56 protein-coding genes and 2 pseudogenes (1 of these 58 running past the window's edge) are annotated in these 54,851 nt (G+C 63.4%); 29 read left to right on the forward strand and 29 right to left on the reverse strand.

Going from position 1 to position 54,851, the window contains the following annotated elements; all coding sequences use genetic code 11:
* The coding region (locus tag AK81_RS06965) for a LysR substrate-binding domain-containing protein (protein WP_043197807.1) at positions 1-722 on the reverse strand (722 nt) is incomplete at its 3' end.
* A 77-nt stretch (positions 723-799) separates the two neighbouring features.
* Between AK81_RS06965 and AK81_RS06970 the strand changes: the two genes are divergently transcribed.
* Positions 800-1,564 (forward strand): sulfite exporter TauE/SafE family protein, encoded by a 765-nt coding sequence (locus AK81_RS06970; protein WP_043197809.1) that lies wholly within the window; start codon positions 800-802, stop codon positions 1,562-1,564.
* Here the strand turns inward: AK81_RS06970 and AK81_RS06975 are convergent.
* Complete coding sequence (locus tag AK81_RS06975; RefSeq protein ID WP_043197811.1) at positions 1,554-1,868, reverse strand: putative quinol monooxygenase; 315 nt, start codon at positions 1,866-1,868, stop codon at positions 1,554-1,556. The two genes, AK81_RS06970 and AK81_RS06975, sit on opposite strands and share 11 nt — an antisense overlap.
* 163 nt (positions 1,869-2,031) lie before the next feature.
* Here AK81_RS06975 and AK81_RS06980 point away from each other — a divergent pair, with 163 nt between their 5' ends.
* From AK81_RS06980 to ggt, 3 genes are all read left to right on the forward strand, one after another.
* Positions 2,032-2,622, forward strand: coding sequence for an NAD(P)H-dependent oxidoreductase (locus AK81_RS06980; RefSeq protein WP_043197812.1), 591 nt, complete (start codon positions 2,032-2,034; stop codon positions 2,620-2,622).
* A gap of 157 nt (positions 2,623-2,779) precedes the next feature.
* Complete coding sequence (locus tag AK81_RS06985; RefSeq protein ID WP_043197813.1) at positions 2,780-3,676, forward strand: LysR family transcriptional regulator; 897 nt, start codon at positions 2,780-2,782, stop codon at positions 3,674-3,676.
* 117 nt (positions 3,677-3,793) lie between these two features.
* Positions 3,794-5,461 (forward strand): gamma-glutamyltransferase, encoded by a 1,668-nt coding sequence (ggt, locus tag AK81_RS06990; RefSeq protein WP_043197814.1) that lies wholly within the window; start codon positions 3,794-3,796, stop codon positions 5,459-5,461.
* A 145-nt stretch (positions 5,462-5,606) separates the two neighbouring features.
* Here ggt and AK81_RS30750 read toward each other — a convergent pair whose 3' ends face one another.
* From AK81_RS30750 to ypfJ, 3 genes and pseudogenes are all read right to left on the reverse strand, one after another.
* Positions 5,607-6,470, reverse strand: a complete 864-nt coding sequence (locus AK81_RS30750; RefSeq protein WP_430297887.1) for a methyl-accepting chemotaxis protein — start codon at positions 6,468-6,470, stop codon at positions 5,607-5,609.
* A pseudogene (locus AK81_RS30755) lies at positions 6,462-7,526 on the reverse strand (methyl-accepting chemotaxis protein); the annotation flags it as partial. The pseudogene AK81_RS30755 and the gene AK81_RS30750, both read right to left, overlap by 9 nt.
* Positions 7,527-7,822: 296 nt before the next feature.
* Positions 7,823-8,722 carry a KPN_02809 family neutral zinc metallopeptidase gene (ypfJ, locus tag AK81_RS07000; protein WP_043197816.1) on the reverse strand — a complete coding sequence of 300 codons (900 nt, stop codon included), beginning with the start codon at positions 8,720-8,722 and terminating at the stop codon, positions 7,823-7,825.
* A 200-nt stretch (positions 8,723-8,922) separates the two neighbouring features.
* On the opposite strand from ypfJ, the gene pcaH reads away from it, so the two are divergent.
* Positions 8,923-9,642, forward strand: a complete 720-nt coding sequence (pcaH, locus tag AK81_RS07005; RefSeq protein WP_043197817.1) for a protocatechuate 3,4-dioxygenase subunit beta — start codon at positions 8,923-8,925, stop codon at positions 9,640-9,642.
* A gap of 10 nt (positions 9,643-9,652) precedes the next feature.
* Positions 9,653-10,258: a protocatechuate 3,4-dioxygenase subunit alpha gene (gene pcaG / locus AK81_RS07010; protein WP_043197818.1), complete on the forward strand. Its 606-nt coding sequence runs from the start codon at positions 9,653-9,655 to the stop codon at positions 10,256-10,258.
* Between the two features lie 34 nt (positions 10,259-10,292).
* Here the strand turns inward: pcaG and AK81_RS07015 are convergent, their stop codons facing one another.
* The 4 genes from AK81_RS07015 to AK81_RS07030 all read right to left on the reverse strand — a co-directional run bounded on the left by AK81_RS07015 (position 10,293) and on the right by AK81_RS07030 (position 14,171).
* A complete protein-coding gene (locus AK81_RS07015; RefSeq protein ID WP_043197819.1) occupies positions 10,293-10,727 on the reverse strand; it encodes a cupin domain-containing protein in 435 nt (144 codons plus the stop codon).
* 103 nt (positions 10,728-10,830) lie between these two features.
* Positions 10,831-11,736, reverse strand: coding sequence for a LysR family transcriptional regulator (locus AK81_RS07020; RefSeq protein WP_043197820.1), 906 nt, complete (start codon positions 11,734-11,736; stop codon positions 10,831-10,833).
* Positions 11,737-11,793: 57 nt separating this feature from the next.
* Complete coding sequence (gene trmA / locus AK81_RS07025) at positions 11,794-12,879, reverse strand: tRNA (uridine(54)-C5)-methyltransferase TrmA (RefSeq protein ID WP_043197821.1); 1,086 nt, start codon at positions 12,877-12,879, stop codon at positions 11,794-11,796.
* Positions 12,876-14,171: an NCS2 family permease gene (locus tag AK81_RS07030; protein ID WP_043197822.1), complete on the reverse strand. Its 1,296-nt coding sequence runs from the start codon at positions 14,169-14,171 to the stop codon at positions 12,876-12,878. Before AK81_RS07030 ends, trmA begins: the two co-directional genes overlap by 4 nt.
* Positions 14,172-14,370: 199 nt before the next feature.
* Here AK81_RS07030 and AK81_RS07035 point away from each other — a divergent pair, with 199 nt between their 5' ends.
* Positions 14,371-14,850 (forward strand): GNAT family N-acetyltransferase, encoded by a 480-nt coding sequence (locus AK81_RS07035; protein ID WP_050491848.1) that lies wholly within the window; start codon positions 14,371-14,373, stop codon positions 14,848-14,850.
* Positions 14,851-14,863: 13 nt separating this feature from the next.
* Here AK81_RS07035 and AK81_RS07040 read toward each other — a convergent pair whose 3' ends face one another.
* Complete coding sequence (locus tag AK81_RS07040; protein WP_043197825.1) at positions 14,864-16,093, reverse strand: MFS transporter; 1,230 nt, start codon at positions 16,091-16,093, stop codon at positions 14,864-14,866.
* 357 nt (positions 16,094-16,450) lie between these two features.
* Here AK81_RS07040 and AK81_RS07045 point away from each other — a divergent pair, with 357 nt between their 5' ends.
* From AK81_RS07045 to AK81_RS07055, 3 genes are read left to right on the forward strand one after another with little or no spacing between them, the layout of a single operon-like run.
* Complete coding sequence (locus tag AK81_RS07045) at positions 16,451-17,887, forward strand: cytochrome ubiquinol oxidase subunit I (protein ID WP_043197826.1); 1,437 nt, start codon at positions 16,451-16,453, stop codon at positions 17,885-17,887.
* Between the two features lie 3 nt (positions 17,888-17,890).
* A complete protein-coding gene (gene cydB, locus AK81_RS07050; protein ID WP_043197827.1) occupies positions 17,891-18,898 on the forward strand; it encodes a cytochrome d ubiquinol oxidase subunit II in 1,008 nt (335 codons plus the stop codon).
* Positions 18,899-18,907: 9 nt separating this feature from the next.
* Positions 18,908-19,063, forward strand: a complete 156-nt coding sequence (locus AK81_RS07055; RefSeq protein ID WP_043197828.1) for a DUF2474 domain-containing protein — start codon at positions 18,908-18,910, stop codon at positions 19,061-19,063.
* 118 nt (positions 19,064-19,181) lie between these two features.
* Here AK81_RS07055 and AK81_RS07060 read toward each other — a convergent pair whose 3' ends face one another.
* Positions 19,182-20,306 (reverse strand): methyltransferase, encoded by a 1,125-nt coding sequence (locus AK81_RS07060; protein ID WP_043197829.1) that lies wholly within the window; start codon positions 20,304-20,306, stop codon positions 19,182-19,184.
* 95 nt (positions 20,307-20,401) lie between these two features.
* A complete protein-coding gene (locus AK81_RS07065; RefSeq protein WP_043197830.1) occupies positions 20,402-21,109 on the reverse strand; it encodes an autoinducer binding domain-containing protein in 708 nt (235 codons plus the stop codon).
* A gap of 213 nt (positions 21,110-21,322) precedes the next feature.
* Here AK81_RS07065 and AK81_RS07070 point away from each other — a divergent pair, with 213 nt between their 5' ends.
* The gene (locus AK81_RS07070; RefSeq protein WP_014592355.1) at positions 21,323-22,099 is read left to right on the forward strand and encodes a ferredoxin--NADP reductase; all 777 of its coding nucleotides are present in this window, start codon (positions 21,323-21,325) and stop codon (positions 22,097-22,099) included.
* Between the two features lie 115 nt (positions 22,100-22,214).
* Here AK81_RS07070 and mscL read toward each other — a convergent pair whose 3' ends face one another.
* Entirely contained in the window at positions 22,215-22,634 is a 420-nt protein-coding gene (mscL, locus tag AK81_RS07075) for a large-conductance mechanosensitive channel protein MscL (protein ID WP_043197833.1), read from the reverse strand.
* 177 nt (positions 22,635-22,811) lie between these two features.
* Here mscL and radA point away from each other — a divergent pair, with 177 nt between their 5' ends.
* Entirely contained in the window at positions 22,812-24,182 is a 1,371-nt protein-coding gene (gene radA, locus AK81_RS07080) for a DNA repair protein RadA (RefSeq protein WP_043197834.1), read from the forward strand.
* Positions 24,183-24,361: 179 nt separating this feature from the next.
* Here the strand turns inward: radA and AK81_RS07085 are convergent, their stop codons facing one another.
* The gene (locus AK81_RS07085) at positions 24,362-25,879 is read right to left on the reverse strand and encodes a nucleobase:cation symporter-2 family protein (RefSeq protein WP_043197836.1); all 1,518 of its coding nucleotides are present in this window, start codon (positions 25,877-25,879) and stop codon (positions 24,362-24,364) included.
* Between the two features lie 263 nt (positions 25,880-26,142).
* Positions 26,143-26,508 (reverse strand): PilZ domain-containing protein, encoded by a 366-nt coding sequence (locus AK81_RS07090; protein ID WP_043197837.1) that lies wholly within the window; start codon positions 26,506-26,508, stop codon positions 26,143-26,145.
* A gap of 177 nt (positions 26,509-26,685) precedes the next feature.
* Between AK81_RS07090 and AK81_RS07095 the strand changes: the two genes are divergently transcribed.
* The 3 genes from AK81_RS07095 to yjiA all read left to right on the forward strand — a co-directional run bounded on the left by AK81_RS07095 (position 26,686) and on the right by yjiA (position 30,129).
* Positions 26,686-28,752 carry a carbon starvation CstA family protein gene (locus AK81_RS07095; RefSeq protein WP_043197839.1) on the forward strand — a complete coding sequence of 689 codons (2,067 nt, stop codon included), beginning with the start codon at positions 26,686-26,688 and terminating at the stop codon, positions 28,750-28,752.
* Between the two features lie 17 nt (positions 28,753-28,769).
* Positions 28,770-28,967, forward strand: a complete 198-nt coding sequence (locus AK81_RS07100) for a YbdD/YjiX family protein (RefSeq protein ID WP_003251633.1) — start codon at positions 28,770-28,772, stop codon at positions 28,965-28,967.
* Positions 28,968-29,151: 184 nt separating this feature from the next.
* On the forward strand, positions 29,152-30,129 hold the full coding sequence (gene yjiA, locus AK81_RS07105; RefSeq protein WP_043198067.1) for a GTPase: 978 nt from the start codon (positions 29,152-29,154) through the stop codon (positions 30,127-30,129).
* Here yjiA and AK81_RS07110 read toward each other — a convergent pair.
* Positions 30,089-31,576, reverse strand: a complete 1,488-nt coding sequence (locus tag AK81_RS07110) for a methylenetetrahydrofolate reductase C-terminal domain-containing protein (RefSeq protein WP_043197840.1) — start codon at positions 31,574-31,576, stop codon at positions 30,089-30,091. The two genes, yjiA and AK81_RS07110, sit on opposite strands and share 41 nt — an antisense overlap.
* Before the next feature lie 207 nt (positions 31,577-31,783).
* Here AK81_RS07110 and AK81_RS07115 point away from each other — a divergent pair, with 207 nt between their 5' ends.
* Positions 31,784-32,584, forward strand: a complete 801-nt coding sequence (locus AK81_RS07115) for a 5-methyltetrahydropteroyltriglutamate--homocysteine methyltransferase (RefSeq protein WP_043197842.1) — start codon at positions 31,784-31,786, stop codon at positions 32,582-32,584.
* Positions 32,585-32,773: 189 nt separating this feature from the next.
* Positions 32,774-33,493 carry an SDR family NAD(P)-dependent oxidoreductase gene (locus tag AK81_RS07120; RefSeq protein WP_043197843.1) on the forward strand — a complete coding sequence of 240 codons (720 nt, stop codon included), beginning with the start codon at positions 32,774-32,776 and terminating at the stop codon, positions 33,491-33,493.
* A 102-nt stretch (positions 33,494-33,595) separates the two neighbouring features.
* On the opposite strand, the pseudogene AK81_RS07125 reads toward AK81_RS07120, so the two are convergent.
* Positions 33,596-34,723: pseudogene (locus tag AK81_RS07125) on the reverse strand (acetyl-CoA C-acetyltransferase); the annotation flags it as partial.
* A 174-nt stretch (positions 34,724-34,897) separates the two neighbouring features.
* Between AK81_RS07125 and AK81_RS07130 the strand changes: the two are divergent.
* Both AK81_RS07130 and AK81_RS07135 read left to right on the forward strand, forming a co-directional pair.
* Positions 34,898-35,164: a PepSY domain-containing protein gene (locus tag AK81_RS07130; protein ID WP_043197845.1), complete on the forward strand. Its 267-nt coding sequence runs from the start codon at positions 34,898-34,900 to the stop codon at positions 35,162-35,164.
* Positions 35,161-35,694, forward strand: a complete 534-nt coding sequence (locus tag AK81_RS07135; RefSeq protein ID WP_043197846.1) for a cytochrome b/b6 domain-containing protein — start codon at positions 35,161-35,163, stop codon at positions 35,692-35,694. Before AK81_RS07130 ends, AK81_RS07135 begins: the two co-directional genes overlap by 4 nt.
* Positions 35,695-36,042: 348 nt before the next feature.
* Here AK81_RS07135 and AK81_RS07140 read toward each other — a convergent pair whose 3' ends face one another.
* Genes AK81_RS07140 through AK81_RS07155 form a run of 4 tightly spaced genes read right to left on the reverse strand, consistent with a single transcriptional unit; the run spans position 36,043 to position 40,177 of the window.
* Entirely contained in the window at positions 36,043-37,152 is a 1,110-nt protein-coding gene (locus AK81_RS07140; protein WP_043197848.1) for an agmatine deiminase family protein, read from the reverse strand.
* Positions 37,153-37,155: 3 nt separating this feature from the next.
* Complete coding sequence (locus AK81_RS07145; protein ID WP_043197850.1) at positions 37,156-38,241, reverse strand: extracellular solute-binding protein; 1,086 nt, start codon at positions 38,239-38,241, stop codon at positions 37,156-37,158.
* A gap of 2 nt (positions 38,242-38,243) precedes the next feature.
* On the reverse strand, positions 38,244-39,140 hold the full coding sequence (gene aguB / locus AK81_RS07150; protein ID WP_043197852.1) for an N-carbamoylputrescine amidase: 897 nt from the start codon (positions 39,138-39,140) through the stop codon (positions 38,244-38,246).
* Positions 39,137-40,177 (reverse strand): agmatine deiminase family protein, encoded by a 1,041-nt coding sequence (locus AK81_RS07155; protein ID WP_043197854.1) that lies wholly within the window; start codon positions 40,175-40,177, stop codon positions 39,137-39,139. Before AK81_RS07155 ends, aguB begins: the two co-directional genes overlap by 4 nt.
* Positions 40,178-40,312: 135 nt before the next feature.
* Between AK81_RS07155 and AK81_RS07160 the strand changes: the two genes are divergently transcribed.
* The 3 genes from AK81_RS07160 (at position 40,313) to AK81_RS07170 (ending at position 43,699) form a co-directional block, all read left to right on the forward strand.
* Entirely contained in the window at positions 40,313-41,167 is an 855-nt protein-coding gene (locus AK81_RS07160) for a LysR substrate-binding domain-containing protein (protein WP_043197856.1), read from the forward strand.
* A gap of 250 nt (positions 41,168-41,417) precedes the next feature.
* Positions 41,418-42,629 (forward strand): enoyl-ACP reductase FabV, encoded by a 1,212-nt coding sequence (gene fabV / locus AK81_RS07165; protein ID WP_043197857.1) that lies wholly within the window; start codon positions 41,418-41,420, stop codon positions 42,627-42,629.
* Positions 42,630-42,796: 167 nt separating this feature from the next.
* Positions 42,797-43,699 (forward strand): alpha/beta hydrolase family protein, encoded by a 903-nt coding sequence (locus AK81_RS07170; RefSeq protein ID WP_043197860.1) that lies wholly within the window; start codon positions 42,797-42,799, stop codon positions 43,697-43,699.
* Positions 43,700-43,842: 143 nt separating this feature from the next.
* Here AK81_RS07170 and AK81_RS07175 read toward each other — a convergent pair whose 3' ends face one another.
* From AK81_RS07175 to AK81_RS07190, 4 genes are read right to left on the reverse strand one after another with little or no spacing between them, the layout of a single operon-like run.
* Positions 43,843-44,184, reverse strand: a complete 342-nt coding sequence (locus AK81_RS07175; RefSeq protein ID WP_043197861.1) for a HopJ type III effector protein — start codon at positions 44,182-44,184, stop codon at positions 43,843-43,845.
* Positions 44,177-44,473 carry a DUF1244 domain-containing protein gene (locus AK81_RS07180; RefSeq protein ID WP_043197862.1) on the reverse strand — a complete coding sequence of 99 codons (297 nt, stop codon included), beginning with the start codon at positions 44,471-44,473 and terminating at the stop codon, positions 44,177-44,179. Before AK81_RS07180 ends, AK81_RS07175 begins: the two co-directional genes overlap by 8 nt.
* Before the next feature lie 9 nt (positions 44,474-44,482).
* Positions 44,483-45,220, reverse strand: a complete 738-nt coding sequence (gene folM, locus AK81_RS07185) for a dihydromonapterin reductase (protein WP_050491849.1) — start codon at positions 45,218-45,220, stop codon at positions 44,483-44,485.
* A gap of 33 nt (positions 45,221-45,253) precedes the next feature.
* The gene (locus tag AK81_RS07190; protein WP_043197863.1) at positions 45,254-45,814 is read right to left on the reverse strand and encodes an antibiotic biosynthesis monooxygenase; all 561 of its coding nucleotides are present in this window, start codon (positions 45,812-45,814) and stop codon (positions 45,254-45,256) included.
* A 218-nt stretch (positions 45,815-46,032) separates the two neighbouring features.
* On the opposite strand from AK81_RS07190, the gene AK81_RS07195 reads away from it, so the two are divergent.
* A complete protein-coding gene (locus AK81_RS07195) occupies positions 46,033-46,968 on the forward strand; it encodes a MerR family transcriptional regulator (protein WP_043197864.1) in 936 nt (311 codons plus the stop codon).
* Here the strand turns inward: AK81_RS07195 and AK81_RS07200 are convergent.
* Together AK81_RS07200 and AK81_RS07205 are read right to left on the reverse strand one after the other, a co-directional pair.
* Positions 46,953-47,570, reverse strand: coding sequence for a PilZ domain-containing protein (locus AK81_RS07200; protein ID WP_043197865.1), 618 nt, complete (start codon positions 47,568-47,570; stop codon positions 46,953-46,955). The genes AK81_RS07195 and AK81_RS07200 overlap by 16 nt on opposite strands.
* Positions 47,571-47,629: 59 nt before the next feature.
* Positions 47,630-48,058 (reverse strand): PAS domain S-box protein, encoded by a 429-nt coding sequence (locus AK81_RS07205; RefSeq protein ID WP_043197867.1) that lies wholly within the window; start codon positions 48,056-48,058, stop codon positions 47,630-47,632.
* Between the two features lie 116 nt (positions 48,059-48,174).
* Here AK81_RS07205 and AK81_RS07210 point away from each other — a divergent pair, with 116 nt between their 5' ends.
* Complete coding sequence (locus tag AK81_RS07210; RefSeq protein ID WP_043197869.1) at positions 48,175-48,630, forward strand: flavodoxin; 456 nt, start codon at positions 48,175-48,177, stop codon at positions 48,628-48,630.
* Between the two features lie 127 nt (positions 48,631-48,757).
* Here AK81_RS07210 and AK81_RS07215 read toward each other — a convergent pair whose 3' ends face one another.
* A complete protein-coding gene (locus tag AK81_RS07215; RefSeq protein WP_043197871.1) occupies positions 48,758-49,654 on the reverse strand; it encodes a LysR family transcriptional regulator in 897 nt (298 codons plus the stop codon).
* A gap of 98 nt (positions 49,655-49,752) precedes the next feature.
* On the opposite strand from AK81_RS07215, the gene AK81_RS07220 reads away from it, so the two are divergent.
* From AK81_RS07220 to AK81_RS07235, 4 genes are all read left to right on the forward strand, one after another.
* Complete coding sequence (locus tag AK81_RS07220) at positions 49,753-50,139, forward strand: CidA/LrgA family protein (protein WP_043197873.1); 387 nt, start codon at positions 49,753-49,755, stop codon at positions 50,137-50,139.
* Positions 50,129-50,815 (forward strand): LrgB family protein, encoded by a 687-nt coding sequence (locus AK81_RS07225; RefSeq protein WP_043197877.1) that lies wholly within the window; start codon positions 50,129-50,131, stop codon positions 50,813-50,815. The genes AK81_RS07220 and AK81_RS07225 overlap by 11 nt, the downstream gene beginning before the upstream one ends.
* Before the next feature lie 176 nt (positions 50,816-50,991).
* Positions 50,992-51,897, forward strand: coding sequence for an alpha/beta fold hydrolase (locus tag AK81_RS07230; RefSeq protein ID WP_043197880.1), 906 nt, complete (start codon positions 50,992-50,994; stop codon positions 51,895-51,897).
* Positions 51,898-52,011: 114 nt separating this feature from the next.
* Complete coding sequence (locus AK81_RS07235; RefSeq protein ID WP_043197881.1) at positions 52,012-52,926, forward strand: SDR family oxidoreductase; 915 nt, start codon at positions 52,012-52,014, stop codon at positions 52,924-52,926.
* Between the two features lie 347 nt (positions 52,927-53,273).
* Here AK81_RS07235 and AK81_RS07240 read toward each other — a convergent pair whose 3' ends face one another.
* On the reverse strand, positions 53,274-54,056 hold the full coding sequence (locus tag AK81_RS07240; RefSeq protein ID WP_043197882.1) for an IclR family transcriptional regulator: 783 nt from the start codon (positions 54,054-54,056) through the stop codon (positions 53,274-53,276).
* Positions 54,057-54,230: 174 nt separating this feature from the next.
* Here AK81_RS07240 and hmgA point away from each other — a divergent pair, with 174 nt between their 5' ends.
* Positions 54,231-54,851: the 5' end (the start) of a homogentisate 1,2-dioxygenase gene (gene hmgA, locus AK81_RS07245; RefSeq protein ID WP_043197883.1), read on the forward strand. 681 nt of this gene lie beyond the right edge of the window; 621 of the gene's 1,302 nt are visible here — the first part of the coding sequence; its start codon is at positions 54,231-54,233; its stop codon lies off the right edge, out of view.

Here is a 54,851-nt window from a genome sequence, read left to right on the forward strand (position 1 = left end):
ACCCCGACCCCGGCCCCGCCTGCAACCATGCGGATCACCCCATCGAAACCCTCCGCCCGCACCCGTACGTGCATACGGCGGCCCTCACGCAGTGCCTGTTCTTCCAGGTACAACGCCAAGGCGCTACCCGCCCCCAGGCCGACATGGCCATGCACCAGGCTGTCGATGAAACTGGGCGCGACCGCACTGGCCAGCGGGTGGCCCAAGGGGGTCACCAGCACCAGCGGGTCGTCGCGAAACGGCCGGGTCTGCAGGTGTTCGTTGGGCGCGGCGGTCGAAACGATGCCAAGGTCCGTCATGCCCTGGGTAATCGCCTGCACGATGCGCAGGCTCGGCAGCTCCTGCACATCCACGCTGACCCCGGGGTTTTCAGCCAGGTAGCTGGCCAGCAGTTCCGGCAGGTACTCCGTGAGTGCTGCGGTGTTGCACAGCAGGCGTACCTGGCCTTGCTGCCCTTGCGCGTACTCGCCCAGGTCAAACTGCAAGCGCTCGACCTGCTGCGCGATCAGGCGCGCATGCTGTAGCAGTGCCTGACCGGCCGGTGTCGGCTGCACGCCCCGGCGGTTACGTTCCAGCAACGGGATACCCAGCGATGCTTCCATGGCGCGGATGCGCGCGCTGGCTGCCGGCAGCGACAGGTGGCTGCGGCTGGCGCCGGCGGTGATGTTGCCGCACTCCAGGGTGTGCTGGAACAGCTTGAGGTCGATCAGGTCGAAATGCATGTGGCTCTGTCATAGCAAGAGGCTGGCTGAGTATATGGCAGATTTTCCCGCCGGCCGGAACCCGCCATCATCCGCCCATGACGACCTTGCTTGCTTTCTACCAGAACATCGGCCCAGCCCTTTCGCTGCTGGTAGTGCTGACCTTCCTGCTGGCCGGCGCGGTCAAAGGGGTGATCGGCCTGGGCTTGCCGACCATCGCCATGGGGCTCCTGGGCCTGGCTATGCCACCGGCGCAGGCAGCTGCGCTGCTGATCGTGCCTTCGACCCTCACCAACCTTTGGCAACTGGCCAGCGGCGGGCACCTGCGCGCGTTGCTGGTGCGGCTGGGGCCGATGCTGGCGCTGATCTTCATCGGCACCTTGCTGGGCAGTGCCTGGCTGGGGATCAACAGTGGCCCATGGGCCGCGCACGCGTTGGGTGCGGCCTTGCTGGTGTATGCGCTATACGGGCTGGTCGGCCCGGGCTTGCACCTGGCGCCGGCGCACGAGCGTTGGCTGGGGCCGGTCTGCGGGCTGGTGACGGGTGTGGTCACGGCGGCAACCGGGGTGTTCGTGATACCCGCGGTGCCCTACCTGCAGAGCCTGGGCCTGAGCCGTGAACAGATGATCCAGGCCCTGGGCCTGTCGTTCACGGTTTCAACCCTGGCGCTGGCCGTTGGCCTGGCCGGGCAGGATGCCCTCGGTGGCCAGGCGTTGGGGGCTTCGCTGCTGATGCTGGCGCCGGCCCTGCTCGGCATGCTGGCCGGGCAGTGGTTGCGTCAGCGCATCAGCGCGTTGCTGTTCAAGCGTTGCTTCTTCATCGGCCTGGCCGCACTGGGCGGCCACTTGCTGATCAACGGCTAGCGCTTGATACGCTGAGCATGTCGACCCGCTGGATATCGAAATCGCTTTCCAGGTAGTCCATGCGTTTTTCGAAGAACGCGGTCATGTGCGGCAGGGCCGAGTGCACATCCAGCGCCGCCTTGTCGGCCCACACTTCAAAGAACACGAACAGGCTCGGGTCCTGCTGGTCGCGCAGCATGTGGTACTCGATGCAGCCCGGCTCCTGGCGGCTGGGCTCGACGTAGGGGCGGAACAGGGTTTCGAAGGCATCAGCCATTTCCGGGCGGGTCTTGGCTTTGAGGATGAAGGCGAACTGCTCACTCATGGGGCGCTACTCGGTGATGGGTGGTGAATCGATTCTACGGCAATAATGTAATGCCAATTCGTGACTTCAGGTCAATTGTATTTTGCCCCGTCACCGCTGTATCCCGCCCCTGCGAGCCTCTAACCTGCCGGCATGAATTTTTGATTCGGCCGGGGAGGCCAGCATGAAAAAGATCCTTCTGCTCAATGGTGGTAAACAGTTCGCTCACTCCGAAGGCCGCCTCAACGCGACCTTGCACGAAGCAGCCATCGCTCACCTGGACCGCGCCGGTTTCGATGTACAGCAAACCTTCATCGACGACGGCTACGACGTGCAGGCCGAGGTAGAGAAGTTCCTCTGGGCTGATGTGATCATCTACCAGATGCCGGGCTGGTGGATGGGCGCACCCTGGACCGTGAAAAAGTACATCGACGAAGTCTTCACCGCCGGCCATGGCAGCCTCTACGCCAACGATGGCCGGACCCGTTCGGACCACACGCAGAAGTACGGCAGCGGTGGCCTGGTGCACGGCAAGCAGTACATGCTGTCGCTGACCTGGAATGCGCCGCAGCAGGCGTTCGATGACCCCAGCGACTTCTTCGAAGGCAAAGGTGTAGACGCCGTGTATTTCTCGTTCCACAAGGCCAACCAGTTCCTTGGCATGACCGGCCTGCCGACCTTCCTGGCGGTGGATGTGATGAAGCGCCCGGATGTGCCGGCGGCATTGGCAGCTTATGAGGCACACCTGGACAAGGTGTTTGGCAAGGCACAGTAATCTGTTGCCTGTACCGGCCTCTTCGCGGGCAAGCCCGCTCCTACAACAACCTGTGTAGGAGCGGGCTTGCCCGCGAAGAGGCCGGTACAGCCACCGCTGGACTTGGCCTCGACAACCGGCTATCTAATCCTTGCACAGACCAGCCACAGGCCCAGATGTGAAAACCCGATCCGAAGAGCTCCAGGTATTCGTCGCCGTCATCGACTGCGGCTCAATTTCTGCCGCCGCCGAGCAGATGGGCCAGACCCCGTCCGCCGTCAGCCGCACCTTGTCGCGGCTGGAGGGCAAACTGGGTACCACCCTGGTCAACCGCACCACCCGGCGCATGGACCTCACCGAAGAGGGCCGCTACTTCCTCGAGCGCTCACGGCTGATCCTGGAACAGATGGACGAGATGGAAGAGCGCCTGTCGATGAACCACCAGACGCCCACCGGGCGCTTGCGCATCAACGCCGCTGCGCCGTTCATGCTGCATGCCATCCTGCCGTGGATCGGCGAATTCCGTCGCGACTACCCGGGCATCGAGCTGGAACTGAACACCGATGATCTGATCATCGACCTGCTGGAGCAAAGCACCGATGTGGCGATCCGCATCGGTGAACTGGCCGATTCCAGCCTGCACGCGCGCAACCTGGGTTGCAGCCCGGTGCAGGTGCTGGCCAGCCCGGCCTACCTGGCGCAGCACGGCACGCCGCAGCGGGTCGAGGAGTTGGCCAGCCACTGCCTGCTCGGCTTCAGCCAGCCCGAATCGCTCAACCATTGGCCGCTGCGCCACGCCGAGGGTGACCGCTTCAGCATCCGCCCGGCGCTGATCGCCTCCAGCGGCGAGACCCTGCGCCAGCTGGCACTGGCCGGCGAGGGCATCGTCAGCCTGTCGCACTTCATGACCCACGAGGACATCCGCGCCGGGCGCCTGCAAGTGCTGCTGAGCGAGGCCAACAACGGCTACCGCCAGCCAATTCACGCGGTGTACTACCGCAACACCCAGCTGGCCCTGCGTATCCAGTGCTTTCTCGATTTCATCCAGCGCAAGCTGGCGATGTACGCCTGCTGAGTTGCCTGAACGCGACAGATCCTGTCCACAGGCGGCGAAATTTCCTACGGTTGATTGCACAGTCGAAACGCTTCGGCCTTACTGACTGCTCAACAAAAACAACACCAAGGAAGTGTCATGCGTATTGTCCCGTTCCAGTACCTGGCTCTCGCAGCCGCGATCCTGAGCTGTTCCTCGGTTTATGCCGCCACGCTGGAGGGCGGCGCGGTGGCTGCGCCCGATCAATATGGTGCACAGGTAGCCGCCGATATTCTGAAAAAGGGCGGCAACGCGGTAGACGCCGCAGTGGCAACCGCCTTCACCCTGGCCGTGACCTACCCGGAGGCCGGTAACATCGGCGGTGGTGGGTTCATGACCCTGTTCGTCGACGGCAAGCCGTACTTCCTCGACTACCGCGAAGTCGCGCCCAAGGCGGCCACGCGCAACATGTACCTGGACGACAAGGGCGAGGTCATCGAAAACCTCAGCCTGGTCGGGGTACGCGCCGCGGGTGTGCCCGGCACGGTGATGGGCCTGTGGGAGGCGCACCAGAAGTTCGGCAAGCTGCCCTGGAGCGAGCTGCTGACCCCGGCCATCGGCTATGCGAAAAACGGCTTCAAGGTGGCGGAAAAGCAGTACCAGTACCGCAACGATGCCCAGGGCATGTTCAAGACCGCGACCAACTTCAATGACTACTTCGGCAACATGAAGGTTGGCGAGCTGTTCAAGCAGCCAGAAATGGCCCAGACCCTGGAACGCATCGCCGACAAGGGCGTGAGCGAGTTCTACCAAGGCAAGACCGCCGACCTGCTGGTGGCGCAGATGCAGGCTGACAAGGGCCTGATCACCAAAGAAGACTTGAAGGATTACAAGGCCGTCTGGCGTGAGCCGATGGCCGTGAGCTGGCGTGGCAATGTGGTCTACACCGCACCACCGCCAAGCTCTGGCGGCGTCGCCCTGGCCCAGTTGCTGGGCATCAAGGAAGACCGTGCGGCGGACTTCAAGGGGGTGGCGCACAACTCGGCGCAGTACATCCACCTGTTGGCCGAAATCGAGAAGCGGGTATTCGCCGACCGTGCCGACTACCTTGGCGACCCGGCCTTTACCAAGGTGCCGGTGGACCAACTGGTGGCCAAGGACTACCTGGCCAAGCGCGCCGCGCAGGTCAACCCGAAGGCCATTTCCGACACCGACAAGGTCAAGCCGGGCCTGGAGCCGCACCAGACCACGCATTTCTCGATCGTCGACAAGCAGGGCAACGCGGTCAGCAACACCTACACCCTCAACCTCGACTACGGCAGTGGCGTGGTGGTGAAGGGCGCAGGCTTCCTGCTCAACGACGAGATGGACGACTTCAGCGCCAAGCCAGGCGCGGCGAATGCCTTTGGTGTGGTCGGCGGGGACGCCAACGCAATCGAACCGGGCAAGCGCATGCTGTCCTCGATGAGCCCCAGCCTGATGACCCGCGACGGCAAGGTCGAGCTGGTGATCGGTACCCCGGGTGGTTCTCGGATCTTCACCTCGATCTTCCAGGTGATGAACAACCTGTACGACTACGATATGCCGCTGGCCAAGGCGGTGGCGGCGCAGCGCGTGCACCATCAGTTACTGCCCAAGGACACTATCTACTTTGACAGCTATGCACCACTGACCGGGCCGGTGGCTGATGCGCTGAAGAAGATGGGTTACGTGCTGGAGGATCAGGGCTGGGAGATGGGCGATATCCAGGCGATCCGGGTGGACGGGGCGAAGCTTGAGACCGCTTCCGATCCGCGTGGGCGTGGGGTGGGGATGATCGTCAAGTAAGCCTGTTCGGGCGCTGGGAGGGCTTTGCCCTCCTATCGCGACACAAGGCCGCTCCTACAGGGGAACGCGATCTCCTGTAGGAGCGGCCTTGCCGGGGCGCCGGACCGGTCGGATAGGGCCGCAAAGCGGCCCCAGGTGCTCAAGGTCAAACGCGGAACTGGCTGACCAGTGTCTGCAACTGCCCACCCAACCGCGCCAGCTCAACGCTCGCCGATGCCGTCTCGTCACTGGCTGCCGCCGTCTGCTCGGACACATCGCGCACATTCAGGATGCTGCGGCTGATCTCTTCAGCCACTGCACTCTGTTGCTCCGCCGCCGCAGCAATCTGCTGGTTCATCGACTGGATGCTCGACACCGTGCCGGTGATGTTCTCCAGCGAGGCCCCGGCCTTGCGTGCCAGTTCGACGCTGCTGTCGGTCAAGGTACGGCTGCCTTGCATGGCGTTCGCCACTTGCTGGGTACCCTCCTGCAGGCTGGCAATCAGCGCTTCGATTTCTTCGGTGGACTTCTGCGTGCGCTGGGCCAGGCCGCGCACTTCGTCGGCGACCACGGCAAAACCACGCCCGGCCTCGCCGGCACGCGCCGCCTCGATCGCGGCGTTCAGCGCCAGCAGGTTGGTCTGTTCGGCCACCGACTTGATCACGTCCATCACGCTACCGATCTTCTGGCTTTCCTGCTGCAGCAGGTTCATGGCCTCGGTAGAGCGGTGCATGTCCTCGGCCAGGCGCTCGATCTGGCCAATCGCCTCGCCTACCACGCGGTCGCCGGCACGGGCTTCGTCGTCGGCACCGGTGGCGGCATGCGAGGCCTGCTCGGCATTGCGCGCCACCTCCTGAACGGTGGCGGCCATTTCGTGCATGGCGGTGGCCACCTGGTCGGTCTCGACCTTCTGGCTGTTGGCGCCGGCGCTGGTCTGTTCGGTCACTGCCGACAGCTCTTCGGCGGCGCTGGCGATCTGGGTGACGCCATCGCGGATGCCGGTGATCAGCTCGCGCAGGGTGGTGCCCATGCGCGCGATGCCTTGCTGCAGCACGCCCAGTTCGTCGCGGCGGGTGATGCGCACGTGCTGGGTGAGGTCGCCGCTGGCGATCTTTTCCACCGCTAGCAGGGTTTCACGCAGTGGGCCGGTGATCTGGCGAGTGATCAGCACCGCTGCCAGCACGCCAACCAGCAGTGCCAGCAGGGTGGCGATGGCCTGCAGGCTGCGAGCCTGGGTGCTTTCGATGTCGCGGCGTTCCAGCTGGATCTGGTACAGCCCATCACTGCGCTTGACGATGTCGGCCCCCTGCACGGTCATCTCGGCGCGCGAGGTGGTGATGTCGGCTACCGCGTCGCGGAACTGGCGTACAGCGTCGCGGTAGGCCACTACCGAGCGCTCGAACTGTTGCAGGCGGGCGTCTTCAGCGGGCAGCTGGCGTTTGAGGTTGTCGATATCGGCCAGGGCCGCGTCCAGCTGGCGCAGGGCGGCCTGCTCGTTGGCGGCGGTGTTGTCGGCAATGTAGCCGCGCACGTCGATGCGCACCTGCAGCAGTTGCTGGCGGGCCTTGCTGATCAGTTGGTACTGGGCCAGGCGCACGCTGTCGGCCTCTGGGCGCGCCATGACTTCCTGGCTGAGGGCGTCCATGGCCTGGTCGGCGCGGGTGGCCGAACTGTCCATGGCAACGCGCGCAGCGCGGGTGGCGTCGTAGCCCTGGCGCATCTTGTTCAGCGATACCTTGTAGGCGCTGATGGTTGCGCCCAGCTCATTCAGCAGCTTGACGTTGTCCGGGCTTTTGAAGGTGCTGGCCAGGTAGGCCTGCTGCTTGCTGAAGGCATCCAGCTTGGTCTGAGTGTTGGCGGCGGCGGCATCGTCGCCATTGGCGATCATGTACTGCAGGCGCGCGATGCGCAGGTCGGTCAGGTCTTTGTTGAGCTGACCGATGTCACCCATCCAGTTGCTGCGGTCTATCAGGCTGCCCAGGCTGGTCCAGCCGGTCAGGGCCAGCAGGCCGGTGAGGATCAGCACCAGGCCGAAGCCCAGGCCGAGTTTCAGGTTGACGCTGATGTTGGCGAACCAGCTGTTCATGCACGCACTCCAGAAGTAGTTTTCGCTCTCTTGATCTTCGATCGCAAGGCGTTGTTGTTCTGGGTGCCCGCTGACTCGTGCAGGGGTTATCGGCAATGATCAGGGAAGCTGAAACGCTTTTTCAGCAAAAGACGAAGATACCGTCAAATGTGTAGGAGCGGCCTTGTGTCGCGAAAGGGCTGCAAAGCAGCCCCAGGATTTCAGCGCTAGAGCTGATGTTGCCGGGGCCGCTTTGCGGCCCTTTCGCGACACAAGGCCGCTCCTACAATGACCCCGCCAACCTGTTGCATAGGGTGTTAAAGGTTACGCGCGCTGAAGGTATCGCAGCTGTTTACCTCACCCTGGGCAAATCCGGCCTTGAACCAGCGTACCCGCTGTGCAGAGGTGCCATGGGTGAACGAGTCCGGCACCACGCGGCCGCGGCCTTGCTGCTGCAGGCGGTCATCGCCAATGGCATTGGCTGCGTTCAGCGCTTCCTCGACATCACCCGGCTCCAGCCAGTTCAGGCGCTTTTGCGCCTGGTAGGCCCACACGCCGGCCAGGCAGTCGGCCTGAAGCTCCTGGCGCACCAGCAGCCCGTTGTCGCCCTCCATGCGCTGGCCATTGCGGCGTGCGGCATCGACCTTGGCCGAAACGCCCAGCAGGGTCTGCACGTGGTGGCCGATCTCGTGGGCGATCACATAGGCCTGGGCGAAGTCGCCGGCCGCAGCAAAGCGGGTTTCCATTTCGCGGAAGAACGACATGTCCAGGTAAACCCGCTGGTCCGCCGGGCAGTAGAACGGCCCCACCGCCGCCGAAGCAAAGCCACAGGCCGAATTGACCTGGCCACTGAACAGCACCAGCTTGGGGTCGCGGTACTGCTTGCCGGCTTCGGCAAACAGCGCTTTCCAGGTGTCCTCGGTGTCGCCCAGCACCGAGGCAACGAACTCGGCCTGCTGGTCGTTGGCCGGTGGCGCCTTGGCGCCTGTGCCACTGGGTGCGGTTTGCTGTTGCTGCTGTTCCATCTGGCCGGTGAGCTGGCCAAGAATCTGCAACGGGTCCTGCCCGGTGAGCCAGCCGATGCCAACGATCAGCAGAATCGCCCCAAGCCCCAACCCCTTGCCGCCGCCGAAGCGCATGCCACCGCCGCCGCCACTGCCACCTTCGCCTCGGGCATCGACCACGTTGTCGCTGCGTCGGCCTTTTCGCCATTCCATGAATGCTCTCCGGAGCGTGAAACAAGAAGACAAAGATTAGTCCACGACAGCGGCAGGCGTCAGGCCAAAGTGTTAACCCATAACCATTTGGTTATGGATGAAGTGGTCGATTTCAATATTCATCGCGCGCGACCTGCCGGAAACTGTAAGTCCGCCTGCCACGCCCAGGCGTTCACATAATTCCAAGAGAGGAAACCGGCATGCCCGCACAGGACAACAGCCGCTTCGTGATCCGTGATCGCAACTGGCACCCCAAAGCCCTTACGCCTGACTACAAAACGTCCATTGCCCGCTCGCCGCGCCAGGCACTGGTCAGCATTCCACAGTCGATCAGCGAAACCACTGGTCCGAACTTTTCCCACCTGGGCTTCGGTGCCCACGACCATGACCTGCTGCTGAACTTCAACAACGGTGGCCTGCCGATCGGCGAGCGCATCATCGTTGCCGGCCGCGTCGTCGACCAGTACGGCAAGCCTGTGCCGAATACTCTGGTAGAGATGTGGCAAGCCAACGCCGGTGGCCGCTACCGGCACAAGAACGACCGGTACCTGGCACCGCTGGACCCCAACTTTGGTGGTGTCGGCCGTTGCCTGACCGACAGCGACGGCTACTACAGCTTCCGCACCATCAAGCCGGGCCCGTACCCATGGCGCAACGGCCCGAACGACTGGCGCCCGGCGCACATCCACTTCGGCATCAGCGGCCCGTCGATTGCCACCAAGCTGATCACCCAGCTGTACTTCGAGGGTGACCCGCTGATCCCGATGTGCCCGATCGTCAAGTCGATCGCCAACCCGCAAGCCGTGCAGCAGTTGATCGCCAAGCTCGACATGAGCAACGCCAACCCGATGGACTGCCTGGCCTACCGCTTTGACATCGTGCTGCGCGGCCAGCGCAAGACCCACTTCGAAAACTGCTGAGGAACCCGCCATGCCAATCGAACTGCTGCCGGAAACCCCTTCGCAGACTGCCGGCCCCTACGTGCACATCGGCCTGGCCCTGGAAGCGGCCGGCAACCCGACCCGCGACCAGGAAATATGGAACCGCCTGGCCAAGCCAGACGCGTCAGGCGAGCACATTCTGCTGCTCGGCCAGGTGTATGACGGTAACGGCCATCTGGTGCGCGACTCGTTCCTGGAAGTGTGGCAAGCCGACGCCAATGGCGAGTACCAGGATGCCTACAACCTGGAAAACGCCTTCAACAGCTTTGGCCGCACCGCTACTACCTTCGATGCCGGTGAGTGGACCCTGCACACGGTCAAGCCGGGTGTGGTGAACAACGCCGCTGGCGTACCGATGGCGCCGCACATCAACATCAGCCTGTTTGCCCGTGGCATCAACATCCACCTGCACACGCGCCTGTATTTCGATGACGAAGCCCAGGCCAACGCCAAGTGCCCGGTGCTCAACCTGATCGAGCAGCCACAACGGCGTGAAACCTTGATTGCCAAGCGTTGCGAAGTGGACGGGAAGACGGCGTATCGCTTTGACATCCGCATTCAGGGTGAAGGCGAGACGGTGTTCTTCGACTTCTGATGGAAACCCGGGGCCGCAACGCGGCCCCGGACTATCAGCTGTTCACGGGCTTCAGGTCAAACGCATCGGCCTGGTACTGGAACAGCAGGCAATCGGCCGCCGCAGTGCATCCGCTTTCATGCACCAGGTCGGCCGGCAGCCTGTAGTAGGACCCGGCTGAAAACTCGGTGCGTTTGCCATCGATCACCGCGTAGAAAGTACCCTTCAGCACCACGGTCGGCAGTGCCTGGCTGTGCTGGTGCAGACCGTTGTCAGTACCTTTTTTGAATTTCACATAGGCCGAGTAAGGCCCCTTGCCGAAAATATCCCCTTCAACGTTGGCGTAGCTGACTGCGCCGTTGGTGTTGGGTACGTCCTGCCACTTCAGCGCTGCGCTATCGGGTACTGACACGGTGTCTTCTGCTGCGTTGATGCCAGCGGCCAGGGTGGCGAGCGCCACGCCCGCAATAATCGCCTGCAAAGCTTTCATGGTAGAGCTCCTTCGTTGAGTGACAGTGCAACGAAGCCTAACCAAACAGTTTCCGCACAAATACGCCTATCGACGCGCATGACTTGTTCGTGTTTTGCACAAATCACGCCTGCCATCGCGACTGCGCGTAGTAGGTTTGTGCATAGTCCAGCAGCGCCCTCACCTTGGGTGCCAGGTAGCGGCTTTGCGGATACACCGCATACAGGTTGCGTGGTGGCAGTTTCCAGTCTTTGAGCACCGGCACCAGGCGCCCGTCCAGCAGGGCGTCATGCACGATGAAGCGATCGAAGCTGGCAATGCCCAGCCCGCCGATGGCAGCCGCGCGCAGGGCCATCGGCGAGTTGGCACTGAGGCGCCGGGGCATCAGGATGTTGCGCTGTTCACCCTCCTGGCTGGTCAGATGCAGCCGCTGTGGGTGAGGCAGGTTGCTGTAGCCGAGCAGGGGATGCTCAACAAGCGTTTCCAGGGACGTCGGTGTGCCGTGGCGTTCCAGGTAGCGTGGCGCTGCTACCAGCAGCACCTCGCTGTGCGCCAGCAGGCGGGCTACCAGGCTGGAGTCGGGCAGATGATCGGTTATCCGAAGGCAAACATCGATTTCCTCTTCCAGCAGGTCGATGAAGCGATCGCTGCAATTGAGCTCGACCTGCAGGCGCGGGTGGCGCTCGACGAAGTCCGGCAGCCAGCGCCCTAGTTCAAGCTCGCCAAACGCCGTTGCCACGCCCAGGCGCAGGGTACCCGTGGGTTGCAGCTGATGCTCGGACAACTCCAGGGTCATCGCCTGCATCTGCTCGTGGATCTGCACGCAGTGGCGGTAGAAGAGCGTACCGGCTTCGGTCAGGTGCAGGCGGCGGGTGGTGCGGGTGAGCAGTTGTGTGCCCAGCTGGCGTTCCAGCTGTTTCACCTGGCGTGACAGCACGGTGTGGGACAGGCCTGCCTGGCTGGCGGCGGCACTGAAGCTGCCGAGGTCGACGACCCGGCGAAAGGCCTGCATGGCGTTTAACTGGTCCATCGGCACAGCTCTCCTGAAGCGCCCGGTGGCGCCTTGCAGGCCCCACCGGGTAGCGGATCAGCGCCGGACCAGCAACACCCCGCTTTCCATGTGATGGGTATACGGGAACTGGTCGAACAGCGCACAGCGTTCGATACGGTGGGTATCTTGCAGCTGGGCGATGTTCTGCGCCAGTGTCTCGGGGTTGCAGGAGATGTACAGAATCCGCTCGAAGCGCCGGGTCAGCTCGCAGGTGTCCGGGTCCATCCCCGCGCGCGGCGGGTCGACAAACACCGTGCCGAAGTCATAGCTTTTCAGGTCGATGCCTTCCAGGCGACGGAACGGCCGCACCTCATTCAGCGCCTGGGTCAGCTCTTCGGCCGACAAACGCACCAGCTGCACGTTATCCACAGCGTTCTCGTCGAGGTTGCTGAGCGCGGCATTGACCGAGGTCTTGCTGATTTCGGTTGCCAGCACCTGACGCACGCGGGTGGCCAGCGGCAGGGTGAAGTTGCCGTTGCCGCAGTACAGCTCCAGCAGATCGTCCTGGCGCTCGCCAATGGCCTCGAAGGCCCAGCTCAGCATCTTCTGGTTCACCGCGCCGTTGGGCTGGGTGAACGCGCCTTCTGGCTGGCGATAGCTGAACACACGGCCGGCCACGTCGAGTTTTTCCACCGCGTAGTCGCGGCCGATCACCAGGCGCTTACCTTTGGAGCGGCCGATGACGCTCACGCCCAGCGCTTCAGCCAGCTGCTGCGCCTCCGCTTCCCAGGCCTCGTCAAGCGGGCGGTGGTAGCACATGGTGATCATCGCATCGCCGGCCAGGGTGGTCAGGAACTCCACCTGGAACAGGCGGTTGCCCAGTTCCTCGCTGGCCTGCCAGGCCGCCTTCAGGCGCGGCATCAGTGCATTGATGCGCTGGCTGGCAATGGGGAAATCGTCGATCAGGATCGCCTTGTGCTTGTCGCCCGGGGCAAACATGGCGTAGTGGCGCTGGCCTTCCTCGCGCCACAGGCGGAACTCGGCGCGCAGGCGGTAGTGCTCGCGCGGCGAGTCGAAAACGGCCGGTTCCGGCGCACCGAACGGCGCCAGCAGTTCGCGCAGCCGGGCCACCTTGGCGTCCAGCTGGGTGGCGTAGGAGGAGGGGTCGAAAGCAGCACTCATGCGTTGAACCAGCCCAGCTTGATGACGAACAGGATGGAAAGGATCACCAGGGCCGGGTTCAGGTCGCGGTGGCGGCCGGAGATCAGCTTGACGGCGGTCCAGGAAATGAAGCCGAAGGCGATGCCGTTGGCGATCGAGTAGGTCAGCGGCATGGCCAGGGCGGTCACTACCACCGGCGCGGCTTCGGTGACGTCGTCCCAGTTTATTTCTGCCAGGCCCGAAGCCATCAGCACGGCGACGAACAGCAGCGCCGGAGCGGTGGCGAACGCCGGCACGCTACCGGCCAGCGGGGCGAAGAACAACGCCAGCAGGAACAGCACGGCAACCACGATGGCAGTCAGGCCGGTGCGGCCACCGGCGCTCACGCCCGCAGCGGACTCGATATAGCTGGTGGTGGTCGAGGTGCCCAGCAGCGAACCGGCCATGGCCGCGGTGCTGTCGGCGATCAGTGCGCGGCCCATCTTCGGCATGTGGCCGTCCTTGCCCATCAGCCCGGCGCGCTTGGCCACGCCGATCAGGGTACCGGAGTTGTCGAACAGGTCGACGAACAGGAAGGCGAAGATCACGCTGACCAGCCCCACGTCCAGCGCGCCGGCGATGTCCAGCTGCAGGAAGGTCGGCGCCAGCGAAGGCGGCATGGAGACAATGCCGGCGAACGGCGTAACGCCCATCACGATCGAGGCGATGGTCACTGCCAGGATGCCGATCAGCACGGCGCCGCGCACTTTCAGCGACTCAAGGCCGACGATCAGGAAGAAGCCCAGGGTGGCGAGGATCGGCGCTGGCTGCTTGAGGTCACCCAGGCCAACCAGGGTGGCCGGGTTATCGACGACGATGCCAGCGTTATGCAGGGCGATCAACGCCAGGAACAGGCCAATACCCGCAGCAATCGCCGACCGCAGCGGCAGCGGGATGCTGTTCACGATCCATTCGCGGATGCGGAAGATCGACAGCAGGAAGAACATCACTGCCGACAGGAACACCGCGCCCAGCGCCACTTGCCAGGTGTGGCCCATGTGCAGCACCACGGTGTAGGTGAAGAACGCGTTCAGGCCCATGCCCGGCGCCAGGGCGATCGGGTAGTTGGCAATCAGGCCCATGGTGGTGGAGCCGATGGCAGCCGCAAGGCAGGTGGCGACAAAAATCGCGCCCTTGTCCATGCCGGTCTCGCCGAGGATGCTCGGGTTCACGAACAGGATGTAGGCCATGGCCAGGAAGGTAGTGACGCCCGCGAGAATCTCGGTGCGCACGTTGGTGTTGTGTGCTCTTAGTTGAAACAGCCTTTCCAGCATGCCCGCTCCCCAAGGCGCCCCCGGCGCCATGAATGTATCGACCCCATCAGCAAAGCACAGACCGTACCGGTTGCCGTGGTTTTGTGTGGGGAGGAAAAAAGCCGCGCATCATACCAGCATGCTCGGTGAGCGGTAATCAATGTCGCGATATACTGCCGATTCTGCGCCGTGCGGCATGCGGCTTCGTGGGAGCACCGCTGTGCAGCTGATTGACTACCGTGACCTGAACCGCGCCCAGCGCGCTCAATTGCTCGATATCCAGCTGCACTCAGATCAGCAACGCCATGCTGGTGATGTGGCCAGTGCGTTGTATCTGCTGCTCAACTGCAAAAGCGATCACCGACGTGCGCTGGTGATCGTGCTCGACAGCGTGCCGCAGGGGTTGTTGTTGCTTCAGCGCGGGGCGTTTCTGCCAACCTGGGCCAAGCCTGATGCGGCGATGATAACGGCCATGCAGGTCGACAAACGGTTGCAGAGGCGTGGCTTGGGGCGTGGGTGCATGCAGGCCTTGCCGGCAGTGGTGCGCGCGATGTGGCCGGATGTCGAATGCCTGCAATTGTCGGTGGACCGCGACAACCATTCGGCGCTGGGTTTGTACCGCGCCACCGGCTGGATGGACAGTGGCGATGGCTACCCAGCCCGCAGCGGCCATGAACGTTGCATGACCTTGATGCTCTGAGCGGCCTCGGCGCTCAGTCGATGGGCTTGCTGTGCAGTTGATCGCGCTTGGCCAGTGTCGGGAACATTTTTATCCACACGCCAGTGACCACCAGCGTGCCCACCCCGCCCATCACCACCGCCGGCACTGTGCCAAACCAGTGCGCCGTTACCCCCGATTCGAACTCGCCGAGCTGGTTCGAGGCACCAATGAACAAACCGTTGACCGCGCTCACCCGCCCGCGCATTTCGTCCGGTGTCTCCAACTGCACGAACGAACTGCGAATGACCATGCTGATCATGTCTGCCGCGCCAAGCACCACCAGCACCGCCAGCGAGAACCAGAACGAGGTCGACAGGCCGAAGGCGATGGTGGCCACGCCGAACACGCCGACTGCGGTGAACATGGTCCGCCCGACGTTGCGCTCGAACGGGAAGCGTGCCAGCCAGAGCGACATGGCCAACGCCCCCACCGCCGGCGCCGAGCGCAGCAGGCCCAGGCCCAGCGGGCCGGTCAGCAGGATGTCCTTGGCGAACACCGGCAGCAGCGCGGTGGCCCCACCCAGCAGTACGGCGAACAGGTCCAGCGAAATGGCGCCGAGGATGTCGGGCCGGCTGCGGATGAAGCGAATGCCGGCCAGCAGCGATTCGATGCTCGCCCGCCCGCGCTGCACCACCTGGCCGCGTGCCTGCAGGCTCAGGGTAAGCACGCAGGCGATGGCATACAGGGCCACGGTGGGGCCATACACCCAGATGCTGCCGAATGCATACAGGAAGCCGCCCACCGCCGGCGCCACGATGGTTGCCGACTGGGTCGCCGACGCTGACGCCGCCACCGCCCGCGGGAACAGCCCGGGCGGCACCACGTTAGGCAACAGCGCCTGGGTTGCCGGCATTTCGAACGAGCGCGTGGCGCCCAGCAGGAAGGCGAGGGCGAAGATCAGCTCGCGGGTGACATTGTCGGTGGCGCTGCCCACTGCCAGCGCCAGGGCGATCAGCCCCTGCAGGCTCTGGCAAAGGGCGGCGACCTTGCGCCGGTCATAGCGGTCGGCCACGTGCCCGGTGTGCAGCATGAACAGCACCCGCGGGGCGAACTCGACCAGGCCGACCAGGCCCAGGTCCAGCACATTGCCGGTCAACTGGTAGAGGTGCCAGCCAATGGCCACGGTAAGCATCTGGAAGCCGCTGGCAGTGAAAACGCGGGCCAGCCAGAAGGCCAGGAAGGGGCGGTGGTGACGCAACAACTGCGGTGCGGAATCGGACATCGGAAACCAGGGGCCTCGGCGCAGTAGAGGGGGGCGCAGCGTATCACCTGTTTGTAACAAGCGGTTACTGTTTGCCCAGGTCGGCACTTTTTCACGCGTTATGAAAGAGGGTGGGGCAACCGGTCACGCGGCAAACAACCACACGGCCCGCCGGTCTATTCGGGACTATGCTTCCTAGCATTCGTTGATCTGGGTCAATCGTTGCTTTTGCAACAGCTTGTTCAACGAATGGGCCCTCTGGGCCGGAATCCCTGCGATCGAACAGAACAATTCCAACGCGCCGTACTCGACCAAGTGGGGGCAGTGGGCGACTGGGGCCACAAGCCCGGACGCCGGATTATCTGAAGAGGAAGCACCATGTTCGGAATAGAGGCCTTAGAGCTCGCCCGAATGCAGTTTGCCTTTACCGTGTCGTTCCACATCCTGTTCCCGGCCATCACCATTGGCCTGGCGAGCTACCTGGCAGTCCTCGAAGGCCTCTGGCTGCGGACCCACCAGCAGGTCTATCGTGACCTCTATCACTTCTGGTCAAAGATATTTGCCGTCAACTTCGGTATGGGCGTGGTCTCGGGCCTGGTCATGGCCTACCAGTTCGGTACCAACTGGAGCCGCTTCTCCGACTTTGCTGGCGCTGTCACCGGCCCGCTGCTCACCTACGAAGTGCTCACTGCCTTCTTCCTTGAAGCCGGTTTCCTCGGTGTCATGCTGTTCGGCTGGAACCGTGTCGGCCGCGGCCTGCACTTCTTCTCCACGGTCATGGTGGCAATCGGTACGCTGGTCTCCACGTTCTGGATCCTGGCCTCCAACAGCTGGATGCAAACCCCCCAAGGTCACGAGATCATCGATGGCCGGGTAGTGCCGGTGGACTGGTTTGCGGTGGTGTTCAACCCATCGTTCCCCTACCGGCTGATGCACATGGCCACGGCCGCGTTCGTTTCCACTGCATTCTTCGTCGGCGCCTCGGCGGCCTGGCACCTGCTGCGCGGTCGTGACAACCCGGCGGTGCGCAAGATGCTGTCGATGGCCATGTGGATGGCGTTGATCGTTGCCCCGATACAGGCGGTGATCGGCGACTTCCACGGCCTTAATACGCTCAAGCACCAGCCGGTGAAAATCGCCGCAATCGAAGGCCACTGGGAGAATGTGCCTGGCGAGCCGACGCCGCTGATCCTGTTCGGTATCCCCGACATGAAGGCCGAGACCACGCGCTTCAAGGTCGAGATCCCGGCGCTCGGCAGCCTGATCCTGACCCACAGCCTGGACAAGCAGGTGCCGGCGATGAAAGAGTTTCCGCCCGAGGACCGGCCCAACTCGACCATTGTCTTCTGGTCGTTCCGGATCATGGTCGGGCTCGGTTTCCTGATGATCTTCGTTGGCCTGTGGAGCCTCTGGCTGCGCAAGCGCGGCACCCTCTACACCTCGCGCCCGTTCCTGTATGCGGCGCTATGGATGGGGCCTTCCGGGCTGATCGCATTGCTGGCCGGCTGGTTCACCACCGAGATCGGCCGCCAACCCTGGGTGGTGTATGGCCTGATGCGCACGGCGGACGGTGTGTCCAATCACAGTTACGCCCAGCTTGGTTTCACCTTGGTGGCGTTCGTGGTGGTGTACTTCGCCCTGTTCGGCACCGGCCTTGGCTACATGATGCGCCTGGTGCGCAAAGGGCCGCAGACCGGCGAAGGCGACGAGCACACACCGGGCGGCCCTGGCCAGAAACGCACGCCGGCGCGGCCGCTGTCTGCCGCCGATGATGGCCATGAAGCCAAGACTGCCAGCCTGAGCAAGGAGGACTGAACCATGGGTATCGACCTTCCGCTGATCTGGGCCGTGATCATCATCTTCGGCGTCATGATGTACGTGGTGATGGACGGGTTCGACCTGGGGATCGGCATGCTGTTCCCCTTCGTCAAGGGCGAGCAGGACCGTGATGTGATGATGAACACCGTCGCCCCGGTGTGGGACGGCAACGAAACCTGGCTGATCCTGGGTGGTGCCGGGCTGTTCGGGGCGTTCCCGATGGCCTATGCAGTGATACTTGAAGCCCTGTACCTGCCACTTATCCTGATGCTGATGGGCTTGATCTTCCGCGGCGTGGCCTTTGAATTCCGCTTCAAGGCCACGGCCGACAAGCGGCATATCTGGGACAAGGCGTTCATCGGGGGCTCACTGGTCGCCACCTTCTTCCAGGGCGTGGCCCTGGGCGCCTTCCTCGAAGGCTTCAAAGTGGTCGATCGGCATTTTGCCGGTGGTACCCTCGACTGGCTCACCCCGTTCAGCCTGTTCTGTGGCGTGGGTTTGATCGTTGCCTACACCCTGTTGGGGTGCACCTGGCTGATCATGAAGACCGAAGGGCCGCTGCAAAAGAAGATGCACGACATGGCGCGGCCGCTGGCGCTGGTACTGCTGGTGGTGATCGGTATTGTCAGCCTGTGGACACCGATCGCTTATCCACAGATCGCCGACCGCTGGTTCAGCATGCCTAACCTGCTCTGGTTCATGCCGGTGCCGCTGCTGGTACTGGTGACCTTCTACGGGTTGCTCAAGGCGGTGGCGCGCAATGCGAACTACACGCCGTTCCTGCTCACCTTGGTGCTGATCTTCCTCGGCTACAGCGGCCTGGGTATCAGCCTGTGGCCTAACATCATCCCACCGTCGGTTTCGATCTGGGATGCCGCAGCGCCACCGCAAAGCCAGGGCTTCATGCTGGTGGGCACACTGTTCATCCTGCCGTTCATCCTCATGTACACCTTCTGGAGCTACTACGTGTTCCGCGGCAAGGTGACCCATGAAGACGGCTATCACTAGGAGGGCCGCATGATGACCGGCAAACATGGCTTTGAAGAGAAGAAACCGCTGTGGCAGCGACTGGGTTGGCTGCTGCTGATCTGGGCAATGAGCGTTGCGGCCCTGGGTGTGGCGGCGTGGGTGATGCGATTGTTCATGGGGGCTGCGGGCCTTACCACCCATTGAGAACAGCGGGGGGCGCCTGTGGGAGCGGGCGTGCCCGCGAAGCAGACGACGCGATAGATGGCACCGGCCTTGCCGGTGTTCGCGGGCAAGCCCGCTCCCACAGGGGCGGCGCGGGCTCTTATTTGCGGGCTTTCAGGATGACAAACTTGGGCGTCGCCGCCACCTGCTCCACCCCTCGGAACAACCGCGCCAGCTTGCTGTGGTAACCCAGGTGCCGGTTACCCACGATGTACAACGCCCCACCCACCACCAGCGCTTCACGCGCCTGCTGGAACATGCGCCAGGCAAGGAAATCGCCCACCACCTGCTGCTGGTGGAACGGCGGGTTGCACAGCACCACGTCAAGCGACTGCTTCTCCACCCCGGCCAACCCATCGGCTGCGATGAAGGTCGCCGGGCGCTCGCCCAGCGCGGCTTGCCAGTTTTCCTGCGCCGATTGCACCGCCATGTACGATTCGTCGACCAGCGTGTACTGGGCATCCGGGTTGGCCAGGGCGCTGGCAACTGCCAGCACGCCATTGCCGCAGCCCAGGTCCGCTACCCGTGCGTTGCCCAGGTCGCGTGGCAAATGCGGCAGGAACGCCCGGGTGCCGATATCCAGGCCTTCACGGCAGAACACGTTGGCATGGTTGACCAGTTCCAGCGCCGGCGCGTCGAGGCGGTAGCGGCTAGGGTAGGGCGAGCGGGCGACCGGCCGTTCGGCCAGCGTTGCCGTCAGCAGGCGGGCCTTTTTCTGTGCCAGCGAGGCCTGCACCGGGCCGATGTACTTTTCCATCAGGTCGCCGGCTGCGTGTGGCAAGTGCTTGACCATCGCCCCGGCAATCACCTGCGCGCCAGGCGCCAGGTGGCCCTGCAGGCGGATCAGTTGTTCTTCAAGCAAGGCCAGGGTCTTGGGCACGCGCACCAGCACCCGGTCGAACGGGCCTTGCCAGTGTTCGCTGGCCGGTACGAACGGCACGCTGTCGAACGGCAAGCCGTTGCGCGCCAGGTTCTTTTCCAGGGCCAGGTGCGCCAGGTGCGAATCGCCACTGCTGACCACCTGCAGCCGGCCTGCCAGGCTGGCCGCCAAGGCACCGAAGCTGTCATTGAGCACCAGCACCCGGCAGTTGGCGTCGGGTGCCTGTTCGTGCAACTGCGCAAGCAGGTACTCGTCGGCGGCATCGAAAGCCTGCAGCGGGTCGTTTGCCTGCTCCGGCTGGCGGATCAGGTCGAGTTCGGCGTAGGGGGTGGTCAACAGGGGCATGGCGTCTGGCTCGGGTATAAACTGCCCGTTGCGGTTCGCCCCGGGCTTTGCCGGGCGATTCTACAGGGCTTTGCCCAAGGTCGCAGGTTTGACGGTCAGATCCAGCCACGCATGGCGGCGATGGCGATGGCGCCGGCCTTGTTGGAGGCGTTGGTCTTGGTGATCACGCTACGGATGTGGAAGTTAACCGTGCTCTGCGACAGTGACAGGATGCAGGCCACGTCGGCTGCGGTCTTGCCGGCGGCCGACCATTTCAGCACTTCCAGTTCACGCTCGCTCATTTTCGGTTGCGGTGGGCACAGTGCATTGAGGTGGTGTTCGCCGAGTACTGCATGCAGGGTATGGCACAGCCACTGCACGCTGCCGGCCTTGTCATAAAGCTCGACGATGTTGATCTCTTCGGCTGGCCTGGCCACGCTGATCTGGCTTTCGTTGTGCTGCAGGTCGTGCAGTGACTGCGTCCAGCCATGACGCAAGCCGTGCTGGCAGGCTGCTTCGCGAAACTGCGGTGCTTCACGATACAGATCGTCGGTCCATAGCACCGGCATGGTAGAGCTGTGGCTGACGTTGGCGGCCGGGTCCTGCTTGTAGAACTCATCGCGCTGGTAGCGCTCGATCCACTCATCCGGGTAGTTGCTGTAGAGGTACACCCTGGGTGTCTGCGTGGCGATCTGGATGCGCATGTTCAGCCCGAGGTAATCCATACCCAGGTCTTGTGCCAGATGTACCGCGATGTCAAACAGCTTCCGTGGGCTGCGTTCGCTGACGAACGCATGAAGGTGTTCGGGATTCCAGTGAAGCATCTGAACCACTCCTGGGGGGATAGGATCCAATCCATTTGGGTACCCGCATCATTGTAGGAAAAGACCTACCATGACGTTTGGTTTTTTTTGCTATAGCGCTCACGTTTCTCTGCAACTTCGGCACGATCGCCCTCGATGAGGCCCTACAAAGCAGTGGTTTTTATCCGGGCCACTTTGCGCGACACTGTGCGCACGTCAAACCTGGAGCCCGATATGACCGCTAGCGCCGAAAAGTTCACCCGCCAGACCCTGCTCGATGTTCAGCCGCTCACGCCGAACCTCTTCAGCCTGCGGGTTACGCGCGATGCGGGGTTCCGCTTCCGGTCCGGCCAGTTCGCCCGGCTGGGCGTGACCAAGGCCGATGGCAGCGTGGTGTGGCGCGCGTATTCCATGGTCAGCGCACCCCATGACGAGCACCTCGACTTCTTCTCCATCGTGGTGCCAGGCGGGGAGTTCACCAGTGAGCTGAGCCGGCTGGGGGCGGGTGATACCCTGCTGATCGACCGCCAGGCCTTCGGCTTCCTTACCCTGGACCGCTTCGTGGGTGGCCGCGACCTGTGGCTGCTGGCGACCGGCACCGGCATTGCGCCATTCATGTCGATCCTGCAGGACTTCGAGGCCTGGGAGCGTTTCGACAGCATCAAGCTGGTGTATTCGGTGCGTGAAGCCAAAGAGCTGGCCTACGTGGATGAAATCGCCGGGCTGGAGCAGCGCGACTACCTGGCTGAGTACGCCGGCAAGTTGCAGTTCATTCCGGTGGTGACCCGTGAGCAGCACCCGGGGGCGTTGAACCAGCGCATTACCACGCTGATCGAAAACGGCGAGCTGGAGAAGGCAGCAGGACTGGAGCTGTCGCCGGAGCATTCGCGGGTGATGCTGTGCGGCAACCCGGAGATGATCGACGAGACGCGCAAGGTGCTGAAGGCGCGTGACCTGCAACTGAGCCTGAGCAAGCGGCCGGGGCAGGTGGCTGTGGAAAACTACTGGTAAGACCACTGGGGCCGTTGTGGGAGCGGGCATGCCCGCGAACACCGGCGAAGCCGGTGCCATCCACCGAGTTGGATTCTTCGCGGGCATGCCCGCTCCCACAGCGCCCCCGGCAATCTCAGGGCAGCCGATTCTGGTTCTGCGTCTTGAGCAAATCGCGAATTTCGGTCAACAGGGTTTCTTCAGCCGAAGGCACAGGCGGTACAGTCGGCGCCACGGCTTCTTCGCGCTTGAGCCTGTTGATTGCCTTCACACCCATGAAGATGGCAAAGGCAACGATCACGAAGTCGATCACGGTCTGGATGAACTTGCCATAGGCCAGCACCACCGCCGGAATGTCACCTTCGGCAGCTTTCAGGGTAATCGCCAGGTCGCTGAAGTCCACACCCCCGATCAACAGGCCCAACGGCGGCATGACCACGTCTCCGACGAAGGACGAGACGATCTTGCCGAAGGCTGCGCCGATGATGATACCGACCGCCATGTCGACGACATTGCCTTTGACCGCGAAGGCCTTGAACTCACTGATCATGCCCATGTTTGGTTCCTTGTAACAAAAGGTAAGGTTAACGCAGTGTAAGCCACTAAAACGCTTCATGCGTTGTGTTCAGGGGTAGTGACTGCGCTTAGAACGAATAGTTTTGTCGCATCCCGAAGCGTTCGAGACACGTCCGGCTCGGCTATCATGGCGGTTTTTTCCAGGAGACCCCACCCAATGGCCAAGGCCAAGCGCTTGTATGGCTGCACCGAGTGCGGCGCGACCTTCCCTAAATGGGCCGGCCAGTGCGGCGAATGCGGGGCCTGGAACACCCTGGTCGAAACCATGATCGAGAGCGGCGGTGCCGCTGCGCCCAGCAGCGGCCGCGCCGGTTGGACCGGGCAGCAAGCGCAGATCAAGACCCTGGCCGAAGTCAGCGTCGAGGAGATCCCGCGCTTCACCACCAGCAGCACCGAACTGGACCGCGTGTTGGGCGGCGGCCTGGTGGATGGCTCGGTGGTACTGATTGGTGGCGACCCTGGCATCGGCAAGTCGACCATCCTGCTGCAGACCTTGTGCAACATCGCCGTGGGCATGCCGGCCCTGTATGTCACGGGTGAGGAGTCGCAGCAGCAGGTGGCCATGCGCTCGCGGCGCCTGGGCTTGCCACAGGACCAGCTCAAGGTGATGACCGAAACCTGCATCGAAACCATCATTGCCACGGCACGCGTCGAGAAACCGCGGGTGATGGTGATCGACTCGATCCAGACCATCTTCACCGAGCAGTTGCAGTCGGCACCCGGCGGCGTGGCCCAGGTGCGCGAGAGCGCGGCGCTGCTGGTGCGTTACGCCAAGCAGAGCGGCACGGCGATCTTCCTGGTCGGCCACGTGACCAAGGAAGGTTCGCTGGCCGGCCCGCGGGTACTCGAGCACATGGTCGATACCGTGTTGTATTTCGAAGGTGAGTCGGACGGTCGCCTGCGCCTGTTGCGAGCGGTGAAGAACCGCTTTGGCGCGGTCAACGAACTGGGCGTGTTCGGCATGACCGACCGGGGCCTGAAAGAGGTGTCCAACCCGTCGGCGATCTTCCTTAACCGTGCCCAGGAAGAAGTGCCGGGCAGTGTGGTGATGGCCACCTGGGAGGGCACCCGGCCCATGCTGGTGGAGGTACAGGCACTGGTCGACGACAGCCACCTGGCCAACCCGCGCCGGGTAACCCTGGGCCTGGACCAGAACCGCCTGGCCATGTTGCTGGCGGTGCTGCACCGCCACGGCGGTATCCCCACCCATGATCAGGACGTGTTCCTCAACGTGGTGGGCGGGGTGAAGGTGCTGGAGACGGCTTCGGACCTGGCGTTGCTGGCGGCAGTGATGTCCAGCTTGCGCAACCGGCCACTGGCCCATGGGCTGCTGGTGTTTGGCGAGATCGGCCTGTCAGGCGAGGTGCGACCGGTGCCCAGTGGCCAGGAGCGGCTGAAGGAAGCGGCCAAGCATGGCTTCAAGCGGGCCATCGTGCCCAAGGGCAATGCCCCGAAAGAGTCGCCCGCGGGGCTGCAGGTTATTGCCGTCACTCGCCTGGAACAGGCTCTGGATGCACTGTTCGAGTAATTTATAGCCTGTACCGGCCCTATCGCCGGCAAGCCAGCTCCCACAGGTACAGCACAGCCTTCAAGGGCAGTGAGTATCCTGTGGGAGCTGGCTTGCCGGCGATAGGGCCTGAACAGGCAAACGAAAAAGGGGCCGACGATGCGCGTCGGCCCCTCCCCACCTCACTGCTCAATCAGCGGTCAATGCTCGGCAACCGCCGCCCGCCTCACTGTTTGATTGCCATGCTCGTCCAGCTCCAGCATCGGCACTTCGTTTCCTTCGGCATCGAACAGCTTGCCATCCTTGAAGTAGTCGCCATCACGCAGTGCGGAAATGTCGGAGTACTGGATGGTGCGTTCGTACGCTGCGGCGAACACGGACTGGTTTTCCGAGTTGCCGGTGGTGAAGTGGTTGAAGATCAGGTTCAGCAGGATGGCCATGATCGCCGCCGAACTGATGCCCGAGTGGAAGATGGTCTCGAACCAGTTCGGGAAGTGGTGGTAGAAGGTTGGCGCGGCAATCGGAATCATGCCAAAGCCCAGCGAAGCGGCGACGATGATCAGGTTGACGTTGTTCTTGTAGCTCACCTTGGAAAGGGTGCGGATACCGCTGGCCGCCACTGTGCCGAACAGCACGATGCCCGCGCCGCCCAGTACCGGGGTTGGTACTGCAGCAATCACCCGGCCCATGACCGGCAGCAGGCCGAGTACCACCAGGATCACGCCACCGGTGGCTACCACGTAACGGCTCTTGACCCCGGTCACGGCCACAAGGCCGACGTTCTGGGCGAACGCGCTCTGGGTGAACGAGCCGAAGATCGGCGCCAGGATGCTCGATGCCATGTCGGCGCGCAGGCCGTTGCCCAGGCGCTTGGAGTCGACCTTGGTTTCGATGATCTCACCCACGGCGAGGATGTCGGCCGAGGTTTCCACCAGGGTGACCATGATCACGATGCACATCGACAGGATCGCGGCGATGTGGAATTCCGGCATGCCGAAGTGGAACGGCGTGGGGAAGGCGAACATCGCACCTTCGGTGACCTTGCTGAAATCGGTCATGCCCAGCGCCCAGGCGATCAGGGTGCCGAGCACCATGGCCAGCAGGATCGACAGGCGCGAGATGGTCGCGCTGCCCAGCTTGCTCAGCAGCAGCACGATGGCGAAGGTCAGCCCCGCCAGGCCGATGTTGGCCACGCTGCCGAACTCCGGCGAGGCGCTGTTGCCGCCCATCACCCAGCGGGCGGCTACCGGCATCAGGGTCAGGCCGATGGTGGTGATGACGATACCGGTCACCAGCGGCGGGAAGAACTTGGTGATACGCGAGAACACCGGCGTGATCAGAAAACCGATCAGCGACGCCGCCATGACTGCGCCGAGCACGCCGGGCAGGCCACCGCCGCCCTCGCTGCTGAGAATCGCCCCCATGGTCGCCACACCGGCGAACGACACGCCCTGCACCAGCGGCAACTGGCAGCCGAAGAACGGCAGGCCGAGGGTTTGCAGCAGGGTGGCCAGGCCACCGGCAAACAGCGAGGCGGCAATCAGCATGCCGATTTCGGCGCCGTTGAGGCCTGCGGCCTGCCCCAGGATCAGGGGTACCGCAACGATCCCTCCGTACATGGTCAGCACATGCTGCAGACCGTAGGCCAGGTTGGCACCAAGGCCGAGGTTTTCATCCTCGGGGCGCTTGGCGGGAGACGTGCTAGGGGACGTAGTCATGGAGCAGGCTCTCTGTTTATTTTTGTGTCGCTACTGTAGACAGTTCCTGCAAATGATTGCCACAAGAATTGTATACAATATTTTGATCGGAGCGCGCACAGGGGCGGCCGCAGGATGTGCGAAAACACAATGCAGAAGGCGTACCAACTCATCAAATGCTGTATTAGAGGGGTGTGTACAAAGTGTTGCTACCCAGGCTTAAAGCTGTCTGGGTAGACAGGAAACACATCGGGGGAAGGCTATTAGCTAGCTAAGAGATTTCATTATTCGATGAGTTCGCGCAGCTCACGCATCATTTCGGTGCTGTCGGCCACGTTCAATTCCACAAGACGGTGCAAATGGCTCATCGAATCGATGTCGATGTACAGGCAGATGAAGCCCAGGCGGTCCGGTTCTTCGTGGCGCAGTTCGACCTGCATCTGCACCTCGGTTACTTCATCGTTGAGCACGATGTAGGCTTCGAAATCCTGGCTCAGGTCGGGGTCCCAGGTTTGCGGGCTTTCAACCAGCAGGCCTTTGAGGGACAGGTCGAGCAGTTTCACCTCCCAGCAACGTTCGCCCTGGCACAGCCTGGTCGGGGCATCGAACTGGATTCGCTGGAAACGGCGGCGTTCGTCGTGATCGCTCATGGCATGGATCCTCGGGTAGGTCCTAAGGTGACATCCTGACTATAGTTATAACGTCATGTGCATCAGGTACTGCAATCTGGCCGCAGAGGCTCTAGACCAAAGCAAGTGTGGCAATGCGTCTTGACTCGCCCTAGACTCGGTGGGCGGTCTTTCCAATCCACCAGCTGGAAGCTAACCATGAACAACAATAATAGCCTGCTACGCCACATTCCGTGGTTGGCGCTGGCAGTCATAGGGGCCTGCGCGCTGGGTGTGGTTGCCCTGCGTCGCGGTGAGGCAATCAACGCCTTGTGGATCGTGGTCGCGGCAGTGGCCATCTACCTGGTTGCCTACCGTTACTACAGCCTGTTCATCGCCACCAAGGTGATGCAACTGGACCCGCGCCGCGCTACGCCGGCGGTGCTCAACAACGACGGCCTGGACTACGTCCCGACCAACAAACACATTCTTTTCGGTCACCACTTCGCTGCCATCGCCGGCGCAGGGCCCCTGGTCGGCCCGGTGCTCGCCGCGCAAATGGGCTACCTGCCCGGTACGCTGTGGCTGATCGCAGGCGTAGTGCTGGCCGGTGCGGTACAGGACTTCATGGTCCTGTTCATGTCCACCCGCCGCAATGGCCGCTCGCTAGGCGACATGGTGCGCGAGGAGATGGGCCGCATTCCCGGCACCATCGCCCTGTTCGGCTGCTTCCTGATCATGATCATCATCCTTGCGGTGCTGGCGCTGATCGTGGTCAAGGCGCTGGCCGAAAGCCCGTGGGGCATGTTCACGGTCATGGCGACCATCCCGATCGCGATGTTCATGGGCATCTACATGCGCTACATCCGCCCGGGCCGCATTGGCGAGATCTCGGTGGTTGGCGTGGTATTGCTGCTGGCTTCTATCTGGCTGGGCGGCGTGATCGCTGCGGACCCGGTCTGGGGCCCGGCGTTCACCTTCACCGGCGTGCAGATCACCTGGATGCTGGTGGGCTACGGCTTCGTCGCCGCGGTGCTGCCGGTGTGGCTGGTGCTGGCGCCGCGTGACTACCTGTCTACCTTCCTCAAGATCGGCACCATCGTTGGCCTGGCCATCGGTATCCTGATCATCGCGCCCGAGCTGAAAATGCCGGCGCTGACCCAGTTCACCGACGGCACAGGCCCGGTGTGGAAGGGCACCCTGTTCCCGTTCCTGTTCATCACCATTGCCTGTGGTGCGGTGTCCGGCTTCCATGCGCTGATCTCTTCGGGCACCACGCCCAAGCTGCTGGACAACGAAACCAACGCCCGTTACATCGGTTACGGCGGCATGCTGATGGAGTCGTTCGTGGCCATCATGGCCATGGTCGCTGCTTCGGTGATCGAACCAGGCGTTTACTTCGCCATGAACAGCCCGGCCGCCGTGGTGGGCGCAGACGTTGTGTCGGTGGCGCAGACGGTCAGCAGCTGGGGCTTCCTGATCACCCCCGAGCAGCTTGAAGCCGTCGCCCGTGACATCGGCGAGCACACCGTCCTGGCCCGTGCCGGCGGTGCGCCAACCCTGGCGGTCGGTATTGCGCAGATCCTGCACCAGGTGTTGCCAGGTGAAAACACCATGGCCTTCTGGTACCACTTCGCGATCCTGTTCGAGGCGCTGTTCATCCTCACCGCGGTGGACGCCGGTACCCGTGCCGGGCGCTTCATGCTGCAAGACCTGCTGGGCAGCTTCGTGCCGGCGCTCAAACGCACCGAATCGTGGGGTGCCAACCTGCTCGCCACCGCTGGCTGCGTGGCAATGTGGGGCTATCTGCTGTACCAGGGCGTGATCGACCCGCTGGGTGGCATCAACACCCTGTGGCCGCTGTTTGGCATCTCCAACCAGATGCTGGCCGGTATCGCCTTGATGCTCGGTACTGTGGTGCTGATCAAGATGAAACGTCAGCGCTACATCTGGGTCACCCTGCTGCCGGCCGTCTGGCTGCTGATCTGCACCACTGCTGCAGGCCTGATCAAGCTGTTCGACCCGAACCCGGCCGTTGGCTTCCTGGCCCTGGCCAAGAAGTACAGCACTGCCCTGGACGCCGGCCAGGTACTGGCCCCGGCCAAGGACATCGGGCAGATGCAGCACGTGATCTACAACGCCTACACCAACGCGGGCCTGACGATCCTGTTCCTGCTGGTGGTCTTCAGTATCCTGTTCTTCGCCATCAAGGTCGGCTACGGCGCCTGGGGCCGCAAGGAGCGCAGCGACAAGGAAACCCCGTTCCAGGCCTTGCCTGACGCGTAATCGAGAGGACTGCAGTTATGTTCAACGACTTGGGTCGACTGGGAAAATACCTGGGGCAGGCAGCCCGCCTGATGGTCGGCATGCCCGACTACGACAACTATGTCGAACACATGCAGAAGACGCATCCGGACAAGCCGGTGATGAGCTACGAGGCGTTCTTCCGCGAACGCCAGGAAGCCCGTTACGGTGGCAAGTCCGGGCCCAAGTGCTGCTAAGTCCAGGCTAGCGCGGCCCTTTGTAGGAGCGGCCTTGTGTCGCGATGGGCCGCGCAGCGGCCCCAGGTTTTCAGCTTCGCAGCAGATATTGCCGGGGCTGCTTTGCGGCCCATCGCGACACAAGGCCGCTCCTACAGGGATCGCGGCTCGCTTTCCGAAATTCACTGCACAGGAGATGTTCTGCGTGCAGACGCCTATTCCCGTAACCGTACTCACTGGCTTCCTCGGTGCTGGCAAGACCACCTTGCTCAAGCACATGCTCAAGGCCGAGCACGGCCTGAAGATTGCCGTGATCGAAAACGAATTCAGCGAGGCCGGCATCGACAGCCAGCTGCTGGGCGACGAGCCGGTGCAGGTGATGACCCTGGCCAATGGCTGCGTGTGCTGCAGCATCCATGGTGATCTCACCCGCGCCTTGTACCTGCTGCTCGAACGCCTGGATGCAGGCGAGATCGCCTTTGACCGGCTGGTAATCGAATGCACCGGCCTGGCCGACCCGGCGCCGGTGGCGCAAACCTTTTTCATCGACGAGGACCTGCGCGAGCGCTACATCCTCGACGGCATCATTACTCTGGTCGACGCTGTTCATGCCGAACTGCACCTGACCCAGACCATCGCCCAGGCCCAGGTCGGCTTTGCCGATCGACTGCTGCTGAGCAAGACCGATCTGGTCGAGCCGGCTGCGGTAGAAGCCCTGCGCGAACGCCTGGCCCGCATCAATGGCAGGGCTGCGATCCGCGTGGTCGAGCACGGCCGTATCGACCTGGCGGAGCTATTGGATGTGCGTGGTTTCAACCTCAACCCCGACCTGGGCGCGAACCTGAAGCCGACACTGCGCCCGGTGCTCAAGCCCGCCACCCCCGACCGTATCTCCACCCTGGTGCTGCGCACGGAAACCGCGCTGGACATCGACCGCCTCAGCGGCTTCATGAACGAGTTGCTGGAAACCCACGGCAAGCAGCTGCTGCGCTACAAGGGCGTGCTGAACATCGCCGGTGAAGATCGCAAGCTGGTGTTCCAGGGCGTGCTCAAACTCTACGGCTTCGACTGGGACGCCGAATGGGCCGAGGGTGAACCCCGCGAGAGCGTGATGGTGTTCATCGCCGATGAACTGCCCGAGGCTACGATTCGGGCTGGCTTCGAGGCGCTGGCTGCGGGCTGAGCCGGCGCGGCGTTGCGGCCTGGAACCACTGCGGCCATGAGCTGCGGTGGCGGCTTTCGACCTCGATGCACGGGATCAGGCGTTCGGTCAGCACCGCCGTTTGCCGCACTGCCTTGGCGGTGCGGTACTTGACGCTGTGGATGCACTCGCGGTCGCCGAACTCGCAGCGGTTCAGCGCGGTACCGCCGCAGGGTCCGTTGGCCAGGCCTTTGGGGCAGGTTTCCGGGCAGACGTACAGGGTGTCTTCCAAGCGGCAGCGGCCGCAGGTATCGCAACCCACCAGCGGCCGTTTCACCGCACGTTCCACTTTGTGCAGCACCTGTGCGCCAAGCTGCGTAGCCCACAGCGGCCGGCGTACTGCCCAGCCAAATGCCTTGCTCAGGCCGTTGCGGCGGCTGAACAACAGCGAATGCATGCCGTGCATCAGGTGATAGCGCGCTTTCTCCTTGAACGAGGCATCGACCCGCGATTCGCCCTGGCGCCAGGCCGCTTGTGGCGGGTGGAAGATCACGGCCGGCAGGCCGGGCATCTGCCAACTGGCCTGCCAGGCGGGCGCCCACTGCTCCAGCGTGTGAACCTGGGTTTGCCAGTGCTCGATACGGGCTTCCAGGGCCAGCAGATGCTTGAGTTCGTGAACACCTGACAGGTGCACGCCGGCGTAGCCCATCAGCTTTACACCAATGATCTGCAAGGCCAGGCGGTCAACACTGCGCGCCAGGGCAAACACCTTGGACTGTGCGGTTTCCGCTTCGAGCATGTCACGCATGGACGGGGTGACAGTGACGCCCGCCACGTGGTCGAGCATTGTCGCGCGGCCGTGGGTGAGGCTCATCAGGCAGGCCAGCATCGGCTTGGGCGTGGGTTGGCGGCGCATCCAGTGCATGGCTTCCTGGTGCTTGGCGGCGTCGAAGCCCAGTTGCAGCGTGAGGAAGTCGGCCCCCGCGGCCAGCTTTTTCTCGGCCTTGAAATACTGTGCGCCGCCTTCTTCCTCGTGGTACTTGAACGGGTTCAGCGCTGCGCCCAGCAACCAGTGCGGGCAAGCCTGGCGGGCGATCTGCAGGGCGGCGACCGATTCCAGGTAGCGCACCGGGCGCTGACCGGGCTCGTGGCCGGGCAGGCGGTCGCCGGTCAGCAGCAACAGCTGGTCGAGGCCCTCGGCGTCCATGCGCTGCAGTTGGGCAAGCAGGTGGTGGCGTTCGCGATCCTTGCCGGAAAAATGCGGCAGCGCAGGCACCGGGTTGCTGAACGAGGCGAGGGCGTCCAGCGGCGACATGTCCAGCGGGCTGCCGACACGATCGCCGATGGCCAAGGTCATCGGCCAGCCGCACAGGTGCGCACGGGCCATGATCGCTTCCATGGCGGCGAAGCGTTCTGCGGAAGGCTTGGGGACGAACTCCATGACACAGACGAAGTTCTGTTCGCGCAGCGCGGTTTTCAGCAGGCTCATGTGGCCGGGCACCTGGTGTGGTCAGGGTGGCATTGTGCGGCAGAAGGCGGGCGGGGTCATGTCCGGATGCGCAGGGTGGTGCTCTGAATGAGACATCATCATGATCATGAAAAAATCTTGAGTTCATCTCAAATTTAATGAGTTTGTTTCAAACGGCTATCCGCCGGAAAATTCCCTCATCCATTTATGCAGGCTAAGGGACAAGACATGGCACTGGCACACAACCTGGGCTTTCCACGCATCGACCATGACAGCGAGCTGCGTGCCCGCCAGTGGCAGGTGCAGAAAGACGCCGGCATCGAACTGCTGCCAGTGGGCGACTTTGCCTGGTTTGACCAACCGTTCGAGCTGAGCTGGGCGCAACTTTTTGACGAAGTGGCACAAGCCAAGGCCTTGGGCCATGCGGTCAAGCCAGTGGTGATCGGCCCATTGACCTATCTGTGGCAGGGCGAAAACAACGGCGGCATCGACACGCTGGAGCGCCTCGACCGCCTGCTGCCGCTGTATGACCAGCATCTCAACCGCCTGGCTGTTCTGGGTGTCGAGTGGGTGCAGATCGATGAGCCGATTCTCGCCGAAGACCTTCCGCAGGATTGGAAAAATGCTTTCGAGCGCGTCTATAACATCCTTCAGCGCGCGCCATTGAAAAAGCTGATCGCCACTTACTCTGGTGGCCTTGGAGGCAACCTCGGCCTGGCCGCGAACCTGCCGGTCGATGGCCTGCACATCGACCTGGTGCAGGCACCCGACCAGTACGTGACCATTCTCGACCGCCTGCCGGCCTACAAAGTGCTGTCGCTGGGCCTGGTCGACGGCCGCAATGCCGCGCCTTGCAACCTGGGCGCGACCCTGGACCTGCTGCACGATGCCCATGAGCGTCTGGGGGAGCGGCTGTGGCTGGCGCCATCCTGCTCGTTGTCGGGCAGCCCGGTGGACGTGGCCGTGCAGAAGTGCCAGGAAGTGGCTGTGCTGGCTGCTGCGCTGGAAGAGAACCGAGCCGCCGCTTGATCATCGGCTGCTTGTGCCGGCCTCTTCGCGGCGGTTCGACGCCTCGATAAGCCCGCTCCCACAGGTACAGCACAAACCTTGCAACATGTACGGTCCCTGTAGGAGCGGGTTCACCCGCGAAGAGGCCGGCACAGGTGCTGCAAAACCCCTAGAATTCCGACTCCGATCAAATCGACAGGGAGTGATGCGATGCGAGTTCTGGTAGTCGGTGCCAGCAAGGGCCTGGGCATGGCGTTCATGCAAGGGCTGGGCAAACCGGGCGATACGTTGATCGGGGTGTCGCGCACCCAGCCAGCGGCAGTGAACGTGGGCAAGGATATCCAGGCCCAGTGGATCGAAGCCGATCTTGGCCAGCCGGCCGCCGCCGTAGAGACCATTTTCCGCGCCCTGGCCGAGGGTGGCGTGGATACGCTGATCTACAACCTCGGCCTGTGGGAGGCCGAAGCCTTCGAGGCCCACTACAGCTTCCTTGATGACCGTGATGCGCAGTTGCAGCGCATGGTCGACTGCAACATCACCGCGACCATCCTGCTGATCAAGCGCCTGCTGCCGCTGCTGCTCAAAAGCGAAAAACCACGGATCATTCTGACCGGTTCCACCTCGGGCCTGCCCCAGAGTGGTCGCCCGGAAGTGACCTTTGCCGCCTCCAAATTCGCCCTGCGCGGCATCGCCGAAGCGTTGCGCGAAGGCTATCGGGAGCAGGGCCTTGGGGTGACGTGCCTGAACCTGGGGTACCTGAATACCGAAGACAGCCTGGATGTGCCGTTGGCCGAGGCTGCGGCGCGTGGGGAAGGGGGGCTGATACCGCTGCACGATGTGGTGCTGATGGTGCGCACGCTACTGGAGCTGTCGGCGGCCAGTTATGTTCGGGAGCTGACCTTGCCGGCTATTGCTGATGAGCGGTTCTGATACCTGAGATTGCTGTGTACGCAGGCCCGGCCTCTTCGCGGGCTTGCCCGCTCCCACAGGGACCGCACAAATTTCAAGGTTTGTGCTGTCCCTGTGGGAGCGGGCCAGGCCTTTCTTGGCATCCCGCTTGATCATCTCGTGCAGCAAGGTCACCAGCACCCGGCATCCGGAAGCGCCAATCGGGTGGCCCAGGGCAATCGCTCCGCCATTCACATTGACCCGCGCAGCATCCCATTCCAGCACCTTGCCCACCGCCAGCGCCTGTGCGGCAAAGGCTTCGTTGGCTTCGATCAGGTCCAGTTCGGCCAGTTGCCAGCCAGCCTTGTCCAGGCAGCGTTGGGTCGCCGAAACCGGGCCGATGCCCATGATCGCCGGGTCTACCCCGGCACTGGCATAGGCCGCGATCTTCGCCAGCACTGGCAGGCCCAGGGCATTGGCCTTGACGGCACTCATCAGCAGCACGGCGGCGGCGCCGTCATTCAGGCTGGAGGCGTTGCCAGCCGTAACGCTGCCGTCCTTCTTGAACGCAGAGCGCAGTTTGGCTAACGAGTCAGCGGTGGTGGCCGGGCGTGGCTGTTCGTCCTGGGCGAACACTTTGGGCTCACCCTTTTTCTGTGGCAGCACGATCGGGGTAATTTCATCAACGAAGCGCCCGGCCTCGATGGCCGCTACGGCCTTGCGCTGCGATTCGGCGGCGAAGGCGTCCTGCTGCTCACGGCTGAGGCCGTACTTATCCACAAGGTTCTCGGCGGTGATGCCCATGTGATAGTCGTTGAAGGCATCCCACAGGCCATCGGTGATCATGCTGTCGATCAGCTGGCCATGGCCCATGCGCTGGCCGGTGCGGGCCGAAGGCATCACATACGGGGCCAGGCTCATGTTTTCCTGGCCACCGGCAATCACCACCTCGGCATCACCGCAGCGAATGGCCTGGGTGGCCAGGTGCAGGGCCTTGAGGCCCGAGCCGCAGACCTTGTTCAGGGTCAGCGCCGGTACGCTGTAGGGCAAGCCGGCCTTGATCGCAGCCTGGCGTGCCGGGTTCTGCCCGGCGCCGGCGGTGAGCACCTGGCCGAGGATCACTTCGTCGACCTGCGCCGGGTCCAGCCCGGTCTGCTCCAGCAGGCGCTTGATCACGGCGGCACCGAGGTCGACCGCAGGTACCGTGGCCAGGGCGCCCTGGAAGCTGCCGATGGCGGTACGGGTAGCGGCGACGATGACCACGTCGTTCATGTTGTTGTTCTCCGTGCGATGGGCGTAATACCCAAGCATCGGTGGCTTTGGCTCATTTGTTAAGTTTGTTTTTCTTTCGGATTGATGTGAAAAACAAATCAATGGGCGCTCGGCGTTCTATCCAACTAAGCTGAATTCCGTGCTGTTTCACTCAATTGAATGGAGCCCATACCCATGCGCACCCTCATCGCCCTGACGCTTCTGATCGGCAGCAGCACAGCATTCGCCGCCACTCAATGCACCACCGCAGACAAAAGCACCTGGCAAGACCAGGAAAAGTTCCAGGCCCAGCTCAAGGAGCAGGGTTACAAGATCAACAAGTTCAAGGTTACCAAGGGCAACTGCTACGAGATCTATGGTTTCGACAAGGATGGCCGCAAGGTCGAGATCTACCATGACCCGGTGACCGGCAAAGCGGTCAAGTCCGAGTATGACGATTGAACAGCGACGGCACGGTGCAGCTGTGGGACCCGCTCCTGCGGCTGTGCCATCTCTCCATCGCCGGCGTGTTCTTTGCGGACTATTTTTTCAACGAAGAAGGTGACGACTGGCACCAGTGGCTGGGTTACTACGCACTGGCCTGTGTCGTGGTGCGCGTGGTCTGGGGCTTTGTCGGGCCACCCAGCGCGCGCTGGGCCGACTTCTGGCCAACCCCGGCGCGCCTGGCCGGGCATGCCCGTGCATTGCTGCGGGGCGAGCCTTGTCATCGCCTGGGGCATTCGCCGATTGGCGCCCTGGTGATGCTGTTGATGCTGACGGGGATCGCTGGGCTGGGCCTGACCGGGTGGGCGTCCCAGGAAGTGGATGCACTGTGGGGGGCTGATTGGCCGACCGACCTGCACAGTTGGTTGGCCGATGCGGTGTTGGCGTTGGTGTGTGTGCATGTGCTGGCGGCTATCTATGAGAGTGCGCGCCTGCGCGAGAACCTGCCGTTGTCGATGATCACCGGGCGGCGCCGCCGTCGCGATTGAGGGGCCCTGTACTGGCCCCTTCGCGGGCTCGCCCGCTCCCACAGGTACTGCACAGGCCTTGAGGTTTGTGGAATACCTGTGCTTCCACAGGTACTGCACAGGCCAAGGATTGTGGAATACCTGTGCTTCCACAGGTACTGCACAGGCCTTGAGGTTTGTGGAATACCTGTGCTTCCACAGGTACTGCACAGGCCAAGGATTGTGGAATACCTGTGCTTCCACAGGTACTGCACAGGCCAAGGATTGTGGAATACCTGTGCTCCCACAGGTACAGCACAGGCCTTGAGGTTTGTGGAATACCTGTGGGAGCGGGCGAGCCCGCGAAGAGGCCGGCACAGGCAACCTCATTCAAACAGCCGGGCACTGATGGGTCACACAGTGAATCCCTCCACCCCCAGCTGCAATGGCATCAATATCCAGCTGCACGATATCCCGCCCCGGGTACAACGCCGCCAGCAACGCCCGGGCTTTTTCATCTGCCTGCGCATCGCCAAACTGCGGCGCGATGATGGCGTCATTGATCACGAAGTAGTTGATGTACCCCGCCGCAAAGTCGTCATTGCCCTTGCTGAACCTGTTACGCCGCCCGCGCTGTGGCGGTGACACGACATGAATCTGCAACGCCCGGCCTTCGGCATCGGTGGCGCGTTTTAGAATCTCAAGATGCTTGCGCGTCACGGCGTGGTCATACGATTCCGGGTCGTTGTCCAGGTTGGCAATCACCACCCCCGGCCGCACGAAGCGGGCATAGAAATCCACATGCCCGTCGGTGATGTCCTCACCAGCGATGCCCGGCAGCCAGATAACCTTGCTCAACCCCAGGCGCTCCTTGAGCTCGGCCTCGACCTCGGCCTTGCTCCAGCCCTTGTTGCGATTGGCATTGATCCAGCTGCTTTCGGTCATGATGCCGGTGCCATGGCCATCCACTTCGATGGCGCCACCTTCGCCTACCAGTTCGCTGCGCTGGTAGCCGGCGCCGGCGAGGGTGGCGACCCGCTTGGCCAGCTGTGCATCGTTGCGGTGGCGCTGCTTGTTGCCCCAACCGTTGAAGTTGAAATCCACCGCGCCCAGCGCGCCGTCGTCATCGAGGACGAAGTTGGCGCCGATGTCGCGCATCCAGATGTCGTCCAGGTCGAACTCGACAAAGCGTGTGCGCGGGCTGGCGCAGTGCTGCTCGGCCAGCTTGCGTTCGCTTGCCCGGCAGAACACGGTGACCGGCTGATAACGCGCGATGGCCTGGGCGATGCGGCCCAGGGCGGCTTGCACATCGGCGGTGAAGTCTTCCCAGATGGCATCCTGGGCGCCGAAGGCGATGAAGGCGCGCTGCTGCGGTTCGCCCTCGTCAGGCATGAACCAGCGCCCCGGTTCTTCGGCGCGGGCCAGGCCCAGGGGCAAGCCAAGGCCGGCGCCGAGGCCGGCGGCCAGTGACAGTTGCAGGAAGGTTCTACGGCTTGGCATGGCTCAGTCCTGTGCAGTCTTGAAGCGTGTCCACACGCGCATGCGTGCACGCATGTCCGCCTGTGGAATATCGCGGCCCGGTATCAGTCGGGCATAGGTTGCTTCGTCGAGGTAGATATCGGGGTTGTCGCGCATGCGTGGGTCCACCGCCAGGCGCGCCTTGGCGCTGGCAGTGGGGTAACCGGTGAAGTTGCTGATGGCAGCCATGTTCGCCGGGCGCATGACGAAGTTGATGAAACGATAGGCGTATTCCGGGTGCCTGGCATCGGCCGGGATGGCCATGGTGTCCATCCACACCGTGGTGCCTTGGCGGGGCACGCGGTACTGGAAGTCCAGGTGCTTGCCTGCAGCCTCGGCCGTGCGCTGGGCCTGGATCACGTCGCCGCTGTAGCCCAGAGACACGCACAGGTTCTCGTTGACCAGTTCGGTCACCGGCTGCGACTGGAACTTGCGCACATACGGGCGTATGGCCTTGAGCAATTCGCTGGCGGCGGCCAGGTCTTCACGCGTGGCGCTGCGCGGCTCGCGGCCCAGGTAGTTGAGGACCACGGCCAACACCTCGTCGGGCGAGTCGATGACCGAGATACCGCAGTCGGCGAACTTGGCGGCCAGCTCCGGCTTGAACAGCAGGTCGAGGTTGTCCAACGGCGCATCGGGCATGCGTTGGCGGACTTTTTCGGCATTTACCGTCAGGCCGATGGTGCCCCAGGTGTAGGGCACGGTCGCCTGGCTGGCCTTGGGGTACCGGGCATGCAGCTGGCGCAGGCCAGGCTCGATGTCGTCCAGTGCCTCAAGGCGGCTGTGGTCCAGTGGCTGCAGGCTGCCGGCACGCATCAGCCGCTCGGCAACGGTGTCACCGGGGAACACCAGGTCGTAGCCACTGCGCCCGGACATCAGCTTGGCTTCGAGCACTTCACTGCCGTCCATGACGTCGTAGATCACCTGGATGCCGGTTTCGGCCGTGAACTGCTTCAGGGTGTCCTCGGCAAAATAGTCGGCCCAGTTGTACAGGCGCAGCACGGGCTGATCGGCCTGGGCGTGGCTGGCGCAGATGGCCAGCGCCAGTGCAGCTAGAACGTGGCGTTTCATGCTCAGGCCCTCGGGGTATGTGGATGCTTGCCGTCCAGGGTCAGCAGTGCGGCGTACATTTCCGGGCGACGATCACGGTAGATGCCCCAGCTCAGGCGGTCATCGCGCATGCGTGCCAGGTCCAGGTCGTGCAGCCAGATGCCGCTGTTGTCACGGTCGGCCTCGGCGAGCATGGCGCCCTTGTGGTCGCAGATGAACGACGAACCATAGAAACGCATGCTCAACGAAGCGTCGCTGGCGGCGACTTCATCGCCAACGCGATTGGCCGCCACCACCGGCAACAGGTTGGCGGCGGCGTGGCCGCGCATGGCCACCTGCCAATGGTCGCGTGAGTCCAGTTCGGCGCAGCCAGGCTCGGAGCCGATGGCGGTGGGGAACAACAGCACTTCGGCGCCCATCAGTGCCAGGCAGCGAGCGGTTTCGGGGAACCACTGATCCCAGCAGATACCGATGCCCAGGCGGCCAAAGGCGGTATCCCAGACCTTGAAGCCGGTGTCGCCAGGGCTGAAATACTCCTTCTCCTGGTAGCCGATGGCGTTGGGGATGTGGGTCTTGCGGTACACGCCGAGCAGGCGGCCATCGGCATCGGCCACGGTCAGCGAGTTGAAGAAGGCATTGCCGGCGCGCTCGTACCAGCTCAGCGGCAGCACCACGCCCAGCTCGCCGGCCAGTGCGGCGAAGCGCTGCAGGATCGGGCTGTCAGGGTAGGGCTGGGCGAGGGCCTGGTGCTGGTGGTCCTGTTCGATGCAGAAGTACGGGGTCGCGAACAGCTCCTGCAGCAGGATCACCTGGGCGCCTTTGGCAGCGGCCTGGCGCACCAGCTGTTCGGCGCGGTCGAGGTTGTCGGGCAGGTTCCAGCTGCACGGCATCTGGGTGGTGGCAACCCGTAGCAGGCTCATGGCTGTACCTCCGGCTGCTGCTGGGTGATGCAGTGGATGCCGCCACCGCCGTGGGCGATGTGGTCGATGCGCACGGGCACGACCTGCCGGCCCGGGAAGGCGTGGGCCAGTTGCGCAGCGGCTTCCTGGTCGGCAGCGATGCCATAGGCGGGCATGATGATCGCGCCGTTGGCGATGTAGAAGTTGGTGTAGGACGCGCAGAACACCTCGGCGTCCTGATCGACGGCGGCGCTGGCCTCGTACAGGTCGAGCAGTTCGAAGTGGCGGCCGTGGGCGTCGGTGGCCAGTTCCAGTGCGCGGCGGTTTTCGCGCACCACGTCGGCGTACACCGAGTGCTGGTCGTGGGTGGCATCGACCAGCAGCACGCCGGGGCGGGCGAAGGCGCACACGCCGTCGACGTGGCCGTCGGTCATGTCGCCGGTGACGTATTGCGGGTCACCCGGCAGCCAGATGGTCTTGCGGATGCCCAGGTGGCGGGCAAAGCAGGCCTCGAACTCAGCCTTGCTCACGCCAGGGTTGCGGTTAGGGTTGAGCAGCACCGATTCGGTAGTGATCAGCGTGCCTTCACCATCGACATGAATCGCACCGCCTTCGTTGCACAGTGAAGTGCTGAAACCGTCGAGGCCCAGCTGGTCGAGGATGCGCCGGCCCAGGCTGCGGTCCAGGCTGTGTGGCGACTTGTCGCCCCAGGCATTGAAGCGCCAGCTCAGGCCGGCCAGGCCATGCTGCGGGTGGCAGACGAAGCTCGGGCCGCTGTCACGGCACCAGCTGTCGTCCACGGCCAGTTCGATCAGCTCGATGTTGGCACCGCAGAGGGCGCGGGCGCTGGCCACGGCAGACGGGTCGACCACCATCTTCACCGGCTCGAAACGGGCGATGGCCGCTGCGACCCGGGCGTAGTCCTGCTGTACGTCGGCCAGGCGCACGTTCCAGCCGCTTTCCCACAGGGCCTGATTGTGTGGCCAGACCATCCAGGTTGCCGCGTGGCGTGCCCATTCGGCGGGCATGCGCCAGCCGCTGTCGAGGGACAGGTGCATAGTGAACTCCGATCTATTAAGGATTTTTATCAACGAAGCCCGCCGTCGCGGGTGTTGGTGTTCATGCTATGGCTAGGCCTGGCCGGCGACAAACGATAGATTTAGCGCACATCTGATCAGCAGGGCTTATCAATCATGCTTAAACACTGGCCACCCCTGAATGCCCTACGCGGCTTCGAAGCTGCGGCGCGGCTGGGCAGTTTCCACAAGGCTGCCGAGGCGCTGAACCTGACGCAGTCGGCCATCAGCCAGCAGATCCGCAGCCTGGAAACCTACCTGGAGCAGCCGCTGTTCCACCGAAGCGGGCGCAGCGTGAGCCTGACCGACGCCGGGCATGACCTGCTCAGCACCACGCAATCGCTGCTGCAGCACCTGGCCGTGGGCATTCGCCGGCTTGACCAGTACCGCAAACCCAACCAGCTGGTGGTCAACACCAGCCCGGCGTTCGCCAGGCACTGGCTGCTGCCGCGGCTGGCCGACTTTCACCAGCGTTGCCCGGAAGTGGACTTGTGGTTGTTCACCAGCTTCGAGGTGCCGGACATGGCCACCGAGACCATCGACCTGGCCATCCGCGATGACCTCAGCGCCCAGGCCGAGTGCAGCTTCAGCGTATTGCATCAGGATCAGCTGTACCCGGCCTGCCACCCTGCACTGGTGTCTTCGGCTACGCGCACGACCTTGCACGGCGAACGGGAAATGGACTGGAGCCATTGGCAGCTGGAAGGTGGCGAAGATGTCGGGCAGCAGGGCAAGGGGCTGAATTTTTCCGACCCTGGGCTGTTGCTGGATGCGGCGAGCGAGGGGCTGGGGGTGGCGCTGGTCAGCCAGTTGCTGGCGCGGCGGGCGATGGAGGAGGGGCGCTTGCAGGCGTTGTCGGCGCAGCGGGTGCGGGGGCCGGCGTGGGCTTGCCTGGTGCACAGGGATAGCCAGGAAGACCCGCTGGCCAGGCGGTTTCTGGAATGGTTGAAAGGTGCTCTCCTTGCCAATTGATGCAGCCTGCACCGGCCCTTTCGCGGGCGAGCCCGCTCCCACAGACATTGTGCAAATCTTGAGGGCTGCACAGTACCTGTGGGAGCGGGCTTGCCCGCGAAGAGGCCAGAACAGGTTATCCCCGGTTTTGCATCCCCATGATCACCCCGTAATATGTGTCGGATAACCCGCGGGGGTAGTCTCACCCTCTGATCAATCGGAATCGCCCCAAGCGGCGCTTCCCCGGCATAAACCTGACGAGGTACAGACATTGGCCATCATTCATCCTAAGGTTCGCGGTTTCATCTGCACCACGACTCACCCGAAGGGCTGCGAGCTCAACGTCCGTGACCAGATCGAAGCCACCCGCAAGCTGGGCGTGCGCGAGGATGGCCCGAAGAAGGTGCTGGTCATCGGTGCTTCCAGTGGCTACGGCCTGGCAGCTCGCATCACCGCAGCGTTCGGTTTCAAGGCCGACACCCTGGGCGTGTTCTTCGAAAAGCCAGGCACCGAAACCAAGGCCGGCACGGCTGGCTGGTACAACTCCGCTGCCTTCGACAAGTTTGCCAAGGCCGAAGGCCTGTACAGCAAGTCGATCAACGGTGACGCCTTCTCCGACGAGGCCCGTGCCAAGGTCATCGAGCTGATCAAGAACGAGATGGGTGGCAAGGTCGACTTGGTCATCTACTCGCTGGCCTCGCCTGTGCGCAAACTGCCGCAGACCGGTGAAGTCATTCGCTCGGCACTGAAGCCGATCGGCCAGCCGTACAAGTCGACCGCCATCGACACCAACAAGGACACCATCATCGAGGCCAGCATCGAGCCGGCCACCGAGCAGGAAATTGCCGACACCGTCACCGTCATGGGTGGCCAGGACTGGCAGCTGTGGATCGACGCCCTGGCTGGCGCCGACGTACTGGCCGAAGGTGCCCGTACCGTGGCCTTCAGCTACATCGGCAGCGACATCACCTGGCCGATCTACTGGCACGGTGCGCTGGGCCAGGCCAAGCAGGACCTGGACGATACTGCTCTGCGCCTGAACGAGAAATTGGCCAGCGAAGTGAAAGGCGGGGCCAACGTGGCCGTGCTGAAGTCGGTGGTCACCCAGGCCAGCTCGGCCATTCCGGTGATGCCGCTGTACCTGTCGATGGTCTTCAAGATCATGGAAGAGAAAGGCGTTCACGAAGGCACCCAGAACCAACTGGACCGCATGTACCGCGACCGTCTGTATCGCGCCGACGGTGCGCCGGCCGAAGTCGACGAGAAGGGCCGCCTGCGCCTGGACGACTGGGAACTGCGCGACGACGTGCAGGACGCCTGCAAGGCCCTGTGGCCGCAAGTGACCACCGAGAACCTGTTCGAACTGACCGACTACGCCGGTTACAAGAAACAGTTCCTCAACCTGTTCGGCTTCGAGCGCGCTGACGTCAACTATGACGAAGACGTGGCTACCGATGTGAAGTTCGACTGCATCGAGCTGTAATCGCTGCTGGCCTGTGCCGGCCTCTTCGCGGGCTCGCCCGCTCCCACAAGGACCTCACCAAGCCTGAAGGCAGTGGGGGACCTGTGGGAGCGGGCAAGCCCGCGAAGAGGCCGGTACAGCCCAGGATTTTTTTGATAGCTTTGGCGCACAACAACAGGGAATGCGCCATGAGTAGCCTCACCCAACCCGCCACCCCCGTTCGCCAGGCCACAGCCGATGGCTATAGCCTCGGTGGCTTCATCTGGCGCCATGCCCTGCCAGACCCCCAGCGCCCGCTGGTGATCATCAACGCTGCCACTTCGGTACGCTGCCGCTATTACTCCCGCTTTGCCGACTACCTGTTTGCCCAAGGCTGCGATGTGCTGACCTACGACTACCGTGGCATCGGCGAATCCCGCCCGGCTTCATTGCGCGGCTTCCAGGCATCGTGGAGCGACTGGGGCCGGCTGGATTTCGAAGCGATGTTGGCGCATGCGGCCGAGCATTTCCCCGGCCAGCCAATAGACGTGGTGGGGCATAGCTTCGGTGGTTGTGCAGTAGGCCTGGCACCGTCGGCCGGCCAGATACGCAGGGTAGTGATGGTAGGCGCACAGTTCGCCTACTGGCGCGATTACGCGGCTGATCAACGCTGGCGGCTGTTCGGCAAATGGCATGTGGTGATGCCTTTGCTTACCCGCGCTTTGGGCTACTTCCCCGGCAAGCGCCTGGGCTGGATGGAAGACACCCCGGCAGGGGTGGTGGATGACTGGACCACCCGTACGCCACGCTATGAGCACCGGCCAAGTGGGCGCCGGCTGGAGAGGGTTCCGTTTGCACACGTGCAGGCCGCGACGCTGGCCATCAGCTTGACCGATGACCCGTTTGGCACTGTGGCGGCCACCGAGCGGTTGCTGAGTTATCTACAGGGTGCCCGGCACCTGCGTATCGCGCCTGTGGATATCTCGGTCGAGGAGATTGGCCATTTCGCGTTCTTCCATGACCGGTTTCGCGAAAGCCTGTGGCCGCTGGCCTTGCAGTGGTTGCAACAGGGAGGGCTGGAAGAAGGTGCGCCTGGCACCCTCATGGATTGAGGGTGGATTCGATATTTTGGGGCTGCTTTGCAGCCCATCGCGACGCAAGGCCGCTCCCACAAGAGATCGCATACCTCCTGTGGGAGCGGCCTTGCCGGGGCGCCGGACCGGTCGGAAAGGGCCGCAAAGCGGCCCCAACTATCTCAAGCCTTGCGCGACAGCGGCTGCCCGGCAAATTTCACACCGGTCAAACCATGCTCGATCAGCGCACGAATATTGCCATGGTCGCTACCTTCAGGCGTGGCCACCACATCACGGTAGTGCTCGCCAAATGCCAGCAGCGCTTCCTGATCGCTCAGCCCTTCCAGCAACGCCAGGCCCAAGGTCTTGCACGACCCTTCGTTCTGCCCGGCTGCATTCTCCACACCGCCGTTGTTGAAGGCCTGCGGCTGGTAGCTGTAGTTGTCGGCAATGAACGCCAAGGTATCGGCAAATACATGTTGGCCGCTGGCCAGGCTGGCGCGCAGGGTGTTCAGATCAGTCACGAGGCTTTCCTTTTTCGAACGCCGCCTGTTGGTCGGCGCTGGCTTCTTTCTGGTGTTGGGCTTTCCACTCGGCGTAAGGCATGCCGTACACCGCTTCGCGGGCGTCGTCCAGGCTCAGGTCGAGCTGGCGCTCGTCAGCCGCGGCCTTGTACCACTTGGACAGGCAGTTGCGGCAGAAACCGGACAGGTTCATCAGGTCGATGTTCTGTACATCGGTGCGCTTTTGCAGGTGTTCGACCAGGCGCCGGAACGCGGCGGCTTCGAGTTCGAGCTGTTGCTGTGGGGTCATGGGCTTCTCTCAGGTCATGCGGTTCTTCAAGTGGCGGCCACCGTTGATGACCACCTGGCTGCCGGTGCTGTACTGGCTGGCGAGCAGGTATTTGACTGTCTCGATCAGCGGGCCGGCGCCGGGTTCGAACTCCAGCAGGGCCTTTTTCAGGGTTTGCTGGCGGTAGGCTTCGTCGCCCCCTTCCTTGAGGATCAGCAGCCCTGGCAGGATACCGTTCACATGCACCGTGGGCGCATATTTTTCAGCGAACGACAGCACCATGTTCTGCAGCGCAGCCTTGGTGGCGGCGTAGCCAATGTGGCTTTTGCTGCCGCGCGAAGAGGTTTCGTCGCAGATGTGGATAATGTCGGCCTTTTCCACCTTGGCCAGCAGGTCGCCCAGGGCCAGGTTGAGGTGGTAGGGCGCTTCGACGTGCAGGCGGAACATGGTCTCGAGGTTGTCGAGCCCGTCATCGAGCCACAGCGAGGCGTTGTGGATGATGGCGCGCAGGCCGTCGTAATGCGTATGCAGGTGGTCGATCAGGGCCTGGCGGTCGGCCGCCAGGCACAGGTCGGCCTGGAACTGCACGATGTTCGGGTGGGCCGTCTGTGGTTGGACGCTGCGGCTGGCACTGACCACCGTATGGCCGGCCTGTGCCAGTTCAAGGGCCAGGGCCAGCCCGACACGCTGGCTGGCTCCGGTAACGAGAATGGGGCTGTTCATGTTCGGGGCGGTCAACTTGTCTGTCCTTTGGTTGCCGCCCAGCATACCCGAACTGTTTCCCTGTTGTATGGCCTGGCCTCAGCGGCTGCGCAAGGCGCCAGCGGTGGCCGGGGAGGCATGCAGCCAACTGGCCAGCAGGCGGGTGGACAGGGGGATGAACAGGTACACCATCAGCGGCGTCAGGGCCAGGGTGCTGAGCATTACCCGGGGCAGCAGGTCCAGCGTTGCCAGCCAGTGGCCAAACAGCAGGTTGAACGCCAGCGAGACCGGAAAGAACGCCAGCCAGATGGCCACGGCCTGCTTCCAGCGCGGTGGTTTTTGCACCGTGTTGGTGCCAAACCAGTCGTCGATGCCACTGACACGCGCCTCTTTGGGGCGCTCGAACAGGCCGTTGCCGCGTTGCAGCCAGGCCCGGCGCGAGGCGGAATGCTCCCAGGCATGCAGGGTGGGTTCGTCGCTGAAGCGGAAGATGATCTGGAACTCGTCGCCATCGCGGGGCGGGGCGAGAATGCCCGAACCGAGGTAGCCGGGGAAGTCGGTGGCCAGCTGCTCGCCTTCATGCAGCCAGGCCAGCAGGTCCTGGTAGCGGCCATGGGCGGCGCGGCGCGACACCATCAAGGTGACGGGTGGGGTAGACATCGTGTATCTCCTGGCAACGGGGCTGGCGGGTAGCTGGCCCCTTTGGCTGCGTGGCCCGGGGTGGTGGGCAACGCAGGTGTGCATGCAAGAATCGGGCGCGGATTATCGCGCATGTGTGATCTTCGGCAAACGTCAGCTGGCAAACGGTTGCACCCTGCGATCGGTGTTGGCGTAGTAGAATGAGCGTTCAACTTCCGCACTCAGGGTACCTCGTGCAGATGAACGAACAGGGACGTAATCCGCTGATCGAAGTGGGTCTTGAGCAGCAGGAGCTGTTTCCGATCCGTGAAGTTTCCCGCCTGACGGGCGTCAACGCCGTGACCCTGCGTGCCTGGGAGCGCCGTTATGGGCTGATTCAGCCAACCCGCACCGACAGTGGCCACCGTCTTTATTCCCAAGCGGACATCGATGACATCCGCCGTATCCTCGGCTGGCTGGAGCGCGGCGTGGCGGTGAGCAAGGTGGGCAGCATCCTCGCTCGCGGCCATGCCCTTGCCGTGCAGGCCAGCGGCGCGACGGACGCCTGGTTGCGCTGGCAGCACCAGGCGCGTCAGGCCGTGCAGCGTTTTGACATGGCTGGGCTGGATCGGCTGTTCGATGAGGTGTTTGCCGCCAACACCCTGGACCAGGTGTTCGCCGAGGTGTTCATGCCGGTTTGGCACGACTTGGCGGCCGGGCAGGGCGGCTATGGGCAGGCCAGCGAGTGGCTGTTCCTTGACCAGTTCCTGCGTGGCCGGGTGTTTGCCCGTTTGCAGCTTGCCCACATGCCGCGTAATCGCACAGTGCTGCTGGCCGCGTTGCCGGGGCAATGCCACGAACTGGAATTGCTGGTGACCGGCCTGACCCTGGGCAGCGACGAGATTGGCGTGACGCCCTTGGCCAGCGGGCAGCCGCTGCAGGAGCTGGCGCTGGTCTGCGAACGCCTGAAACCGGATGCCCTGGTGCTGTTTTCCCACCACCCACCCACAGCGGAACTCACCCGACGCTTGGTGCGCATGGCTGCGGTGCTGGAATGCCCGTTGTTACTGGCCGGCGAAGCGGCAGAAGTGGCACAGGACCACCTGGCTGGCAGCCTGGTAGCGTGCCTGGGTGCGCAGGGCAGTGTGATGCGCCAGCGCTTGCGGCAGTTTCTGGCCGGTCAGCTCGATACCTGAGTGTGCAGCTCGGGGTGGGCCCGGCGATGGGCCTGGAGGATGTAGTCGCGCAGGCGGTCGATCTCTTCGGCCGGGCTCTGGCCGAGGTCGTAGGCCGCGAGGTCCGGGCCGATGCGCCGGCCCAGCACGCCATGCAGCTCGATCGGGCTGATGTCGCCCGGGGCGAAGCGCAACTCGAAGCGGGTGGGCGCTGCTGGCAACCCGCGTACCTCCAGCAGCACACCTTTGAACGAAATGTCGCGAACCCACAGGCCGCTTTCCTGCCCATGGCTATCGAGCAGCTGGCTGGGTGTTTCCATCGACAGGCGCCAGGCGCGCAGCATGGGGCCGTCTTCGTAGATTTCCGGTGAACCCAGTTGCAGGTGCAGGGCGTGGAACTCGTCTTCCACCAGTTGCAGCGGGAAGCTGATTTGCTGGTTGTTGAACTGGGCCTGCAAGGTCACTTGTTCGTTGGCCACCAGGCGGGTCAGCAAGCTCTGGATGCGACGGTCGCCATTGACCAGCAGGCTCGACATGGTGTCGGCCAGGTTCAATTGCGGCGAATGCTGCATGCTCTGGATGAAATCCAGCTCGTCCTGGGTCAGGAGCGCGTCTGCTTGCATGATCGAACTCGGTGGTGGCGATTTCTTCAACGGAATTGACCGTGCGTGGCGTACTTGGTTCAGGCGCGTTCGTCGGGTTTCGGACAAACGCGCAGTTCGGCAAGCTCCCGCTCAAGTTCGACCTGGCGGCTGACATCCTTCTGAATACCGATGAAATAGGTCCGCTGTTCAGCGTCGAGCCTTACCGGTGTGATCGACAACTCGTTCCAGAACGCGCTGCCGTCCTTGCGGTAGTTGCGCAGCACTTCGCGACAGGGACGGCCTTCGGCCAAGGCCCTGCGGATGCGGGCACGGCCAAGCTGGTCACGGTCGTCGGCCTGCAGGAAGCGGCAATCCTGGTAGAGGATTTCGTCGCGGCTGTAGCCGGTCAGGCGTTCGAAAGCGGCGTTCACGTAGATCAGGATGGTGTCGTCGCCTTCCTGTTCGGCGACCACGATCCCGTCATTGGACGCATCGACCATCGATTGCAGCAATTGCGCGTTGATCATGTTCGGGCCATTGAGCCAAGAAAGGCTGAAGACGTGGACTTTGGTAGAGGCGGCCTTTTGCCAGCGTTGGGTGCTAGTATCCTACGTTTTCACTCAGTTTCGGAATCCTCTACCCGATGAAAGTCGCCATTATTTCCGGATCGGTCTATGGCACCGCCGAAGAAGTCGCCCGTCATGCCGAATCGCTGCTCAAGGCTGCAGGCCTGGAGGCCTGGCATGCGGCGCGTGCCACCCTGCAGGACCTTGAAGGTTTTGCCCCAGACGCCTTGCTGGCCGTGACCTCGACCACCGGCATGGGCGAATTGCCGGACAACCTGATGCCGTTGTACAGCACCATTCGTGACACCCTGCCTGCGGCCTGGCGTGGCCTGCCGGGTGCCGTGATTGCGCTGGGCGACGCCAGCTATGGCGACACCTACTGTGGTGGTGGCGAGCAGATGCGCGAGCTGTTTGCCGAGCTGGGCGTGCGCGAAGTTTTGCCGATGCTGCGCCTGGATGCCAGCGAGACGGTGACCCCGGAGGCCGATGCCGAGCCGTGGTTGGCTGAGTTGGCAGCAGTATTGAAAGCCTGATCCATGTCCGCAGCCTGATCCGGCCTCTTCGCGGGCACGCCCGCTCCCACAGGAAAATCACCAAACCTGAGGGCAGTGATATTCCTGTGGGAGCGGGCGTGCCCGCGAAGAGGCCAGCAAGGCCAGTTCATTCCTTGCTGTCAGGCACCGGCCATTCGCGCAGTAGGGCCAACCACGCCTGTGCCGCCCGTGACAGGTACGCCCCGCGCCGCCAGATAAAGGCAATATCCCAACGCAAATCACCCGGCGAGCGCAACGGCAACCGCACCACCCCGGGGCGCTCCAGCGCTTTTGCCACCACCCGGGGCAGCAACACCACGCCCTGGCCTGCCGCCACCAACGCGGCCAAGAAATCCGCCTGGCCACTGCGCCCACCTTCCTTCGGGGTAAACCCTTGCTGCTGGCACGCCTTCAGCAGCCGGTCATTGAGCACGAAGCTGCGCTGATACAGCAAAAACGGCGTATCGGCCAGTTGCCCCAGGTCCACCCCGCCCAGGTCCGCCAAGGTATGGCCAGCCGGCAGCAGGGCATCCAGCGGTTCGTTGCAGAACGGCTGATAGTCGAACGCTTCGTCGCTGGGCGTCAGGCTGCCACCCAGTTCCAGTTCGCCACTCCTGACCGCCTGCTCGACGCTACGGCTGCCGCCTTCGAGCAACTGGATCGCGATGTTCGGGTGGCGCCGCCGGTACTCGGCGAACAAGCCGGCGAACAAGGCGTCACTGCCCAGCATCGGCAAGCCCAGGCGCAGCTCGCCACGCTCCATCTGGCTGAGGTCGTCCAGCTCGTTCAGCAATGCCTGGCGCTGGCGCAGCAGGGCTTCACCACGCTCCAGCACAATGCGCCCGGCAGCCGTCAGGTGCAGTTGCGAGGCCTGGCGCTCTAGCAGTGGCTGGCCCACACCTTGCTCCAGCTGGGCCACCTGCTTGCTCACGGCCGACTGGCTGATGTGCAGGGTCTGCGCCGCCTGGGTAAAACCACCGCGGTGGACCACTTCGATAAAGCTGCGCAGCTGTTTGAATTCCATGCTCTGAATTCCATTCTGGAATGGCTATCAGTCTAACAATTCGCTTCTGGCCTAGGCAGCCGAATCTTAAAATGAGGGCCTGTCGAGGAACCCCTGCCATGAAACCCGCGTTATTGAAAAAGGCCCTTCGCCTGCTTGTCGAGCTGGCAATTCTTTGTGCCCTGTTCCTGCTTGGCGGCCAGCTTGCCACCTGGCTGGGCTGGCCAATCCCCGGTGGTGTGATGGGCCTGGCATTGCTGTTGGTACTGTTTGCCTCGGGTGTGCTCAAGCCGGCCATGCTGCAACTGGGCGCCGGCTGGTTGATGGCCGAGATGCTGCTGTTTTTCATTCCGGCGCTGATGAGCCTGCTCGACTACGGCTCGCTGATCCGTGAAGAGGGCTGGCGCATCCTGCTGGTGATCGCCGTGAGCACGTTGATGGTGATGGTCGTGACGGCGCTCACCGTGGAACTGGTGTGCCGCTGGAGCCTGCGCCATGAGCCTTGAACCCATGCCGCTGTTCTGGCTGGCCCTGACGTTGCTGGCCTACCTGGGCAGCCGCTGGCTGTACCGGCGCAGCGGGCGCTACCTGCTGTCGCCGTTAATCCTGGTACCGGTGCTGTTGCTGGCCGTGGCGGTGCCGCTGCACACCGCCTATGCCGAGTATGCGCGCAACACCCACTGGTTGATGGGCGTGCTCGGCCCGGTGACCGTGGCCTTTGCGGTGCCGATCTGGCAGCAGCGGGCGATGCTGGCGCGCCACTGGCCAGCACTGATGGTGGGCATGGTCGCCGGCAGCAGTGCCTCGATTGCCAGCTCCTGGGGGCTGGCGCACCTGCTGGCGCTGGACAGTGCGACCAGCCTGTCGCTGGTGCCGCGTTCAATCACCACGCCGTTTGCCATGCCCTTGGCCCAGGACCTGGGAGGCGTGCCGGAGCTGACGGCGGTGTTCGTGATGTTCACCGGCGTGCTCGGTGCCATGTTCGGCGGCGTGCTGCTGCGCTGGTTGCCGTTGCGCACGCCCTTGGCACGCGGTGCGCTGTTTGGCGTTGGGGCGCATGGTGCCGGGGTCAGCCGGGCACAGGAGGTGGGCCGCGAGGAAGGTTCTGTGGCCGGCCTGGTCATGGTCCTGACCGGGTTGTTGAACCTGTTCGCGGCACCGTTGCTGGCCATGCTGCTCTGACCGTTCGTGCCACTGACTCGCACAGTCATCAAGCTGGCTGGCAACGCAAGTTTCAGCTCATGGGCTGCTGGCTAGACTCTGCCTCGACATAGAGAGCACATGTATGTGCCGAGGTGACATGCAATGACCGCAGCCTTGCCCTATCCCGTCCCTATCACTTCACCGGGTTACTTCTGATGCCTATGGCCGAAATTCCATTGTGCGTCTGGCGTACCCGGGGACAGAGTTTCACTTTCCGGGGCCAGAGCATCCGCTACTGGACCGCAGGGCAAGGAGAGCCCCTGCTTCTGTTACACGGCTTCCCCACTGCCAGCTGGGACTGGCACTACCTGTGGGGGCCTTTGACCCAGCGCTTTCGGGTGATCGCGTGCGACATGCTCGGCTTTGGCGATTCGGCCAAACCGGTCGATCACGCCTACAGCCTGATGGAGCAGGCAGACTTGCAGCAGGCCCTGCTCACCCACCTGCAGGTCGACCAGCCGGTGCACCTGCTGGCCCACGACTACGGCGGCAGCGTCGCCCAGGAGTTGCTGGCGCGGCACCATGAACAGCGTGCCGAGGTTGCCAGCTGCGTGTTCCTCAACAGCGGGCTGTTCCCCGAAAGCTGCCGCATGCTGCTGATCCAGAAGCTGCTGCTCAGCCGGTTCGGCTGGCTGGTCGGGCGCTCGTTCGGGCGTGACGACCTGGTGCGCAACGTGACCCAGGTCTACGGCCCTTGCACCCACCCCAGCGAAAGCGCCCTGGATGATTTCTGGAGCCTGATTGCCGCCAACCGGGGTACGCGCATCCTGCACAAGCTGGTGGGCTACATGCCCGAACGCAGGTTGCACCGCGAACGCTGGGTCGGGGCGATGCAGCGCAAAGGTGTGCCACTGCGCTTGATCAATGGCGTGGTCGACCCGCTTTCCGGCGCGCAGATGCTGGAGCGCTACCGGCAACTGGTGCCGGAGCCGGACACCGTGCAGCTACAGGGCATCGGCCATTACCCGCACACCGAAGCACCCGTGCAGGTGCTGCGTCACTACCTGGCCTTTCGTGAACAGCCTGTGAGCTTCCACCCGCAGAAAGTGGCGTGGTCCTGACGGGGCCTCATCGCGCTGCGTTATTGCCAGGCATTCAGCCTGCGTGAGCTTGATTGTCCGCCGCTGGCTTGCGGCGGACACTCGGCTGACCTGAACCTGCCTGGAGCCATGAACATGAGCGAGCCTGTCCGTCTGCAAGATCGCGTGGTGATCGTCACCGGAGCCGGCGGCGGCCTGGGCCGTGCCCATGCGCTGCTGTTTGCCGCACGTGGCGCCCGGGTCGTGGTCAACGACCTTGGCGGCTCTACCCATGGTGAAGGTGCCAGCGCCTCGGCCGCCGACCGGGTGGTGGAAGAGATCCGCGCCGCCGGTGGCATCGCCATCGCCAACCACGACTCGGTCAGCCAGGGCGCACGCATCGTCGAGCAGGCCATGGACAGCTTCGGCCGGGTCGATGTACTGGTGAACAACGCAGGCATCCTGCGTGACAAGACCTTCCACAAGATGGACGACAGCGACTGGGAGCAGGTTTACCAGGTGCATGTCGAAGGGGCCTTCAAAGTCACCCGCGCAGCCTGGCCACACCTGCGCGAGCAAAACTGGGGGCGGGTGATATTCACCGCTTCTACCTCCGGCATCTACGGCAACTTCGGCCAGGCCAACTACGGCATGGCCAAGCTGGGCCTGTACGGGCTGACGCGCACTTTGGCGATCGAAGGGCGCAAGCACGGCATCCTGGTCAACGCCATCGCCCCCACCGGTGGCACCCGCATGACCGAAGGGCTTATCCCGCCCCAGGTATTCGAGCGCCTCAAGCCCGAGCTGGTCAGCCCGCTGGTGGTGTACCTGGGCAGCGAGCAGTGCCAGGGTACGGGTGAACTGTTCGAGGTAGGCGGTGGCTGGGTGGGCAAGGTGCGTTGGGAGCGCAGCCTGGGGGTGGGCTTTGACCCGCGCGAAGGCTTCACTCCGGAACAGGTGGCCGAGAACTGGGCACGGATCGGCGACTTTGAGGCGGCGGTGCATCCGCAGGACAGTTTGCAGGCTTTGCAGCAGATGATGGCCAACCTGCAGAAGTACCCTCTGGGCTGAACTTGTATTGCCTGTACCGGCCTCTTCGCGGGCTTGCCCGCTCCCACAGGGATATCACTGCCCTCAGGTCTGGTGATATCCCTGTGGGAGCGGGCAAGCCCGCGAAGAGGCCCGCACAGGCAGAAGATTATTCAGGGCAAAAAAAGGCCGCTGCAAGCCGCAGCGGCCAATCGAGACGTCAGATCAAGGAGCTTCAAAATCTACGTCGGTGAACCTCGCAGGCATGAAAAGCGGGGGGAGAGCCCTTCATGCCGGCCAGTGAGTAAAGAATAAGCGCTTGATCCCGTAGGAAAAATAGCGGCTTATGACATTCACCTTTACGTATTGGGCAATAGTGCCGCAGCCGCTCAGGCAGCGGGCGAATAGCCCATGCGCCAGCTGGTTTCCCGCGCTGAGGCCAGCAGCCGTTGCGCCGCCGGGCCATGCTCGTCGGCATGGAAGATCGACGTCGGCCCGACCACGGTCATCACTGCAGCGATCTGCCCCATGGCGTTGAACACCGGCGCCGACAGCGCATCCACGCCCGGCATCAGCAGCCCGTGTACATGGTGCAGGCCACGTTCGCGAATGCCCGCCAGTACCGCCTGGTAATCGTCGGCACTCTGCTGCAGGGCAGCCAGCTCGCGGTCACGCAACTCCACGGTCTCGCGCTCCGGCAGGTAGGCGGCGAACACCAGGCCGGTGGAGGAGGTGAGCAGCGGCAGCACCGAGCCCATCTGCGTGACCACGGTGACTGCGCGCACCGCCGGTTCAATGCTGACCACGGTTGCGCCCTGGTTGCCCCACACCGCAATGAAGCAGCTCTCGTTCAGTTCGTCGCGCAGCTGCGACAGCGGCAGCGCGGCAATCTTCAGCACATCGATGCTGCCCAGCGCCGCCAGCCCCACCCGCAGTGCCTCACGGCCCAGGCCGTAATGGTTGGTGGCCGCATCCTGCTCGGCAAAGCCGCTGGCAATCAGCGCCTGCAGGTAGCGGTGCACCTTGCTCGCCGGCATCTGCACATGTTCCGACAGGCGTGACAGCGACGTGGAAGGGGAGAGCTCGGCAAGGGCTTTGAGGATGTCTGTGCCAACCTCCGCCGAGCGGACTTTCTGCTTGCCGTTGTCGGCGGAGGAGCTGGCTTTGGTCATGGACATCTGCTTCCGGATTCTTCGAGTCGCGCCTTTATAGCTTGACGCCATGCGCGTAGCAAATTACGTTATTCGTAATCAGATTACGATAAAAACAATGCAGACGCGCTGTCACCCCGCATCGGGCCAGCAGCCAACTGCCAGCAACGGCTCGGCCAGAGCCCGGAGGCATAGATGACTCGCGATACATCACCCGACCTTCACTACCTAAGCGGCTTCGGCAACGAGTTTGCCAGCGAAGCGCTGCCAGGAGCCTTGCCGGTCGGGCAGAACTCGCCGCAGAAGGCGCCTTATGGGCTGTACGCCGAATTGCTCTCGGGCACGGCGTTCACCATGGCCCGCAGCGAGCTGCGCCGTACCTGGCTGTATCGCATTCGTCCGTCTGCCTTGCACCCGCGCTTCGAGCGCCTGGCGCGCCAGCCGCTGACCGGGCCGCTGGGGGCCATCAACCCCAACCGCCTGCGCTGGAGCCCCCAGCCGATGCCTGCCGAGCCGACCGATTTCATCGAAGGCTGGCTGCCCATGGTGGCCAACGCCCCGGCGCAGAAGCCGGCGGGCGTGAGCATTTACATCTACCGCGCCAACCGTTCCATGGAGCGGGTGTTCTTCAACGCCGATGGTGAACTGCTGCTGGTGCCGGAACAGGGCCGCCTGCGCATTGCTACCGAGCTGGGTGTGATGGACGTCGAACCCCTGGAAATCGCAGTGATTCCACGCGGCATGAAGTTCCGCGTCGAACTGCTCGACGGCCAGGCCCGTGGCTATATCGCCGAAAACCACGGCGCACCGCTGCGT

The organism is Pseudomonas putida W15Oct28 (assembly GCF_000708715.2).
In the GTDB taxonomy this organism is placed as follows: domain Bacteria; phylum Pseudomonadota; class Gammaproteobacteria; order Pseudomonadales; family Pseudomonadaceae; genus Aquipseudomonas; species Aquipseudomonas putida_R.

Excerpts from the sequence above, each read along its gene's own strand:
- AK81_RS07220 (WP_043197873.1), top strand. The coding sequence starts at position 49,753 with ATGAAACCCGCGTTATTGAAAAAGGCCCTTCGCCTGCTTGTCGAGCTG.
- AK81_RS07215 (WP_043197871.1), bottom strand. The coding sequence starts at position 49,654 with ATGGAATTCAAACAGCTGCGCAGCTTTATCGAAGTGGTCCACCGCGGT.
- AK81_RS07070 (WP_014592355.1), top strand. The coding sequence starts at position 21,323 with ATGACCGCTAGCGCCGAAAAGTTCACCCGCCAGACCCTGCTCGATGTT.
- AK81_RS07065 (WP_043197830.1), bottom strand. The coding sequence starts at position 21,109 with ATGCTTCACTGGAATCCCGAACACCTTCATGCGTTCGTCAGCGAACGC.
- AK81_RS07180 (WP_043197862.1), bottom strand. The coding sequence starts at position 44,473 with ATGACCCCACAGCAACAGCTCGAACTCGAAGCCGCCGCGTTCCGGCGC.
- AK81_RS07200 (WP_043197865.1), bottom strand. The coding sequence starts at position 47,570 with ATGCAAGCAGACGCGCTCCTGACCCAGGACGAGCTGGATTTCATCCAG.
- AK81_RS07225 (WP_043197877.1), top strand. The coding sequence starts at position 50,129 with ATGAGCCTTGAACCCATGCCGCTGTTCTGGCTGGCCCTGACGTTGCTG.
- AK81_RS07115 (WP_043197842.1), top strand. The coding sequence starts at position 31,784 with ATGGCACTGGCACACAACCTGGGCTTTCCACGCATCGACCATGACAGC.
- trmA (WP_043197821.1), bottom strand. The coding sequence starts at position 12,879 with ATGAGTGCTGCTTTCGACCCCTCCTCCTACGCCACCCAGCTGGACGCC.
- AK81_RS07210 (WP_043197869.1), top strand. The coding sequence starts at position 48,175 with ATGAAAGTCGCCATTATTTCCGGATCGGTCTATGGCACCGCCGAAGAA.
- AK81_RS07235 (WP_043197881.1), top strand. The coding sequence starts at position 52,012 with ATGAGCGAGCCTGTCCGTCTGCAAGATCGCGTGGTGATCGTCACCGGA.
- AK81_RS07155 (WP_043197854.1), bottom strand. The coding sequence starts at position 40,177 with ATGCACCTGTCCCTCGACAGCGGCTGGCGCATGCCCGCCGAATGGGCA.
- AK81_RS07090 (WP_043197837.1), bottom strand. The coding sequence starts at position 26,508 with ATGAGCGATCACGACGAACGCCGCCGTTTCCAGCGAATCCAGTTCGAT.
- AK81_RS06980 (WP_043197812.1), top strand. The coding sequence starts at position 2,032 with ATGAAAAAGATCCTTCTGCTCAATGGTGGTAAACAGTTCGCTCACTCC.
- AK81_RS07055 (WP_043197828.1), top strand. The coding sequence starts at position 18,908 with ATGATGACCGGCAAACATGGCTTTGAAGAGAAGAAACCGCTGTGGCAG.
- AK81_RS07015 (WP_043197819.1), bottom strand. The coding sequence starts at position 10,727 with ATGAAAGCTTTGCAGGCGATTATTGCGGGCGTGGCGCTCGCCACCCTG.
- AK81_RS07195 (WP_043197864.1), top strand. The coding sequence starts at position 46,033 with ATGAACGAACAGGGACGTAATCCGCTGATCGAAGTGGGTCTTGAGCAG.
- AK81_RS30750 (WP_430297887.1), bottom strand. The coding sequence starts at position 6,470 with ATGGGCACCACCCTGCGCGAGCTGATCACCGGCATCCGCGATGGCGTC.
- aguB (WP_043197852.1), bottom strand. The coding sequence starts at position 39,140 with ATGAGCCTGCTACGGGTTGCCACCACCCAGATGCCGTGCAGCTGGAAC.
- pcaG (WP_043197818.1), top strand. The coding sequence starts at position 9,653 with ATGCCAATCGAACTGCTGCCGGAAACCCCTTCGCAGACTGCCGGCCCC.
- mscL (WP_043197833.1), bottom strand. The coding sequence starts at position 22,634 with ATGGGCATGATCAGTGAGTTCAAGGCCTTCGCGGTCAAAGGCAATGTC.
- folM (WP_050491849.1), bottom strand. The coding sequence starts at position 45,220 with ATGCTGGGCGGCAACCAAAGGACAGACAAGTTGACCGCCCCGAACATG.
- ggt (WP_043197814.1), top strand. The coding sequence starts at position 3,794 with ATGCGTATTGTCCCGTTCCAGTACCTGGCTCTCGCAGCCGCGATCCTG.
- AK81_RS07060 (WP_043197829.1), bottom strand. The coding sequence starts at position 20,306 with ATGCCCCTGTTGACCACCCCCTACGCCGAACTCGACCTGATCCGCCAG.
- AK81_RS07030 (WP_043197822.1), bottom strand. The coding sequence starts at position 14,171 with ATGCTGGAAAGGCTGTTTCAACTAAGAGCACACAACACCAACGTGCGC.
- AK81_RS07045 (WP_043197826.1), top strand. The coding sequence starts at position 16,451 with ATGTTCGGAATAGAGGCCTTAGAGCTCGCCCGAATGCAGTTTGCCTTT.
- AK81_RS07140 (WP_043197848.1), bottom strand. The coding sequence starts at position 37,152 with ATGCCAAGCCGTAGAACCTTCCTGCAACTGTCACTGGCCGCCGGCCTC.
- AK81_RS07020 (WP_043197820.1), bottom strand. The coding sequence starts at position 11,736 with ATGGACCAGTTAAACGCCATGCAGGCCTTTCGCCGGGTCGTCGACCTC.
- AK81_RS07145 (WP_043197850.1), bottom strand. The coding sequence starts at position 38,241 with ATGAAACGCCACGTTCTAGCTGCACTGGCGCTGGCCATCTGCGCCAGC.
- AK81_RS07040 (WP_043197825.1), bottom strand. The coding sequence starts at position 16,093 with ATGTCCGATTCCGCACCGCAGTTGTTGCGTCACCACCGCCCCTTCCTG.
- AK81_RS07160 (WP_043197856.1), top strand. The coding sequence starts at position 40,313 with ATGCTTAAACACTGGCCACCCCTGAATGCCCTACGCGGCTTCGAAGCT.
- AK81_RS07120 (WP_043197843.1), top strand. The coding sequence starts at position 32,774 with ATGCGAGTTCTGGTAGTCGGTGCCAGCAAGGGCCTGGGCATGGCGTTC.
- AK81_RS07110 (WP_043197840.1), bottom strand. The coding sequence starts at position 31,576 with ATGAGCCTGCTGAAAACCGCGCTGCGCGAACAGAACTTCGTCTGTGTC.
- AK81_RS07130 (WP_043197845.1), top strand. The coding sequence starts at position 34,898 with ATGCGCACCCTCATCGCCCTGACGCTTCTGATCGGCAGCAGCACAGCA.
- AK81_RS06970 (WP_043197809.1), top strand. The coding sequence starts at position 800 with ATGACGACCTTGCTTGCTTTCTACCAGAACATCGGCCCAGCCCTTTCG.
- radA (WP_043197834.1), top strand. The coding sequence starts at position 22,812 with ATGGCCAAGGCCAAGCGCTTGTATGGCTGCACCGAGTGCGGCGCGACC.
- AK81_RS07190 (WP_043197863.1), bottom strand. The coding sequence starts at position 45,814 with ATGTCTACCCCACCCGTCACCTTGATGGTGTCGCGCCGCGCCGCCCAT.
- AK81_RS07205 (WP_043197867.1), bottom strand. The coding sequence starts at position 48,058 with ATGATCAACGCGCAATTGCTGCAATCGATGGTCGATGCGTCCAATGAC.
- AK81_RS07170 (WP_043197860.1), top strand. The coding sequence starts at position 42,797 with ATGAGTAGCCTCACCCAACCCGCCACCCCCGTTCGCCAGGCCACAGCC.
- cydB (WP_043197827.1), top strand. The coding sequence starts at position 17,891 with ATGGGTATCGACCTTCCGCTGATCTGGGCCGTGATCATCATCTTCGGC.
- AK81_RS06975 (WP_043197811.1), bottom strand. The coding sequence starts at position 1,868 with ATGAGTGAGCAGTTCGCCTTCATCCTCAAAGCCAAGACCCGCCCGGAA.
- AK81_RS07230 (WP_043197880.1), top strand. The coding sequence starts at position 50,992 with ATGCCTATGGCCGAAATTCCATTGTGCGTCTGGCGTACCCGGGGACAG.
- AK81_RS07085 (WP_043197836.1), bottom strand. The coding sequence starts at position 25,879 with ATGACTACGTCCCCTAGCACGTCTCCCGCCAAGCGCCCCGAGGATGAA.
- AK81_RS07100 (WP_003251633.1), top strand. The coding sequence starts at position 28,770 with ATGTTCAACGACTTGGGTCGACTGGGAAAATACCTGGGGCAGGCAGCC.
- AK81_RS07240 (WP_043197882.1), bottom strand. The coding sequence starts at position 54,056 with ATGACCAAAGCCAGCTCCTCCGCCGACAACGGCAAGCAGAAAGTCCGC.
- ypfJ (WP_043197816.1), bottom strand. The coding sequence starts at position 8,722 with ATGGAATGGCGAAAAGGCCGACGCAGCGACAACGTGGTCGATGCCCGA.
- AK81_RS07095 (WP_043197839.1), top strand. The coding sequence starts at position 26,686 with ATGAACAACAATAATAGCCTGCTACGCCACATTCCGTGGTTGGCGCTG.
- pcaH (WP_043197817.1), top strand. The coding sequence starts at position 8,923 with ATGCCCGCACAGGACAACAGCCGCTTCGTGATCCGTGATCGCAACTGG.